The sequence below is a fragment of the Arthrobacter sp. efr-133-R2A-63 genome, from assembly GCF_030209795.1.
Taxonomy (GTDB): domain Bacteria; phylum Actinomycetota; class Actinomycetes; order Actinomycetales; family Micrococcaceae; genus Arthrobacter; species Arthrobacter bambusae_A.
Map to the genome: position 1 here is coordinate 57672 of NZ_JARVRG010000007.1, position 56805 is coordinate 114476.

55 protein-coding genes (2 of these 55 running past the window's edge) are annotated in these 56805 nt (G+C 64.6%); 22 read left to right on the forward strand and 33 right to left on the reverse strand.

Translation table 11 applies throughout. The features are described from left to right. From QRN45_RS03870 to QRN45_RS03885, 4 genes are all read right to left on the reverse strand, one after another. Positions 1-37: the 5' end (the start) of a type B 50S ribosomal protein L31 gene (locus QRN45_RS03870; protein ID WP_009358283.1), read on the reverse strand. Its footprint begins 221 nt before the window's first position; only the first 37 of its 258 coding nucleotides appear in the window; the start codon lies at positions 35-37; its stop codon lies beyond the left edge, outside the window. Between the two features lie 140 nt (positions 38-177). After that, positions 178-987 (reverse strand): TrmH family RNA methyltransferase, encoded by an 810-nt coding sequence (locus tag QRN45_RS03875; protein WP_284762478.1) that lies wholly within the window; start codon positions 985-987, stop codon positions 178-180. 7 nt (positions 988-994) lie between these two features. After that, positions 995-1780 carry a sulfite exporter TauE/SafE family protein gene (locus QRN45_RS03880; protein WP_284762479.1) on the reverse strand — a complete coding sequence of 262 codons (786 nt, stop codon included), beginning with the start codon at positions 1778-1780 and terminating at the stop codon, positions 995-997. A gap of 18 nt (positions 1781-1798) precedes the next feature. Further along, positions 1799-2584, reverse strand: coding sequence for an ABC transporter ATP-binding protein (locus QRN45_RS03885; protein ID WP_284762480.1), 786 nt, complete (start codon positions 2582-2584; stop codon positions 1799-1801). Positions 2585-2709: 125 nt separating this feature from the next. On the opposite strand from QRN45_RS03885, the gene serB reads away from it, so the two are divergent. Next, entirely contained in the window at positions 2710-3603 is an 894-nt protein-coding gene (gene serB / locus QRN45_RS03890) for a phosphoserine phosphatase SerB (protein ID WP_241707748.1), read from the forward strand. Positions 3604-3684: 81 nt separating this feature from the next. Here the strand turns inward: serB and QRN45_RS03895 are convergent, their stop codons facing one another. Together QRN45_RS03895 and QRN45_RS03900 are read right to left on the reverse strand one after the other, a co-directional pair. Then, entirely contained in the window at positions 3685-4437 is a 753-nt protein-coding gene (locus QRN45_RS03895) for an SDR family oxidoreductase (protein ID WP_078108844.1), read from the reverse strand. A gap of 106 nt (positions 4438-4543) precedes the next feature. Next, complete coding sequence (locus tag QRN45_RS03900; protein ID WP_078108843.1) at positions 4544-5269, reverse strand: beta-ketoacyl-ACP reductase; 726 nt, start codon at positions 5267-5269, stop codon at positions 4544-4546. A gap of 153 nt (positions 5270-5422) precedes the next feature. On the opposite strand from QRN45_RS03900, the gene QRN45_RS03905 reads away from it, so the two are divergent. From QRN45_RS03905 to QRN45_RS03925, 5 genes are read left to right on the forward strand one after another with little or no spacing between them, the layout of a single operon-like run. Then, a complete protein-coding gene (locus QRN45_RS03905) occupies positions 5423-5938 on the forward strand; it encodes a DUF3099 domain-containing protein (RefSeq protein ID WP_241707751.1) in 516 nt (171 codons plus the stop codon). Continuing rightward, a complete protein-coding gene (locus QRN45_RS03910) occupies positions 5935-6213 on the forward strand; it encodes a hypothetical protein (RefSeq protein ID WP_078108841.1) in 279 nt (92 codons plus the stop codon). The genes QRN45_RS03905 and QRN45_RS03910 overlap by 4 nt, the downstream gene beginning before the upstream one ends. Continuing rightward, a complete protein-coding gene (locus QRN45_RS03915; protein WP_264636475.1) occupies positions 6214-7071 on the forward strand; it encodes an SURF1 family cytochrome oxidase biogenesis protein in 858 nt (285 codons plus the stop codon). Beyond that, positions 7055-7540 (forward strand): YbaK/EbsC family protein, encoded by a 486-nt coding sequence (locus tag QRN45_RS03920; protein ID WP_078108839.1) that lies wholly within the window; start codon positions 7055-7057, stop codon positions 7538-7540. Before QRN45_RS03915 ends, QRN45_RS03920 begins: the two co-directional genes overlap by 17 nt. 39 nt (positions 7541-7579) lie before the next feature. Then, positions 7580-8023 carry an SRPBCC domain-containing protein gene (locus QRN45_RS03925; protein WP_078108838.1) on the forward strand — a complete coding sequence of 148 codons (444 nt, stop codon included), beginning with the start codon at positions 7580-7582 and terminating at the stop codon, positions 8021-8023. Between the two features lie 9 nt (positions 8024-8032). Here QRN45_RS03925 and abc-f read toward each other — a convergent pair whose 3' ends face one another. Continuing rightward, a complete protein-coding gene (gene abc-f / locus QRN45_RS03930) occupies positions 8033-9631 on the reverse strand; it encodes a ribosomal protection-like ABC-F family protein (RefSeq protein ID WP_241707753.1) in 1599 nt (532 codons plus the stop codon). A 224-nt stretch (positions 9632-9855) separates the two neighbouring features. Between abc-f and QRN45_RS03935 the strand changes: the two genes are divergently transcribed. The 4 genes from QRN45_RS03935 to QRN45_RS03950 all read left to right on the forward strand — a co-directional run bounded on the left by QRN45_RS03935 (position 9856) and on the right by QRN45_RS03950 (position 12756). Next, positions 9856-10617 carry a hypothetical protein gene (locus tag QRN45_RS03935; RefSeq protein ID WP_284762481.1) on the forward strand — a complete coding sequence of 254 codons (762 nt, stop codon included), beginning with the start codon at positions 9856-9858 and terminating at the stop codon, positions 10615-10617. Between the two features lie 154 nt (positions 10618-10771). Further along, a complete protein-coding gene (locus tag QRN45_RS03940) occupies positions 10772-11386 on the forward strand; it encodes a biotin transporter BioY (RefSeq protein WP_284762482.1) in 615 nt (204 codons plus the stop codon). Between the two features lie 18 nt (positions 11387-11404). Further along, positions 11405-12136, forward strand: coding sequence for an energy-coupling factor ABC transporter ATP-binding protein (locus QRN45_RS03945; protein ID WP_284762483.1), 732 nt, complete (start codon positions 11405-11407; stop codon positions 12134-12136). Next, complete coding sequence (locus QRN45_RS03950) at positions 12133-12756, forward strand: energy-coupling factor transporter transmembrane component T family protein (protein ID WP_241707757.1); 624 nt, start codon at positions 12133-12135, stop codon at positions 12754-12756. Before QRN45_RS03945 ends, QRN45_RS03950 begins: the two co-directional genes overlap by 4 nt. On the opposite strand, the gene QRN45_RS03955 is transcribed toward QRN45_RS03950, so the two are convergent. From QRN45_RS03955 to QRN45_RS03990, 8 genes are all read right to left on the reverse strand, one after another. After that, a complete protein-coding gene (locus QRN45_RS03955; protein ID WP_350309751.1) occupies positions 12753-13922 on the reverse strand; it encodes a thiolase family protein in 1170 nt (389 codons plus the stop codon). The genes QRN45_RS03950 and QRN45_RS03955 overlap by 4 nt on opposite strands. 40 nt (positions 13923-13962) lie before the next feature. Beyond that, on the reverse strand, positions 13963-15369 hold the full coding sequence (locus QRN45_RS03960; RefSeq protein WP_284762485.1) for a class I adenylate-forming enzyme family protein: 1407 nt from the start codon (positions 15367-15369) through the stop codon (positions 13963-13965). Between the two features lie 111 nt (positions 15370-15480). Next, positions 15481-15813, reverse strand: coding sequence for a metal-sulfur cluster assembly factor (locus QRN45_RS03965; protein WP_059389266.1), 333 nt, complete (start codon positions 15811-15813; stop codon positions 15481-15483). Between the two features lie 14 nt (positions 15814-15827). Beyond that, positions 15828-16622 (reverse strand): Fe-S cluster assembly ATPase SufC, encoded by a 795-nt coding sequence (sufC, locus tag QRN45_RS03970; RefSeq protein WP_241707760.1) that lies wholly within the window; start codon positions 16620-16622, stop codon positions 15828-15830. A 38-nt stretch (positions 16623-16660) separates the two neighbouring features. Continuing rightward, positions 16661-17017 carry a non-heme iron oxygenase ferredoxin subunit gene (locus tag QRN45_RS03975; protein WP_078108812.1) on the reverse strand — a complete coding sequence of 119 codons (357 nt, stop codon included), beginning with the start codon at positions 17015-17017 and terminating at the stop codon, positions 16661-16663. 26 nt (positions 17018-17043) lie between these two features. Beyond that, entirely contained in the window at positions 17044-18372 is a 1329-nt protein-coding gene (sufD, locus tag QRN45_RS03980) for a Fe-S cluster assembly protein SufD (protein ID WP_241707761.1), read from the reverse strand. A 2-nt stretch (positions 18373-18374) separates the two neighbouring features. Beyond that, on the reverse strand, positions 18375-19850 hold the full coding sequence (sufB, locus tag QRN45_RS03985) for a Fe-S cluster assembly protein SufB (protein ID WP_078108810.1): 1476 nt from the start codon (positions 19848-19850) through the stop codon (positions 18375-18377). An 11-nt stretch (positions 19851-19861) separates the two neighbouring features. After that, entirely contained in the window at positions 19862-20680 is an 819-nt protein-coding gene (locus tag QRN45_RS03990) for a helix-turn-helix transcriptional regulator (protein ID WP_241707762.1), read from the reverse strand. Positions 20681-20781: 101 nt separating this feature from the next. Between QRN45_RS03990 and QRN45_RS03995 the strand changes: the two genes are divergently transcribed. The 3 genes from QRN45_RS03995 to QRN45_RS04005 are packed head-to-tail and all read left to right on the forward strand — an operon-like array spanning position 20782 to position 23524. Then, positions 20782-21747: an ABC transporter ATP-binding protein gene (locus tag QRN45_RS03995; protein WP_284762486.1), complete on the forward strand. Its 966-nt coding sequence runs from the start codon at positions 20782-20784 to the stop codon at positions 21745-21747. After that, positions 21744-22520 (forward strand): ABC transporter permease, encoded by a 777-nt coding sequence (locus QRN45_RS04000; RefSeq protein ID WP_284762487.1) that lies wholly within the window; start codon positions 21744-21746, stop codon positions 22518-22520. Before QRN45_RS03995 ends, QRN45_RS04000 begins: the two co-directional genes overlap by 4 nt. Before the next feature lie 59 nt (positions 22521-22579). Further along, positions 22580-23524 (forward strand): COX15/CtaA family protein, encoded by a 945-nt coding sequence (locus QRN45_RS04005; protein ID WP_284762488.1) that lies wholly within the window; start codon positions 22580-22582, stop codon positions 23522-23524. A 157-nt stretch (positions 23525-23681) separates the two neighbouring features. On the opposite strand, the gene QRN45_RS04010 is transcribed toward QRN45_RS04005, so the two are convergent. Beyond that, positions 23682-24644, reverse strand: a complete 963-nt coding sequence (locus QRN45_RS04010) for a heme o synthase (protein ID WP_284762489.1) — start codon at positions 24642-24644, stop codon at positions 23682-23684. 482 nt (positions 24645-25126) lie between these two features. On the opposite strand from QRN45_RS04010, the gene tkt reads away from it, so the two are divergent. Genes tkt through pgl form a run of 6 tightly spaced genes read left to right on the forward strand, consistent with a single transcriptional unit; the run spans position 25127 to position 33384 of the window. Further along, positions 25127-27244 (forward strand): transketolase, encoded by a 2118-nt coding sequence (tkt, locus tag QRN45_RS04015; protein ID WP_284762495.1) that lies wholly within the window; start codon positions 25127-25129, stop codon positions 27242-27244. Positions 27245-27300: 56 nt separating this feature from the next. Beyond that, positions 27301-28419 (forward strand): transaldolase, encoded by a 1119-nt coding sequence (gene tal, locus QRN45_RS04020; protein ID WP_078108804.1) that lies wholly within the window; start codon positions 27301-27303, stop codon positions 28417-28419. Between the two features lie 5 nt (positions 28420-28424). Then, positions 28425-30056, forward strand: coding sequence for a glucose-6-phosphate isomerase (locus QRN45_RS04025; RefSeq protein ID WP_284762490.1), 1632 nt, complete (start codon positions 28425-28427; stop codon positions 30054-30056). 15 nt (positions 30057-30071) lie between these two features. Continuing rightward, positions 30072-31637 (forward strand): glucose-6-phosphate dehydrogenase, encoded by a 1566-nt coding sequence (gene zwf, locus QRN45_RS04030; RefSeq protein WP_059389277.1) that lies wholly within the window; start codon positions 30072-30074, stop codon positions 31635-31637. Then, positions 31634-32557 (forward strand): glucose-6-phosphate dehydrogenase assembly protein OpcA, encoded by a 924-nt coding sequence (locus QRN45_RS04035; protein ID WP_078108801.1) that lies wholly within the window; start codon positions 31634-31636, stop codon positions 32555-32557. The genes zwf and QRN45_RS04035 overlap by 4 nt, the downstream gene beginning before the upstream one ends. 8 nt (positions 32558-32565) lie before the next feature. Then, positions 32566-33384, forward strand: coding sequence for a 6-phosphogluconolactonase (gene pgl, locus QRN45_RS04040; protein ID WP_078108800.1), 819 nt, complete (start codon positions 32566-32568; stop codon positions 33382-33384). Here the strand turns inward: pgl and QRN45_RS04045 are convergent. The 17 genes from QRN45_RS04045 to QRN45_RS04125 all read right to left on the reverse strand — a co-directional run bounded on the left by QRN45_RS04045 (position 33337) and on the right by QRN45_RS04125 (position 52744). Beyond that, a complete protein-coding gene (locus tag QRN45_RS04045) occupies positions 33337-33732 on the reverse strand; it encodes an RNA polymerase-binding protein RbpA (RefSeq protein WP_078108799.1) in 396 nt (131 codons plus the stop codon). The genes pgl and QRN45_RS04045 overlap by 48 nt on opposite strands. Before the next feature lie 83 nt (positions 33733-33815). Continuing rightward, a complete protein-coding gene (gene secG, locus QRN45_RS04050; RefSeq protein ID WP_074589634.1) occupies positions 33816-34073 on the reverse strand; it encodes a preprotein translocase subunit SecG in 258 nt (85 codons plus the stop codon). A 47-nt stretch (positions 34074-34120) separates the two neighbouring features. Further along, positions 34121-34936, reverse strand: coding sequence for a triose-phosphate isomerase (gene tpiA, locus QRN45_RS04055; RefSeq protein ID WP_241707768.1), 816 nt, complete (start codon positions 34934-34936; stop codon positions 34121-34123). 83 nt (positions 34937-35019) lie between these two features. After that, complete coding sequence (locus QRN45_RS04060; protein ID WP_284762491.1) at positions 35020-36246, reverse strand: phosphoglycerate kinase; 1227 nt, start codon at positions 36244-36246, stop codon at positions 35020-35022. 9 nt (positions 36247-36255) lie between these two features. Then, on the reverse strand, positions 36256-37266 hold the full coding sequence (gap, locus tag QRN45_RS04065) for a type I glyceraldehyde-3-phosphate dehydrogenase (protein ID WP_241707770.1): 1011 nt from the start codon (positions 37264-37266) through the stop codon (positions 36256-36258). 285 nt (positions 37267-37551) lie between these two features. Further along, a complete protein-coding gene (locus QRN45_RS04070; RefSeq protein ID WP_028267347.1) occupies positions 37552-38175 on the reverse strand; it encodes a superoxide dismutase in 624 nt (207 codons plus the stop codon). A gap of 109 nt (positions 38176-38284) precedes the next feature. Next, entirely contained in the window at positions 38285-39265 is a 981-nt protein-coding gene (gene whiA / locus QRN45_RS04075; protein WP_133202987.1) for a DNA-binding protein WhiA, read from the reverse strand. Positions 39266-39274: 9 nt separating this feature from the next. Beyond that, positions 39275-40291, reverse strand: coding sequence for a gluconeogenesis factor YvcK family protein (locus QRN45_RS04080; protein ID WP_078108794.1), 1017 nt, complete (start codon positions 40289-40291; stop codon positions 39275-39277). Beyond that, positions 40291-41214: an RNase adapter RapZ gene (gene rapZ, locus QRN45_RS04085; RefSeq protein WP_078108793.1), complete on the reverse strand. Its 924-nt coding sequence runs from the start codon at positions 41212-41214 to the stop codon at positions 40291-40293. The genes QRN45_RS04080 and rapZ overlap by 1 nt, the downstream gene beginning before the upstream one ends. 88 nt (positions 41215-41302) lie before the next feature. Beyond that, a complete protein-coding gene (gene uvrC, locus QRN45_RS04090; RefSeq protein ID WP_241707771.1) occupies positions 41303-43297 on the reverse strand; it encodes an excinuclease ABC subunit UvrC in 1995 nt (664 codons plus the stop codon). A 58-nt stretch (positions 43298-43355) separates the two neighbouring features. Beyond that, a complete protein-coding gene (locus QRN45_RS04095) occupies positions 43356-44024 on the reverse strand; it encodes a lysophospholipid acyltransferase family protein (protein ID WP_241707772.1) in 669 nt (222 codons plus the stop codon). Then, positions 44011-44715: an HAD hydrolase-like protein gene (locus QRN45_RS04100; RefSeq protein ID WP_241707773.1), complete on the reverse strand. Its 705-nt coding sequence runs from the start codon at positions 44713-44715 to the stop codon at positions 44011-44013. The genes QRN45_RS04095 and QRN45_RS04100 overlap by 14 nt, the downstream gene beginning before the upstream one ends. A gap of 112 nt (positions 44716-44827) precedes the next feature. Continuing rightward, entirely contained in the window at positions 44828-47755 is a 2928-nt protein-coding gene (gene uvrA / locus QRN45_RS04105) for an excinuclease ABC subunit UvrA (protein WP_241707774.1), read from the reverse strand. 65 nt (positions 47756-47820) lie between these two features. Next, positions 47821-48198, reverse strand: coding sequence for a GntR family transcriptional regulator (locus QRN45_RS04110; protein ID WP_078108788.1), 378 nt, complete (start codon positions 48196-48198; stop codon positions 47821-47823). Then, on the reverse strand, positions 48195-50015 hold the full coding sequence (locus QRN45_RS04115) for an ABC transporter ATP-binding protein (protein WP_241707839.1): 1821 nt from the start codon (positions 50013-50015) through the stop codon (positions 48195-48197). Before QRN45_RS04115 ends, QRN45_RS04110 begins: the two co-directional genes overlap by 4 nt. 68 nt (positions 50016-50083) lie before the next feature. After that, the gene (locus tag QRN45_RS04120) at positions 50084-51826 is read right to left on the reverse strand and encodes an ABC transporter ATP-binding protein (protein WP_241707775.1); all 1743 of its coding nucleotides are present in this window, start codon (positions 51824-51826) and stop codon (positions 50084-50086) included. A 138-nt stretch (positions 51827-51964) separates the two neighbouring features. Next, the gene (locus tag QRN45_RS04125) at positions 51965-52744 is read right to left on the reverse strand and encodes a trans-aconitate 2-methyltransferase (protein WP_241707776.1); all 780 of its coding nucleotides are present in this window, start codon (positions 52742-52744) and stop codon (positions 51965-51967) included. 57 nt (positions 52745-52801) lie between these two features. Between QRN45_RS04125 and QRN45_RS04130 the strand changes: the two genes are divergently transcribed. The 3 genes in view from QRN45_RS04130 to QRN45_RS04140 are tightly spaced (at most 28 nt apart) and all read left to right on the forward strand, a layout consistent with a single transcriptional unit that may run on beyond the window. After that, positions 52802-55327 (forward strand): DEAD/DEAH box helicase, encoded by a 2526-nt coding sequence (locus tag QRN45_RS04130; RefSeq protein ID WP_241707777.1) that lies wholly within the window; start codon positions 52802-52804, stop codon positions 55325-55327. Positions 55328-55347: 20 nt separating this feature from the next. Then, positions 55348-55848, forward strand: a complete 501-nt coding sequence (locus QRN45_RS04135) for a GNAT family N-acetyltransferase (protein WP_241707778.1) — start codon at positions 55348-55350, stop codon at positions 55846-55848. Positions 55849-55876: 28 nt separating this feature from the next. Next, a protein-coding gene (locus tag QRN45_RS04140) for an alpha/beta fold hydrolase (protein WP_241707840.1) crosses the window boundary here: on the forward strand, positions 55877-56805 show its 5' portion. It continues 406 nt past the right edge of the window; only the first 929 of its 1335 coding nucleotides appear in the window; the start codon lies at positions 55877-55879; the stop codon falls past the right edge of the window.

Below are 56805 nucleotides of genomic sequence, written 5' to 3' on the forward strand. Positions count from 1 at the left end.
CAACAGCTTCGTACTTCGGGTGGATATCAGACTTCATAATGGGACCTTTTGTTCACGCAGCTGGATTTTGCCAGCTGCCAGGTATGAATGGATTCGGTCCGCGCACTGAAACAGATACCCAGTGCCGGGCCAACAATCAATCATAGCGGAAACCACACCTTGCTTGAACCAACCGCGTCAGTCGCGCGGGCGCAGTTCCCAGAAGGCCACGGCCGAGGCGGCAGCGACGTTGAGCGAGTCGACGCCCGCGCGCATGGGAATCCTTACGGCGAGGTCGACGGCGGCGAGCGTCTCCGGGCTCATGCCCGCGCCTTCAGTGCCGAGGACGAGGGCGAGCTTTCCGGGATTGCCGGCGGCAAGATCGTCGAGGTCCACTGCGTCGTCGGTCAGCTCCATGGCGGCGACGGTGAAGCCCTGCTCTTTGAGCCGTTCAAGGTCTCCCGGCCAGGACTCGAGCCGCGCCCAGAGAACCTGGAACACAGTGCCCATGCTCACCCGGACGCTGCGGCGGTACAGGGGATCCCCGCAGCGCGGGGACACGAGCACGGCGTCCACTCCGAGCGCGGCCGCGGAACGGAAGATGGCGCCGACATTCGTGTGGTCGACGACGTCCTCGAGGACCGCCACGCGCTGTGCCCCGGCCAGGAGTTCCTCAAGGGGCACCGGCGCGGGCCGATGCATGGCAGCCATGGCACCGCGGTGCAGATGGAATCCCGTGATTTCTTCGAGCAGGGAAGCCTTGCCGATATAGACCGGTACCTCGGGGAACTGTTGGAAAACGTCGTCGAGGTCTTCCAGCCATTTCTCTGCCAGGAAGAAGGAACGGGGCTGGTGGCCGGCCGCGAGGGCGCGTCTCAGCACCCGTGACGATTCTGCGATGTACATGCCTTCGACGGGCTCGCGGAGCTTGCGGAGGTGGACATCCGTCAGTTGGGTGTAGTCGGCAACACGCGGGTCGTCAGCGGTTTCGAGGTAGTGGAAGGTCACTAGGTTCCTATTTCAGCAGGTTGGCGACCATGAAGCCGAGGGCCACGATGCCGAGCGCGAAGATTACGATGCGCAGCGCGAGGGGCTTCAAACGCCGTCCCACTTTTGAGCCCACCAGTCCGCCGGTCAATGAACTGACCGCGATGACGGCCACGACAGGCCATTCGATCCGGCCAAAGGCAAACAGGAGGTAGGAGCACGCTGCCACCACGTTGACGGCCAACACAAGGATGTTCTTCATGGCGTTGGCGTTCTGGATGGTGCCCGTCATGAAGACACCCAGAATGCCGACCAGCAGGATGCCCTGGGCCGCCACGAAATAACCGCCATAGACCCCGGCGAGGTACACCAGGACCACCAGGACCACGGTGTGGCGCTTGTCGTGGATGGCGTGCTCGGGGTTGCCTGCCCGGTCCTGAACCCACCGTTGGAGCCTGGGCTGGAAGAGCACCATGAGCAGCGCGACGACGATCAGGATGGGGGCGGCGTAGTAAAAGACCTTCTCCGGGAGGTGCAGCAGCAGCCAGGCACCCGTGATCCCGCCAAGAAGCGACGCCGGCAAGAGGCGCAGCAGTTGGCTGCCCCTGCCCTTGAGTTCGTGGCGGTAGCCCCAGGCTCCCGTCACGTTGCCTGCGACAAGCCCCATTGCGTTGCTGATGGTCGCCGTGACGGGTGCGTAGCCGAGGGCAATGAGGACCGGGAACGTCACGAGCGTGCCGGAGCCGACAACGCTGTTGATGGTTCCGGCCCACAAGCCCGCGAAAAAGACCAGGATGCCGCTAAGGATCTCCACTGATTCTCGCTGCCCGGCCTAGCGGCGGGCGGTGGCCGTGTAGCGGCCGGAGTTCTCGGTCACGTCCAGGGCCAGGCCGAAGGTGTTACTGAGGTGTTCTGCTGTCAGGACTTCCTCGATGGGTCCCGCGGCAACCACGCCGCCGTCGCGAAGCAGCATGGCGTGGGTGAATCCCGGAGGAACTTCTTCAAGGTGGTGGGTCACGAGGACCATTGCGGGAGCGTCCTCGTCGCGGGCGAGCTCACCCAGCTTGTGGACGAGCTCTTCGCGTCCGCCAAGGTCCAGGCCCGCGGCCGGCTCGTCGAGCAGGAGCAGCTCAGGATCGGTCATGAGCGCCCTGGCGATCTGAACCCGCTTGCGCTCACCTTCGGAAAGCGAGGAGAAGGAGCGGTTCAACAGCGGGCCCATCCCCCACTCGTTGAGAAGGCCGAAGGCGCGGCGCTCGTCGTCGCGCTCGTATCCTTCGCGCCAGCGGCCGGTCACGCCATAAGCGGCGGTGACCACAACGTTCAGTACGTTTTCCTGCTCCGGGATCTGGGTGGCCAAGGCTGCGGAGGAAAGGCCGATGCGCGGGCGGAGCTCGAAGACGTCCACGCGGCCCAGCGTCTCGTCAAGGATCCCGGCTTTCCCGCTCGTGGGGTGCATCCGGGCGGCCGCGATCTGGAGGAGAGTGGTCTTGCCGGCACCGTTGGGACCGAGGATGACCCAGCGCTCGCCTTCATTGACCTGCCAGTCAACCTTGTCCAACAGGGTCTTGGTGCCTCGGACAACACTGACGGAAGCCAATTCAAGAACATCGCTCATAGGAGTAGACACTAGGACAAAAATAGGGGCGATAGATAACTGGAACTCCGGTCACATGGTTTGCGCGACGGCGTGAATGAAACACGAGTTCGGGCGGCGGTTCCCCGCTCGCTAAGATTGCAGCCATGAGTTCGAACTTGACCGCCGTCAGCTATGGCGTGAATCTGTCCCTTCCGGAGCTTGAACACCTGCGCAGGGTGCTGTCCGGTTCGGGGGCTTCCTTCACGTCGGAGTCGCAATCCGGCGACGAGCGCTTCGGGGTCTACACCATGGGCCTGGCCGTTGACGGGGCTACTGTCGCCGACTTGTCAGGCATCCGGCGCAGGGTCTCCGAGGCGGCGGCACCGGGCATGGACACCGCGATCGTCACCGACGCACTGCGTGACGCTTCGCGCAAGCTCCTGATCATGGATGTGGACTCCACCCTGATCCAGCAGGAAGTGATCGAACTGCTGGCCGCACACGCCGGGAAACGCGAAGAAGTAGCGGCCGTGACGGAGGCCGCGATGCGCGGCGAACTGGACTTCGCACAAAGCCTCCATGCCCGGGTGGCGGTCCTCGCGGGCCTGCCGTCCGCCGTCGTCGACGCCGTCCGCGCCGAGGTCCGCCTGAGCGAGGGTGCAGCGGAACTCGTGGCCGCTTTCAAGGCGGCCGGCCATACGGTGGCGGTGGTGTCCGGCGGCTTCAACCAGATCCTGCGGCCTATCGCGGAGGAACTCGGGCTGGACTACTGGATCGCGAATGAACTTGAAATCGTTGACGGCTTCCTCACAGGCAAGGTCCTTGGCGACGTGATCGACCGCGCCGCCAAGGAGAAGTACCTCCGAGAATGGGCGGCTGCCGAGGGAATCGCCCTGGAGCACACCATCGCGGTGGGCGACGGCGCGAATGACCTCGACATGCTGGGCGCGGCCGGGATCGGTGTGGCATTCAACGCCAAGCCCGCCGTCCGGGCGGTAGCGGACGCCGCCATCAACATGCCGTACCTGGACGCGGTCCGGCATATCGCCGGCGTTTAGGCGGCATTTCACACGCAACGAAAGAGCGGCCGGGACTGGGTATTTCAGAGACAGTCCCGGCCGCTCTTTCGTGTTTGCAATCTAAAAAGCGCTCCTGCCGAAGTAGTCGGCGCCGCCGACGTATTCGGTGTGGCCGCTCTCAACGTCGGCCGTGGCCATCTTCGCCACCTCGGCGGCGAATTCCTCCACCGAGTACAGCTTGCCTGCCTCGGCCCGGCGGGCCTCAATGGCGCCCGGGTTGGAGCGGTCCAGCAGGGTCGCAGTCACGGTGCCTTCGATCATGTCACCGGAAACCACCACGAGCGAGATGCCCTTGTCGGCAAGGTGCGGCAGCAGTTCACGCAGTGCGTCTTCGCCGGCGCGCTTGCTGCGGGCTACGGGCTCGTACTCGGGCATCGTGGGAACGGTCTCGACGAAGTGCGCCTGGTGGCTCGTGACGAACACCACGCGGGACCCCTCCGGCATCAGCGGAACAGCGGCGTTGAGCATGTTGATCTGGGCGTCGCGGTTCAGCTTGAGGGCGTAGTCCTCTTCCATGCCGGATTCCATGCCGCCGGAAGCGTTGAGCACGAGGACGTTCAGCGAACCGAATTCCTCCATGGCCGCGCTGGCCAGCGCCTGGACGCCTTCCTGGGTGGTCAGGTCCGCGCCGACGGCGACGGCACGGCCACCGGCCGCTTGGATCTCGCCCACTACCTTGTTGGCCCGGGGGGCCTTCTGGCGGTAGTTGACGACGACGGCAGCGCCCTCGCCGGCCAGGATCTTGGCTACTTCAGCGCCGATGCCGCGCGAAGAACCGGTGACGATTGCCGTCTTGTTGTCCAGCAGTCCCATTCGTGCTCCTTTATTCAAAGCGTCCAACTTGTTCAAAACATCCGACCTGTGCAAAACATCCACGTTCCATAAGTCCCGAGTCAATCATGCCAGCGGGAACCCTGGCCTAGTGCCCCATGCCCAGGCCGCCATCCACGGGGATGACAGCACCGGAGATGTACGCGGCTTCATCGCTGGCGATCCACCGGACCACGTTGGCGACCTCGGATGCCTCGGCGAAGCGGCCGGCCGGAACACTCGCCAAATAGGCTTTCTGGGTGTCTTCGGGAAGCTCCGCGGTCATGTCCGTGTTGATGAAACCCGGTGCCACCACGTTCGCGGTGATCCCCCGGCTGCCAAGTTCCCGGGTCAGGGAACGGGCGATGCCCACCATGCCCGCCTTCGAGGCCGAGTAATTGATCTGTCCCGGGGCGCCGTAGAGGCCCGACACGGAGGAGATCAACACAACCCGCCCCTTGCGCAAACGGATCATGCCCTTCGAGGCACGCTTGATGACCCGGAAGGCACCGGTGAGGTTGGTGTCGATGACGGATGTGAAATCGTCCTCGCTCATGCGCAGGAGAAGCGTGTCCTTGGTGATTCCGGCGTTGGCTACCAAAACCTCGACAGGCCCGTGGGCCGCCTCGACTTCCTTGAACGCGGCATCGAGGGAGGCCTCGTCGGTCACATCTGCCTTGACGCCGAGGATGCCCTCCGGAAGGGGTGTTTCACTGCGGTAGGTCACGGCAACTTTGTCGCCGTTGGCGAGGAATGCCTCTGCGATAGCCAGGCCGATGCCGCGGTTTCCGCCCGTGATCAGGACACTGCGGGCGTTTGATACTGCTTCAGACATGCTGGTCTCCAGAGTTCCGCGGCAGCAATATGCCGCTTGAAAGTGGGTGATTTCCTGCATCGATCTTAGCCGCCGGGAGACCGTGGCCGCGGGTAGCTGCGCCCGGCGCGGTTTGGGAGGCCCGTTCCGGGGTGAGAGAATTGAGGGGAGCCGTTGGAGCGTGATGAATCAGCCGTGACAAGAGATAGCAGTCCCCTGCAGGCGCCAGGGGGTCCGGACGCCGTTTCGGGCGACCCCGTGGTGCACAGCATTACCGACGCCGCTGCCGCCCACTCGGACGACATGCGCGAACGGATGATCAAGTACGCCGTGGCGATGGGTATCCGCTTGGTGTGCCTCATCCTCATTTTCGTGGTCGACGGCTGGTTCAAGATCATCGCCGTTGCCGGTGCCGTGTTCCTGCCCTGGATTGCCGTGGTGATCGCCAACGGCAGCGACAAAGCCGAAGTCCACAGCGATGCCTTGTTGGACTACGTCCCGGCCGTGGAGCTGGAAGCGTCGCCTGCAGAAGAAGGGGAACCGCCCGCGGCGCCCGTCACCGTTTTGCAGGGCGAACTCATCGACGACGACGCTGGCAGCGGGGACGCTACCGGCCCGGAACCCGATGACTACACCGGCGGCGTAAAACGCACCTATCCGTTCAGCGGGGAAGAACAGGCGGCTTCATGAACATCTTCACTTTGGGCGGGCTGGGGCTGGAGAATGAACAGCACGCCGGGCCCGACGGCTCGCCCGCGGCTGTATGTTCGCGCAAGGCATGCCGCGCGGCTGCCACGTGGCAGCTCCTGTGGAACAATCCCCGTATCCATACTCCGGAGCGCCGCAAGGTGTGGTTGTCCTGCGATGAGCACCGGGAATGGTTGGAGGACTACTTGCAGACCCGAGGCCTGTGGAAAGAGACAGTACCTTTCGACAAGACCACAGACACAGGCGAGGCCCGCTGAATGTACCGTTTTCTTTTTTCCAGCAAGTGGCTGGGCTACTTCGTTCTGGCCCTGATCTTTGCCACCGGCTGCGTTTTGCTGGGCCGCTGGCAGATGGACCGCAGGGCAGAGACCTTGGCGGAAATCAATCGAGTCGTCAACAACTACTCGGCCACCCCCCTTCCCTTTTCGGCTGCCAAGGCACAGTTCCAATCCTTGGACCCTGAACGGGAATGGGCGCAGGTGGAACTCCATGGGAGCTATGACGTTTCGGGCCAACGCGTTGTCCGTAACCGTCCCCTCAATGGCCAACCCGGATACGAGGTAGTGGTCCCGTTCCGCTTGTCGAGCGGCGACGCCGTGGTGGTGGACCGCGGGTGGCTGCCCATCGGAAACAAGACTCCCGGCCACCCGGACAGCATCCCGGCCCCGCCGGCCGGCGACGTCACCGTCGTCGTACGTTTGCAGGCTTCGGAAGCCAACCTGGGCCGCGGCGCGGTAGACGGCCAGTTGCAATCGATCGATCTTCCTGCCTACGCCGCGGAACTCCATTACCCCATCTTGACCGGCGCCTACGGGCAGTTGGCCTCGGAATCGCCGGCTGCCCAGGTGATGCCCGCGCCGTTCGCCAAACCGGCCACGGACGAGGGCACCCACCTCTCCTACTCCTTGCAATGGTTCGCCTTCGGCGTGCTGATGTTCGTCGGTTTCGGCTACGCGGCCAGGCAACAGGCGCGGAACGCGCTGATCGACGCCCAGGACGAGGAAGAGGAAGAACTCGGCGCGATGCCTCGTCGCAAGGCACCCGCACCCCGGAAATCGAAGCGGCCGACGGCCGAAGAAGAGGAAGACGCGATCCTGGATGCACAAGGGTACTGAAGCGGCCCCCGCCCCCGTCCTGAATGTGAAGTCGGCGCTGACCGCCGCCGGAGCACAAGACACGGTGCGGACTTTCGACGACGAAGTCCCCACCGCGGCTGCGGCAGCGTCCTTGCTCGGTTGCGATGTTGCGGCCATCGCCAACAGCCTGGTCTTCGAACTTGACGGCGCACCCCTGCTGATCCTCGCGAGCGGGGCCGCGAAGGTGGACACCGCCCTCGTGGCAGCCTCCCTGGGAACAGCCAGGATCCGCCGTGCCAGCCCTGAGTTCGTGCTGGAGCACACCGGCCAAGCCGTGGGCGGCGTAGCTCCCCTTGGACACCCGCAGCCCATACGAACGATCCTCGACATCTCGCTCCAGGAGCACCCACTTCTTTGGGCAGGCGCGGGTGACCATAACTCGATGTTCTCCATCAGCTACGGCGAACTCCAACGGATTACGGCCGCCCAGCCCCTGAAGGTCCGCTGAGGCGTTGATCCGGCCCGCCCTGCGGCTAGGCTGGTGAGCATGGCTGAATACACCTACGTCACGTACATCGAAGGCACCCCGGACCAGATTTGGACGGCCCTGACGGATGCAGCCCAAAGCGCGGAGTACTGGGGCCATGCCAATGTCTCGGACTGGAAGGCAGGTTCACGCTGGGAGCACCAGCGCACGGATGGCTCGGGAACTGCCGACGTCGTGGGAACCATCCTCGAAGCGACGCCGCCGGCGCGCCTCGTGAACACGTGGGAGGATCCCTCGGTTCCGGAGGTGGTGAAGCCCGATGTGGTCACTTTCACCATCGAATCACATGACGGTATTGCCCGGCTCACCGTCCACCACAGGAACATTGCCGACGACGAACAGCTCGCCATTGCGAGCCGCGGCTGGTCGGCGGTCCTGTCCAATCTGAAAAGCTACATCGAACTAGGCCGCCCGCTTGCCTCCGTGCCGTGGGAAATGCCCTGACCCGCTCCCCTAAGCGAGGGTGATGAGGTCCAGGTAGTCTTCGTTCCAGTGGTCCTCGACACCGTCCGGAAGCAGGACGACGCGTTCCGGGTTCAGCGCCGCCACGGCGCCTTCATCGTGGCTGACGAGGACGACGGCGCCGGAATAGTTCCGCAGGGCACCGAGGATCTCGGCGCGGCTGGCGGGGTCGAGGTTGTTGGTGGGCTCGTCCAGGAGCAGCACGTTGGCGCTCGAGGCCACGATCGTGGCGAGGGCCAGTCGCGTCTTCTCACCGCCGGAAAGCACGCCCGCCGGCTTGTCGACGTCGTCGCCCGAGAACAGGAAGGAACCGAGGATCCCGCGGACCTCCGCGTCCTTCATGTCTGGAGCGGATGAACGCATGTTCTCCAGGACGGTGCGTTCGTGGTCCAGGGTTTCGTGTTCCTGGGCGTAGTAGCCCACTTTGAGCCCGTGGCCCGGGACGATGTCGCCGGTGTCGGGCTTGTCCACCCCGGCGAGCATCCGCAGGAGGGTGGTCTTGCCTGCACCGTTGAGGCCCAGGATGACCACCTTGGAGCCACGGTCGATTGCCAGGTCCACGTCGGTGAAGATTTCCAGGGAGCCGTAGGACTTGCTCAGGCCTTCTGCCGTGAGCGGAGTCTTGCCGCACGGAGCTGGATCCGGGAAACGCAAGGCTGCCACGCGGTCATTCTCGCGGACTGCTTCGAGGCCTCCGAGCAGCCGCTCGGCACGCTTCGCCATGTTTTGCGCCGCGACGGCCTTGGTGGCCTTGGCACGCATCTTGTTGGCCTGGTCCATGAGGACCTGGGCCTTCTTCTCGGCATTGGCGCGTTCGCGCTTGCGGGCGCGTTCATCGGTTTCGCGCTGTTGCAGGTAGCGCTTCCAACCCATGTTGTAGAAGTCGATCTGCGCCCGGTTGGCGTCCAGGTGGTAAACCTTGTTGACTGTCGCCTCGAGGAGCTCCACGTCGTGGCTGATCACAATCAGCCCGCCCTGGTGGCCCTTGAGGAAGTCGCGGAGCCAGGTGATGGAGTCTGCGTCAAGGTGGTTGGTGGGTTCGTCCAGGAGAAGGGTCTCAGCATCCGAGTAAAGGATCCGGGCCAGCTCGACGCGCCGGCGCTGGCCGCCGGACAGGGTCTTGAGCGGCTGGTTCAGGAGCCGCTCGGGAAGAGCCAGGTTGGAGGAAATAGCAGCAGCCTCGGCCTCGGCCGCGTAACCGCCTCCCGCAAGGAACTCGGCTTCGAGACGGTCGTAGCGGTTCATGGCTTTGCGCTGAACGGTGGCGTCCTCGCTGGACATGTCCGTTTGCGCCTGCTTCAGCTTTCCCACCACCACGTCGAGCCCGCGGGCGGAAAGGATGCGGTCGCGCGCCAGCTGCTCCATGTCCGGAGTCCTCGGATCCTGGGGCAAGTAGCCGATTTCACCGCTGCGGGCGACTTTGCCCGCCGCGGGCAGTCCCTCGCCGGCAAGGACGCGGGTGAGGGTCGTTTTGCCCGCACCGTTCCGTCCCACCAGACCGATTTTGTCCCCCTTGTCCACGCGGAAGCTCACCTGGTCCATGAGCAGGCGGGCGCCGGCGCGCAGTTCGAGTTCCTGGACGGTAATCAATTCGGGGGATGCCTTTCAATGGGGAACACCCGCAGCACCGGAGGTCACGGCGCAGCTGAAGTGGAAGGGCCGAACAAACGGCCTTTACGATTCTACCGCCCACAAGGTCCCACACTCGCCAGCGGCAAGGGCGGGCGCGGATGATCAGGAAATAGTAAGTACCCTTGCTACTATTTTCGGCGCGTGGTTAGGTGAAGGTAGGACAATTGCGAGGGAGGCTCTCGATGAGCAGTACAGCAGGATCCGATGGCAAGCACGTCCGGGCCGAGCGCGCCCAGGATGAAGTCCCATACGCCGCTGAAGCACGGAACGAGCGGGTAGGTAATGTGCGTGGAAGCGGCTCCGGTTACGTGGACGAAACGAGCAGCTATCCGGTAGTTCCCGCCGCTACCGACCCCGCCGCAGCCACCCGCGAGACCGTCATCGCCCGCGAAAAGAAGCAGTTCGGCGGAATCAAGATCGGCTCCGCCTTTTTCGGCTGGCTGACCGCCACCGGAATGGCAGTGCTTTTGGTCGCCCTCCTCGCAGCCGCGGGGATCGCCGTCGGACTCGCCAACAACGCGAACGCCAGTGATGCGGCAAACCTCGCGTCATCGCAGCCCGTGGGCATCGCGGGGATCATCGCGCTCCTGGTGATCCTGTTCCTCTCCTATTATTGCGGCGGCTACGTTGCCGGACGCATGGCCCGGTTCAACGGCGTCAGGCAAGGATTCATGGTCTGGTTTTGGGCGGTTATCGTCGCCGTGCTGGTGGCCTTGCTGGGCTTGTTCGCCGGACCGCGGTTCAATATCCTCGCCAGCGTGAACAGCTTCCCGAGGATTCCGGTGAATGAAGGACAGCTCAGCACCATCGGCATCGTCGCCGCCATCGTGGTGGCAGCGGTGACCCTCATCGCCGCGGCATTGGGAGGACTCGCCGGTATGCATTACCACCGCAAGGTGGACCGCGCGGGCTTCACCCCGGCTGCCGAGGATGTCGAAGCTTAGCCACGACTCCGCCCGCGAGCAGCGCCGCCTTTGTACCTAGGGCCCAAGGCCTTGCGGTGCTGCTCGTGGACACCCTACAAAATTCCGTGTCAGGCTGCTCTGTAGTGTCGGTTTCAGGGATTCACCCGCCCCCAAGGCAGAGACAGGACACACCATGAGCAGCACCGAAACCGCATCCACGCGACGAAGCTCCCCCCGCACCCGATGGACGTCCACGGACATCGGCCTCATCGCGGTATTCGCGGCCCTCGTGGCCGCCTCAACGCTGATTCCGGGTATTCCGGTCGGCGCACTCGGCGTGCCGATCACCCTGCAGACCCTCACCGTCATCCTGACCGGCCTCGTGCTCGGCGGCGGGCGCGCTTTTGCCGCCGTCGGCCTTTACACCCTGCTCGGTTTCGCGGGACTGCCGATCTTCAGCGGGGGTCGCAGCGGGCTCGGTATCCTGGCGACACCGTCGGCCGGATACATCATTGCGTTTCCGCTGGCGGCGGCCGCAACCGGCTGGTTGGCGGCCATCGTGATCCGCAAGACCGTCAAGTACCGCACCGTTTTCCTGTTTGCCGCGGCGATGGCCAGCACCATCGTCCTCATCCACGGCCTCGGAGTGCTTGGCTTCATGGTCAACGGCAAGTTCGACTTTGCCAAGGCGTTCCTGGCCGACCTGCCTTACTACCCCGGGGACATCATCAAGAACGTCCTGGCGGCGATCATTGCGGTCTCGCTACACAAGGCCTTCCCGGACATCCTGGTCCGCCGCGTCAAATAGAGCGGGCACAATCAGTAGATGAACACCATCATTCTCAGCGAAGTCTCTGTGCACGTAGCCGTTGATGGCAGTCCGGCGCCCAAGACTTTGCTGCGGGACGTCTCGTTGGAACTCACCGAGCAACGCATCGCGGTCATCGGGGCCAACGGCTCGGGAAAATCCACCTTGCTGCGCTTGCTCAACGGCCTGGTGGCTCCCAGCGAAGGCACCGTCAGCGTCAACGGCGCAGACAGCGTTCGGGACGTTCGCCAGGTCCGCAGCCAGGTGGGCTTCGTCTTCACCGATCCCTTGTCGCAGCTGGTCATGCCGACCGGCCGGGAAGACGTGGAACTCTCCCTGCGGCGCTCCATCAAGAACTCAACAGAGCGTGCTGACCGTGCGGAAGCCGTGCTGGAACGGTTCGGGATCCTGGACCTCGCCGACCAGAGTATTTATGAGCTCTCCGGCGGAGAACGCCAACTGCTCGCCCTCGCGGCCGTCCTCGCGGTGGACCCGGCCGTGCTGGTCCTCGATGAGCCTTCGACCCTGCTGGACTTGCGCAACCGGGAGCTGCTCAGGCGGACCCTTGCGGGCCTGGAGCAACAGATCATCATGTCCACCCACGATCTCGACCTTGCCCTCGAAGCGGATCGCGCCCTCGTGGTGGATTGCGGACGGATAGTGTTCGACGGCGGAGCAACCGCCGCCGTCGAACACTACCGCGCGCTGTGCGCGGCTGAATCCCCGCAGGGCAAGGTGGAGGCGACGTGAGGGGCCACGGGGTCCTGATCCCCAACTACGTGCGGGGCGACTCGATCGTGCACCGCACTCCCCTATGGCTCAAGTTCCTGCTGGTTGCCGGCTGCGGCCTCGCGTCGTTCCTCATTGTCGATTGGCTTGTCTCGGCAGTGGTCCTCGCAGTGATGTGCGGGCTCTTCCTGCTGAGCGGTGCGGGCTTCAAACGGCTCGGGCGCTCCGTGTGGCTCGTAACGCCCATCCTCCTTGCGATCGGCGCTTTCCAGTGGTGGCAACTGGGCGGCCCTGTCGCCGCGCGGATTGTGCTCAATGTGCTTGTCTGCGTCGTGGCGGCGTCGGTACTGACGGTCACGACTCCCGTGCAAGCATTGCTGGACGGAGTGGTGGCCCTGTCCAAGCCGTTCAAGCGTTTCGGAGCGGACCCTGAGCGCTTCGCGCTGACGATCGCGATCATGCTGCGCAGCCTTCCGTTCATCGCCGGCGCATTTTCCGATGTCCGCGACGCAGCCCGGGCGCGCGGCCTTGAACGCAATCCCCGTGCCCTGGTGCTGCCGGTATTCATCACGACGGTCGCCTATGCCCGGCAGACCGGCGATGCCCTGGCCGCGCGCGGCCTTGGCGACGCCGAAGATTAATCGCCCTGCAACTGCGCGTAGCGGAACATCGCCGCGGTGCCCATTCCGCCTGCGATGCTGATCATCGCCAGCGCCAGGCTTTGCCGGCCCGGTTGCGCTCCGGCCGTCCTGCGTGCCTGGGCCAGCAACCGCGTCACCAGGACAGCCCCGGACGCACCGTAAGCGTGTCCCAGGGCCAACGCTCCGCCGTCGAGGTTCGCCCGTGCCGGTTCCACTCCCAGCGCGCCAAGGCACGCGAGGGTCTGCGAAGCAAAAGCCTCGTTGAATTCCACGAGGTCCAGCTCCCCGGGTTCAAGACCAAGCTCCGCCAGCAAGCGCTTGGCCGCCACTGACGCCCCGATGCCCAGCAGTTCCGGGTCCACGCCCGCGGTGTCACAGCCCAGGACCAGCAGCCCGTCGGGGGCGCCCAGTTGACGTGCCCGCTCCAGTGAAGTGATCACGACGGCGGAGGCCGCGTCGGCGTCGAAGCACGAGTTTCCGGCCGTCACAGTGCCGTCCGGTACGAATGCCGGCGGGAAGCGGGCCATGAGTCCGGCCTTGAGTGAAGCCCGCGGTCCGTCATCCGCCTGCACCACGGCCTCCCCTGCTTGCACGGGGACAATTTCGGGGGCAAACGCGCCGGCGGCACCGGCAGCGACGGCGCGCTGGTGACTCCGCAAGGCGAACTCGTCTTGTTGTTCGCGGCTGACGCCACACTCCCGCGCTACGTTTTCAGCGGCCACCCCCATGTCCGGGTCCCCGAACCCGGGCGGCACGAACGTGGCGCGGGTGTAGAAGTCCGGCTCGCCGTCGGGGTCTTGGTTCCGCCTGGCACGCAAGGGAGCTGTACTGATGCTCTCCACTCCCCCGGCGAGGAAGACGCCATTACCGCCGGCGACCACGAGCCGGGACGCCAGCACGATGGCGTCGAGTCCAGAGCCGCACTGTCGGTCCACGGTCAGTCCGGGAACTTCCAGCGGCAGTCCCGCGTGCAAGGCGGCATACCGGGCCAGGTTTCCGCCGCCACCCACGGCATTGCCGATCACGACGTCGTTCACGTCTGAGCCGGCAATACCCGTTGCCGTCAGCAGTGAGCGCAGGACCGGGGAGAGGAGTTCTTCGGCGCGCAGCGCCTTCAGTTGTCCGTTGGCCCGGCAGATGGGTGTACGCAGGGCAGCGATGATCACGGGTTGGCGCGAAGGGTCCGGCCCTGTGACCGGATCACGGCTAGGCAAGGGGCTTCGCCCGCGGATCGTTGTTCTCAATCCAGTCGAGCAACATCCGGCGGCTGACCTTCCCGCGGTCCGTCACGGGCAATTCCGACAGCGCGAAATACCGCTGGGGCCGCTTGTCCCGGGCGAGCAGGCCGTCCAGGCCTGTCTTGACCTGTGTTGCCGTCACCGAACCGTACGCTGGAACGATTCCGGCCACGACTTTCTGGCCACGGACTTCATCAAGCATTCCGGCCGCGACGGCGGCCGAGACTCCCGGGACCGATGCCAAGGCAAGTTCCACCTCGTGGGGATAGACGTTCCTCCCGGAGGTGATGATCATGTCGGACCGGCGGCCGAGGATATGCAGGACACCGGAGTCCACATAGCCTTGGTCCCCCACCGTGTACCAACCGTCAAGGCAGCGCAGCGCCTGGCCGTCGTCGCCCCACAAATACCCGTTGCTGACCATGCCGGAGCGGACGCAGATGTTCCCGTCGGTCCCGTCGGGCAGCTCCGCGCCGCCGTCGTCCATGATTCTGAGTTCGACGCCGGGAAACGGTCCACCGATTCCGGTGCCACCGGCGTCGAGCGGCTCCCCGGCAGCAAGCCGCGTTCCGGAAACGAAGCTGAGCTCTGACGCACCGTAGTACTCGAAGATTGCCGCGTTCGGCGCCCACCGCCTCGCCGCCTCGAGGGTGCGGGCGTCCAGCTTTGAGCCCGCGCAGATAATGCTGCGCACGCCGGATGCGTCCACTCCTCCAGCCAGGCCGCGTTCGCTCAGGAGGCGCAGCATCGTAGGCACGAGGACCAGTCGGGTGACGCCGTCGTAGCTGATGGCCGCATGGGCATCGCCGACGTCGAAGGTCTCCAAGGTGTGGAAAGGCGCCCCGGCATAAAGGCATTCCGACAGGGCGTACAGGTTCAAGCTCGCGGACAGCGGCCCGGGCGCGAGCGTCCTGTCCTCGGGGGTCAGCCCGAAGAACTCGATGGAGGCGTCAAACGAGACCTGCCATGATCGCCGTGAACGGGTGAAGGCTTTGGGAACGGACGTGGTTCCGGACGTCAGGCCGATCAGGAACGTGGAGTCCGGACCGCCGTCTGACAGCTCGTCGCCTGTGGCGGTCGGGCCGGTGGCGGGCCCGGCTTGTCCGATCCTCTCGGTGACCTCATCGATCATGGCGGGCGGCCACAACGGGTCCAGCACGGCGCAGCAACGCTCGCCGGCGACCGCGGCCGTGTAGGACACCACGAAGTCCAGCGAATTCGCTTCGGCGAGTACCGCCGTCGCGGGCGTCCCGCCCAGGCGCAAGGCTGCGGCGTCCCGAAGGTCAGCCCAGCTGAGCCGCTTGCCGCCGACGACGACGGCGGTGTCGTCGGGGCGCTCACCGGCCCAGAGCTGAAGTTTGTCCAGGAAAGGCATCATCGAATTTTAGCCCCTGCCGCGGGTCCGCGCCGTTCTATGACGCTGTGCGGGTACGACGACGGCCGGTCACCTTTCGCGGAAGGTGACCGGCCGTCGTCGAGGGTTTTCCTAGATGTTGAAGCCGAGGGCCCGCATCTGGTCCTTGCCGTCGTCCGTGATCCGCTCGGGACCCCATGGCGGCATCCATACCCAGTTGAGGCGCCAGTCGTCGACGATGCCGTCGAGGGACTGGCCGACCTGCTCTTCAAGGACATCGGTCAGCGGGCAGGCCGCCGTCGTCAACGTCATGTCGATGAGCAGAGCGCCGTCCTCCTCCGAGTACTTCAGACCGTAGAGCAGCCCAAGGTCCACCACGTTGACTCCGAGTTCCGGGTCAATGACATCCTTGAGCGCCTCCTCGACGTCCTCGAGGCTGGTGCGAGCCGCGTTGATTTCGGTCATGGCGGGAGTCCTAACTAGGCCTGTGCTGCTGCGGCAGCAGCAATGGTGGCTGCGCCGGCGCCGGTGGCGTAACGGTCGTAGCCTTCTTCTTCGAGGCGGTCGGCCAATTCAGGGCCGCCCTCTTCGACAACCTGGCCATCGACAAACACGTGGACGAAGTCCGGCTTGATGTAGCGCAGGATGCGGGTGTAGTGGGTGATGAGCAAAGTACCCATGTTGCCCGTGGCGTGGGCGCGGTTGACGCCCTCGGAGACGACCTTGAGCGCGTCGACGTCCAGACCGGAGTCGGTCTCGTCAAGCACGGCGAACTTCGGCTTGAAGAGCTCGAGCTGGAGGATCTCCACGCGCTTCTTCTCGCCTCCGGAGAAGCCCTCGTTGACGTTGCGCTGTGCGAAGTCGGCGTCGATGCGCAGCTGCTGCATGGCCGCCTTGACGTCCTTGGTCCAGGTGCGGAGGGCAGGAGCTTCGCCGTCGATTGCGGTCTTGGCCGTGCGCAGGAAGTTGGTCATGGTGACGCCCGGAACCTCTACGGGGTACTGCATGGCCAGGAAGACGCCGGCACGGGCGCGCTGGTCAACGCTCATGGCCAGCACGTCTTCGCCGTCGAGCGTGATGGTGCCGCTCGTGACGTTGTAGCGCGGGTGGCCGGCGATGGTGGAAGCCAAGGTGGACTTGCCCGAACCGTTGGGGCCCATGATCGCGTGGGTCTCACCGGTCTTGATGGTCAGGCTGACGCCCTTCAGGATCTCCTTGGTGCCCTGCTCCGTCTCGATGCTGACGTGCAGGTCCTTGATCTCAAGAGTAGACATGCTCTTCTTTCTTTCGTAAGTCTTTAGGCACTTGGCGCTCAGTAGTTCTGTACTGACGCGCCGTTCACAACGTTGGTCACGTCCACGTAGACGTCGTCACCGTCGAGGGTGACGGCGAAGACCGGGACGGGGTCATAGGCAGGGAGCTGCAAGGGCTGTCCGGTGCGGAGATCGAACTGGGAGCCATGGCCCCAGCATTCGATCGCGCAGCCTTCGATTTCACCCTCGGCGAGCGAAATGTCCGCATGCGAGCAGGTGTCGCCGATGGCGTGGATCTGTCCCATCGAATCCTTGACGATGGCTACGGGGTAGTCATCGATCAGGATGCGCAGCGCCTGCTTGACCTGGATCTCGTTGGCGTTGCATACCAGTTCGCCTTGTGGCTGATCGCTCATAGTCTGTTTTCCCTGCTCGGCTTGTATTAGTTGTCGCTCGCGGCGAGCTCGCGCTCAACAGCTTCGGTGAGGCGCTCTTCGAGTGCCGGTACCTTGATCTGCTGGATGATCTCGTTGAGGAAGCCACGGACCACCAAGCGGCGGGCAACGTCTTCGGGGATGCCGCGTGCCATGAGGTAGAACAAGTGCTCGTCATCGAAGCGGCCGGTGGCGCTGGCGTGGCCGGCACCTTCGATCAGGCCGGTTTCGATCTCAAGGTTCGGAACCGAGTCGGCGCGTGCGCCATCCGTGAGGACCAGGTTGCGGTTGGCCTCGTAGGTATCCGTGCCTTCTGCTTCCTTGCGGATCAGGACGTCGCCAACCCACACGGTGTGTGCGTTGCGGCCTTGCAGGGCGCCCTTGTACAGGACGTTGGACTTGCAGTTGGCCACGGCGTGGTCAACGAACAGGCGCTGCTCGAGGTGCTGGCCCGCGTCGGCGAAGTACAAGCCGAACATCTCGGCTTCCGCGCCCGGCCCGGTGAAGCGCGTGGACGGAGTCATGCGTACGACGTCGCCGCCGAGGCTCACCACGATGTGCTTGAACTTGGCGTCACGGCCCAGCTTTGCTTGCTGCGAAGAGGCGTGAACGGCGTCGTCGTTCCATTCCTGGAGCGAGATGACCGTCAGGTCCGCGCCGTCTTCGACAAGGATTTCGACGTTCTCAGAAACGATCGCGCTGCCCTGGTGGTCCAGGACGATCCGGGACTTCGAGAAGCGGCCTGCCACGATCACGATGTGCTGGGCGGAAGCTTCAGTGGAGGTGCCGGTCAGCAGGACGGACACTTCGCCGTCGAGCTGGAGCTCGGCGGGCACCGTGATGACGGTGGCCTCGGCGAAGTTCTCCCAGGCATTGGCGGACACGCGGTCCTCCGGAATGGCCGCGGAGCCGATGCGGACGTCGTCCCGCCCCACGGTCTCGACGACGACGCCCTCAGGGGCGGTCACGGCGACGGACGGTGCCGAACCGGAGAGGACCTCGTTGTGAAGGCCGCGAAGCCGCTTGAGCGGGGTGAAACGCCAGTCTTCTTCCAACCCGGTGAGGGGCTTGAAGTCAGCCAGCTTGTACGAGGTCAGCCGACCTGCGCGCGAGCTGTCCGGAATTCCAACGCCGCCGCCGTGGGAGTGGCTCTTGGCCGAGGCACCTGCAAGCGGCCCCGCCGAAGGTGCCTGCTCCGACGTCTTTTCAGAGGTGGAAGACGTGTTCGTACCGGTGTTGACCGGTGAGAGGTTCTCGCCCTCTTCGGTGAATCCGTCGATAAACGGCTTGGCCGATGGCGCGCCGATGCGGGCCTTTTCAGTAGTGATTTCAGTCATTGCTAACCGACGGATCCTTCCATCTGCAGTTCAATCAGGCGGTTGAGTTCAAGGGCGTATTCCATTGGCAACTCACGGGCAATCGGCTCAATGAAGCCTCGCACGATCATGGCCATGGCCTCGTCCTCGGGCATACCGCGAGACATCAGATAGAAGAGCTGCTCCTCACTGACTCGGGAAACGGTGGCCTCGTGGCCCATCACCACGTCATCCTCGCGGATGTCGATGTAGGGATAGGTGTCGGAACGGGAAATGGTGTCTACCAACAAGGCGTCGCAACGCACGGTGTTGGCGGAGTGCTTGGCACCTTCGCGGACCTGGACCAGGCCTCGGTAGGCTGCACGACCGCCGCCGCGGGCCACGGACTTGGAAATGATGGAGCTCTTGGTGTTCGGTGCGATGTGGACCATCTTCGAGCCGGTGTCCTGGTGCTGGCCTTCGCCCGCGAAGGCGATGGACAGGGTCTCACCCTTGGCGTGCTCGCCGACGAGGTAGACGGCCGGGTACTTCATGGTCACCTTGGAGCCGATGTTGCCATCGATCCATTCCATGGTGGCGCCCTCTTCGCAGATGGCGCGCTTGGTGACCAGGTTGTACACGTTGGTGGACCAGTTCTGGATGGTCGTGTAACGGACGCGGGCGCCCTTCTTCACGATGATTTCCACCACAGCGGAGTGCAGGGAGTCCGACGTGTAGATCGGAGCGGTGCAGCCTTCGATGTAGTGGACGTAGGAGTCCTCGTCCGCGATGATCAGGGTGCGCTCGAACTGGCCCATGTTCTCGGTGTTGATGCGGAAGTAGGCCTGCAGCGGGATGTCCACGTGGACGCCCTTGGGGACGTACACGAAGGAACCGCCGGACCACACGGCCGTGTTCAGCGACGCGAACTTGTTGTCGCCCACCGGAATGATGGTGCCGAAGTACTCCTGGAAGATCTCCGGGTGCTCGCGGAGCGCGGTGTCCGTGTCCAGGAAGATAACGCCCTGCTTTTCCAGGTCCTCGCGGATCTGGTGGTACACAACCTCGGACTCGTACTGCGCGGCCACGCCGGACACGAGGCGGCTGCGCTCGGCTTCCGGGATGCCCAGCTTCTCGTAGGTGTTGCGGATGTCCTCGGGGAGGTCTTCCCACGTGGCAGCCTGCTTCTCGGTGGAGCGCACGAAGTACTTGATGTTGTCGAAGTCGATGCCCGAGAGGTCTGCACCCCAGGTAGGCATGGGCTTGCGGTCGAAGTACTTCAAGCCCTTCAGGCGCAGGTCCAGCATCCATTCCGGCTCGTTCTTCTTGGCCGAAATGTCGCGGACTACCTCTTCGTTGAGACCACGGCGCGCGTTGGCGCCGACGTCGTTCTTGTCAGCCCATCCGTACTCGTAGGTGCCAATACCGTGCAGCTCGGGATTCTTCTCCAGAATCTCCGAGATCACAGCACCGTCAGCTAGCGCTTTCTCTGCTGTTCCTTCAGCTAATTGACCCGTCATCACGGCCTTTCTTACTGATTGTTGGATTCGACATGGGGCGCGGCCGGCAGCTTCGGAAACCCGAGGGCCTCCTTGGCGGCAGGCCTGCCGGTAGGAATGTGGGTGGTGCAGACGTGTCCGCCCTGCGCGAGGGTGGAAAGCCTGCGGACATCGACGCCGACCAAACGGGAAAACAGTTCGGTCTCAGTGTCGCAAAAAACAGGAAATTCCGCGGCGAGCTGCTGGATGGGGCAATGGCCCTGGCAGAGCTGCACGCTTGAAAGGGATGCGGGCAGGGGCGCCTTGGTCTCGATCGACGCTGCCGATGCGACATACCCGTCCCGGCTCAGCGCCTTGGACAGCGCCACAGCCCGGGCGGCGATGTCGGAACCCGCGCGGTCGACTTCGGGTGCGTAGCGCGCCTCCATCTCGGCAAAGCGCTCGACCGCATAGTCCCTGACGGCTTCTTCGCCTGCGAGGTCCCTCAGCCGCCGCAAGGCGGAACTCGCGATGTTCAGGTAGTCATCGCCGAGCTTCGATTGCCCCTGGGAGCTGAGGACATAGCGGCGGGCCGGCCGGCCCGCGCCGGCACCCGCCTTCGCGACGCGCTTTACCTCTATGACACCTGCACGCTGGAGATGATCCAGATGCCGGCGGACAGCGGCAGGGGTGAACCCGAGCATGTCGCCGAGTTCAGCCGCACTGACGGGGCCATGCTCCAACACCGCGTTGAGAACGCGGTTCCGGGTGCGGTCTTCTGCATCAGCGACGCCAACGGCAGTGCCGCCGGGCACGGGTATGACTGCGCTATGCCCTGCGGGCACGGAAACAGAACTCCTCATGGAATACACAACACAATCATGTCGTAATTTAGTCCGCGCATCCAGTAAGGCAAGGCTGGCCTGCGGCGGCTTGCCCTCCGCAGGCCTACTACTTCACGTAGAATACGTTGGTGCGATCCCCCGAATCCCCTGTCCTCACCATTGACGGACTCATCAAGGACGTTGGCCCGCTGGCTTCCCTTGAAGGCAAAATGCTGCGGGTAGTCAGCGGCCTCTCAATGTTCGCAGAACGCGGCCAGATCACCGCCTTGCTGGGTGCCAACGGCGCCGGCAAGACGACAACGCTCGAATGTGCCCAAGGCCTCCAGAAACGTACGGGCGGCCGCATCGGACTCCTCGGCGAAGATCCCGACACCGCCGGCGCAGACCTCCGTTCACGCGTCGGCGTCATGCTGCAGGACGGCGGCCTCCCGCCGTCGGCACGTCCCATCCCCCTGCTTCGGCACATTGCGGGCATGTATCGGAATCCGCTTCCGCTGGACGGACTCGTCGAGCGCTTGGGCATCGATACCTTCAGCCGCACCGGCGTCCGCCGCTTGTCCGGCGGCCAAAAGCAGCGGCTCTCGCTTGCGGCTGCCCTGATCGGCAATCCCGAAGTCCTGTTCCTGGACGAGCCCAGCGCTGGACTCGATCCCCAGTCCCGCCAAATCGTCTTCGAGCTCATCGCCGAACTGCGGGATGCCGGCATGGGTATCATCCTGACCACGCACCTCATGGACGATGCGCAAAGGCTTGCGGACTATGTTTACATCATCGACGCCGGCCACAACGTCGCAGAGGGCACCGTCGCCGACTTGTTGAGCCACGGCCATGAGGCCATGGACGGGGTGACTGAACGCACACTGTTCTTCGACGCCCCGGCCGGCCTCGACATTGCCGCGGCCATCGGCCACGAACTGACCGTCACCGAAAGCCGGGCAGGCAGCTACGCAATTGCGGGCACCTTGACGCCGCAGCATCTGGCGAAGCTGACGGCCTGGTGGGCAGAGAAGGGCATCATGCCGGCGTCCCTCCGCTTGGAGGCGCGCAGCCTGGAAGACGTTTTCCTGGACATTTCCGGAAGGGATATCCGATGACCAGTGCAATCCCCGTTCGCAGCACACCCCACGCCGGACCGGCGACCTTGATGCGCAGGATCCTCCTGCAGGGCCGCTACGAGACCCTGACCATGATCAGGAACGGCGAGCAGCTGATCCTCGCGGTGATCATGCCCTTGCTGGCCCTGGTGGGACTCACCGTGACGCCACTGCTCGACGGCTTGGGCGCCAGCAGGGTGGACATCGCGACGCCGGGTGTCCTCGCCCTGTGTGCCATGTCCACGGCATTCACGGGCCAGGGCATCGCCACCGGCTTCGACCGCCGCTACGGCGTGCTCCGCTTCCTCTCTACCACTCCCCTGGGCCGGACCGGACTCATTGCCGGCAAGATCATCGCCGTCTTGGCAGTCCTGATCCTCCAGGTCCTGGTGATCGGCGCCGTCGCCGCGTTGCTGGGCTGGCATCCACGGCCCGAAGGTTGGCTTCCGGGCCTCGGCCTCTTGGTTCTCGGCGCTGCCGCCTTCACTGCGCTCGGGCTCCTGGTCGCCGGCACCGTCCGGCCTGAGGCAACCCTCGCCATCACGAACCTGCTCTGGATCCTGCTGGGCGCCCTCGGCGGAATCGTGGTTCCTGCCGAGCGTCTGCCGGACCTGGCGCAGAGCATTGTGCATTTCCTGCCTTCAGGAGCCTTGGGGCAGTCCCTCAGGGATGCTTTCCTCCATGGCAGCGTCTCCCTTCCGTATGTTCTTGTGCTGCTGCTGTGGACCGTCGTTCCTGGCATGGCCGCCGTCCGCTGGTTCAAATGGAATTGAGTGTCCCGCAGTGGAACCGAACCGTCAGCATGAATTGAGTACCGAGAATTGAGAAAACTGTGAGCACGGCTTCCCGCCTCCCGAAGTCCATCCAGCAGTTGGCCGACAAGCTGCCCACGGAAGTCAACAGCACGATCCGCAGGCTGGCGATGTTGTCCCTGATCGGCCAGGTGGTCCTGGTGGTCACCGGGGGCGCGGTCCGGCTGACATCTTCAGGGCTCGGCTGCCCCACATGGCCTCGTTGCACCAGCGGATCCTTGGTGAATACGCCGGAGATGGGCATCCACGGCTTCATTGAATTCGGCAACCGGATGCTGACGTTCGCATTGGCCGCCGTCGCGGTCCTGATGCTTGTGTATTTGTGGAACCTCCGCAAGGAACGCCGCGACTTGTTCCTGCTGGCCGTGGGCCTGCTGGCCAGCATTCCGGCACAGGCCATCATCGGCGGCATCACCGTGCTGTCCAACCTGAACCCTTGGGTTGTCGGACTGCACTTCCTGGTTTCCATGGCCCTGGTTGTCTTTTCCACCCTGCTGGTCAACCGCGCCTATGGCCGGACCGGGCGGTTCATGAAGCGGCCGTTGGAAGCGATTCCAGGCGCCATGAGCCCAGTCATGACCGCCGTCGCGTTCTTCTCGGCGGTTGCGGTGTGCTTGGGCGTCATCGTGACCGGTGCCGGACCGCACGCCGGGGACGCGAACGCGCCGCGGAACGACCTCGACTGGGACCTCGTCTCGCACACCCACGCGGTGCCGGCGTACCTCATCACGGCGGGTGCCGTCTTCGCTGTCTACTTCGTCCTGCGCAAGGGAATCACCGGCCTGTTCCGCACAGCTGCGCTGCTGCTGCTCGCCGTGACGGTCCTGCAGGCGGTCATCGGCTTCACCCAGTACTACAACGGCATTCCCGCCCTCCTCGTGGGAGCCCACATGCTGGGTGCCGCCCTGCTCATGGGTGCCGCAACGAACGCGGCGGATGTGGCACGGTTCAGCCCGAAGCTCTAGCACCTGGCGGCTGATGGCCTCTGGGCAAGCCAAAGGAAAGACCCTCGCTCACGTCATGCGACGTGAGCGAGGGTCTTTCGTTTTACCGCTATAGGTGAGCGGGCGTTTGGGAAAACGGCCCTGAAGGTGGGCGGGCGTCCTGCGGGGACGGCGAACGTCAGCCGCCGATGATCGGGGAACCGATGAACGGGTCCACCGCGAGGGCGATGAAGAGAAGCGTCAGGTAGCTGATGGAACCGTGGAAGACCTTCATGGCTCCCTTGTTGGAGACGTCGCCGCCTTGTGCCCGGTTGTAGAGGGCATGGGATTCATACAGGAACCAGGCGCCCGCGAGGACGGCGGCGATGGTGTAGACCCAGCCCGCGCGGCCAACCGGCACCAAAAGCAGCGAGCACACCACCATGGCCCAGGCGTACAGGACCACCTGGACGGAAACCACCTTGGCGCCGGCGATGGCGCCCAGCATGGGGACGTTGGCGTTGCGGTAGTCCTCGCCGTAACGCATGGACAACGGCCAGTAGTGCGGAGGCGTCCACAGGAAGATCACCATGAAGAGCACGACGGCGGGCCACTCGACGGTGTTGGTCACCGCGGCCCAGGCGATCAGCACCGGGAAGCAGCCGGCCGCGCCGCCCCACACGATGTTCTGTGCCGTGCGGCGCTTGAGGATCATCGTGTAGATGACAACGTAGAAAACAATCGCACCGAGGCCCAGCCAAGCGGACAGCGGGTTGGCCCCGAACCACAGGATGGCGATGGACGCGGCCCCAAGGATCCACGCGAAGACGAGAGCTTCGCGTGGGGTGACTTCCCCGGTCACAAGGGGACGCTTTTCGGTCCGGTGCATCAACTTGTCGATATCGCGGTCGATGTAGCAGTTGAAGACCCCTCCGCTGCCGGCGGCGAAGGCGCCGCCCACCAACGTAGCCAGAATCAAACCGATGGACGGGAAGCCCCGTTGGGCGAAGATCATCGTGGGCAAGGTGCTGACCAGCAGCAACTCGATCACGCGGGGTTTGGTCAGTGCCAGATACGCCTTGAACTTACGGGACATTCCGCCCTTCCCCACAGCCGGGGAAGCGTTGAGGGGCGTATCTGTTGTGCTCACGTTGGCAGTCACTCTGTTCTTTGCTCTGGTGTTCTCGCAGCGGCGGCGCCTGTTCATCCTGGCACCTCGGAATCCGGGGCACGGGGTGAAGCGTGCATTCGATCCATGCATGCAATCGATGGCGCACGCGCCGCTGGTGGCCTCCAGATATCATACCGTGGCCTGTCCGACGCCACGGCACCGGCGAACCTTCCGTTGTTTCCGAAAGTTCACCGGCGCTTTGCCGTCGAGGTGATTCATAAAACGGAATATGCGTCCATTTTTTGGGATTCCCACCATTTGGGGCCGCGAACCGGGCTAAGCTGTCTGCAGATCAGCTCACGCAGGTTTCCGAGAAAGCGTATTCTCAGATTTGCATGTCTGGATGATAGATCAACGTTTCAATGGTGAACGGCTGGTAGACACTTCGCAGCGGGCGCCATCCTGTGCCCGAGGCTTGCCATGTGCCGCCACCAGCCGTCAGCACAGAGAGGGGCTCGGTTTACGTGCCACATTTGGAAGAGCAAGAACTGACTTGGACAAGCCTGGACCAGCGCGCAGTGGACACCGTCCGCGTTTTGGCCGCTGACGCCGTCGAGAAGGTCGGCAACGGTCACCCCGGCACGGCCATGAGCCTTGCGCCGGCCGCCTACCTGCTGTTCCAGAAGCTGATGCGCCACGACCCGAAGCACCCGGACTGGATCGGCCGTGACCGGTTCATCCTGTCCCCCGGCCACACATCGCTGACCCTGTACATCCAGTTGTTCCTTTCCGGCTACGGCCTGGAGCTCAAGGACCTCGAGGCCCTGCGCACATGGGGATCGCTGACCCCGGGCCACCCGGAATACAAGCACACCGCCGGCGTCGAGATCACCACCGGCCCGCTGGGCCAGGGCCTGGCTTCCTCGGTGGGCTTCGCGTACTCGCAGCGCCGCCAACGCGGCCTGTTCGACGCCGATGCTCCCGCCGGGCAGAGCCCGTTCGACCACACCATCTGGGTCATTGCCTCCGACGGCGACCTCCAGGAAGGCGTCACCTCGGAAGCTTCTTCCCTGGCCGGGCACCAGGAACTGGGGAACCTCGTGGTGATCTACGACGAGAACCACATCTCCATCGAAGACGACACCGACGTGGCCTTCACCGAAGACGTCCTCAAGCGCTACGAGGCCTACGGCTGGCACACCCAGCGCGTGGACTGGACCAAGACCGGCGAATACGTCGAAGACGTCCATGAACTCTACGGCGCGCTGCTCGCCGCCAAGGCCGAGACGTCCAAGCCGTCCATCATCTCGCTGCGCACCATCATCGGCTACCCGGCGCCCAAGAAGCAGAACACGGGCAAGATCCACGGTTCCGCCCTTGGCGCAGAGGAAGTCGCAGCCCTGAAGGAAGTCCTGGGCTTCGACCCCGAGCGATCCTTCCAGGTTGACGAGGACGTCCTGGCGCACGCCCGCGCCGTCGTCGAACGCGGCGCAGCAGAGCGCAGCGAATGGCAGGCATCCTTCGAAGCATGGCAGACCGCCAACCCCGAGGGCGCTGCGCTGCTCGAGCGCATCGAGGCCAAGAAGCTTCCGGTCGAGCTCGACTCCGCGCTTCCGGTGTTCGAAGCAGGCAAGGAAGTCTCCACCCGCGCCGCGTCCGGCAAGGTCCTGAACGCGATCGGCCCGGTCCTTCCGGAACTGTGGGGCGGCTCCGCCGACCTCGCCGAGTCCAACAACACCACCATCGAGGGTTCACCGTCGTTCATCCCGGCCTCGCGCTCCACCGGCGCGTGGAAGGGCAACCCGTACGGCCGGGTCCTGCACTTCGGTATCCGCGAGCACGCCGCGGCGTCGATCGTGAACGGCATCTCGCTGCACGGCCGCACCCGGGCGTTCTCCGGTACGTTCCTGATCTTCAGCGACTACCAGCGTCCCGCGATCCGCCTCGGCGCGCTCATGGGTGTTCCGTCGCTGTACGTCTGGACCCATGACTCGATCGGCCTGGGCGAAGACGGCCCCACCCACCAGCCGGTGGAACAACTGTCCACCCTGCGCGCCATCCCGGGCCTGGATGTTGTCCGTCCCGGCGACGCCAACGAGGTCGCGGCAGCATGGAAGACCATGCTCGAGAACCACGAGAACCCGGCAGGCATCGTGCTGACCCGCCAGAACATCCCGACCTACGCACGCGGCGAGGGCGTTGCCGAGGGTGACACCTTCGGCTCCACCGCCGGCGTCGCAAAGGGCGGCTACGTCCTGGCAGAAGCTTCGAAGGACGGCGCCACGGTCCCGGCCGAGGTCATCCTGATCGGCACCGGTTCCGAGGTCCAGCTCGCAGTGAACGCCCGCGAAGCGCTCCAGGCCGAAGGCATCGCCACCCGCGTCGTCTCCATGCCGTGCGTCGAGTGGTTCAACAAGCAGGACTCCGCGTACCGCGAATCCGTGCTCCCCGCCGCCGTCAAGGCCCGCGTCTCGGTCGAAGCCGGCCTGGCCCTGGGCTGGAAGGAATTCGTCGGCGACGCCGGACGATCCATCAGCCTCGAGCACTTCGGCGCCTCCGCGGACTACAAGCGCCTCTTCAAGGAGTTCGGCATCACGGCAGAAGCAGTCGCCGCTGCTGCCAAGGACTCCCTCGCGGGTCTCAGCAGCTGAAACGCGTCCGAGACGAATCCGACAGCAACGAACAGATTTCCAAGGAGATTAAAGAAATGACTACGACTCCCACCCAGCAGCTTTCCGACGCCGGTGTGTCCATCTGGCTTGACGACCTTTCCCGGGAACGCCTTTCCAGCGGCACCTTGCAGAAGCTCATCGACGAGAAGAACGTGGTTGGTGTCACCACCAACCCGTCCATCTTCCACGCTGCCATCACCGCCGGCAGCGACTACGACGCCGTGATCGCCGAAAAGGCCGCCAAGGGCGCGTCCGTCGAAGAGACCGTCTTCGAGATCACCACCACCGACGTCGCGGATGCCTGCGACCTCTTCGCCCCGGTCGCGGCAGCGACCAAGGGTGTGGACGGCCGCGTCTCCATCGAGGTGGATCCCCGCCTGGCGTGGGACACCGAAGGCACCATCGCCGAGGCCAAGCACCTGTACAAGAAGGTCAACAAGGACAACGTCCACATCAAGATCCCGGCAACCCTTGAAGGCCTCGCCGCCATCACGGCAACCCTCGCCGAGGGCATCAGCGTCAACGTGACCCTGATCTTCTCCTTGGAGCGCTACCGCGCCGTCATCAACGCTTTCCAGTCCGGCCTGGAGCTGGCCAAGGAAAACGGCCACGACCTCTCCACGATCCACTCCGTGGCGTCCTTCTTCGTCTCCCGCGTGGACACCGAGATCGACAAGCGCCTGAATGCCCTGGGCACCGATGAAGCCAGGGCCCTCAAGGGCAAGGCAGGCGTCGCCAACGCCCGCCTCGCGTACCAGGTCTACGAAGAGCTGTTCTCCACCGAGCGCTGGGCAGTCCTGGCCGAGGCCGGCGCACTGCCCCAGCGCCCGCTGTGGGCCTCCACCGGCGTCAAGGACCCGGCCTACCCGGACACCCTGTACGTGACCGAACTGGTCGCCGCGGGCGTCGTCAACACCATGCCGGAAAAGACCCTCGACGCCACGTTCGACCACGGCGTCGTCACGGGTGACACCGTCTCCGGCACGTATGAGGAGGCAAACCGCGTCCTCAACGACCTGGAGGGGCTGGGCATTTCCTACAACGACGTCGTCGCAATCCTCGAATCCGAGGGCCTGGACAAGTTCGTCGCCAGCTGGAAGGAACTTCTGGCCGACGTCGAAGGCGCCCTCGCCTCTGCACGGAAGGCTTCCTAACCCACATGAGCACTCTCAGCTACGACGCCAGCGGTGCTGCGCAGCAGGCCATCGAGCAGCACATCCCGGCACTTGTCGAAGACCGGATTGCCACCAGGATTTTCGCCAAGGACCACACTTTGTGGGGTCCGGACGCCGAATCCGAGTCCGCCATCCGTCTCGGATGGGTGGAAGCGGCAACCGTTTCCCAGCCCTTGGTCGAAGGAATCCTGGAACTCCGGGATGCCCTCCGGGCCGAAGGCGTCTCCCGCATTGTCCTGTGTGGCATGGGCGGCTCTTCGCTTGCCCCCGAGGTCATTGCCGGCACCGCTGGCGTCGAGCTGACCGTGCTGGACAGCACAGACCCCGAACAAGTCGGTGCTGCCCTCGCGGACCGCCTCGCCGAGACCGCCATCGTGGTCTCCTCCAAGTCAGGCTCCACCGTGGAGACCGACTCGCAGCGACGGGTATTCGAGCGGGCCTTCACCGAGGCCGGCATCGATGCCAAGAGCCGCATCGTCATCGTGACCGATCCCGGCTCCCCGCTGGACAAGGCGTCCCGCGAAGCCGGCTACCGTGCCGTCTTCAACGCCGACCCGAACGTTGGCGGCCGCTTTTCGGCGCTGACCGCTTTTGGATTGGTCCCGAGCGGCCTCGCCGGCGTCGACATCCAGGCGTTCCTGGATGAGGCCGAGGAAGCAGCGGAAATCCTCAACGAGGACTCCCCCGAAAACATCGGGCTCCGGCTCGGTGCCGCACTGGGCGGAACCACCCCGCTGCGCAACAAGATCGTGATCGTCGAGGACGGTTCCGGAATCGTTGGATTTGCGGACTGGGCCGAACAACTCATCGCCGAGTCCACCGGCAAGCTCGGCACGGGGGTTCTGCCCGTTGTTGCAGGTCCTTCCGCTCCCGAGGTCAGCAGCGGCGCGGACGACGTCCTGGTGATCCGGCTCGTCGGTGCGGAATCCGACGTCGAACTCGGCGAAAACGAGGCAGCCATCGCAGGCGGCCTGGCCACCCAGATGTTCGTCTGGGAATTCGCCACCTCGGTCGCAGGGCGCCTGCTGGGCATCAACCCGTTTGACCAGCCCGACGTCGAGGCAGCCAAGATCGCCGCACGCGGCCTGTTGGACGCGCGTCCCGAGCCGACGCCGGCGAGCTTCGTCGACGGCGCGATCGAGGTCCGCGGCGGTGCGTGGCTCGGCGACGCTGCAACGGCCGCCGACGCCGTCAAGGCGCTCCTCGGCGAACTCGGCACGGACGGCTACCTGAGCGTCCAGGCATATTTCGACCGGATCGCCTTCACGCAGCTCGAAGGCATCCGCGATGAGCTCGCCGGAGTCAGCGGCCGGCCGGTGACTTTCGGCTGGGGCCCGCGCTTCCTTCACTCCACCGGACAATTCCACAAGGGCGGACCGGCCATCGGTTCGTTCCTGCAGGTGACGGCCGCCGCAACCGGGGACATCGCCATCCCTGAACGGCCGTTCACTTTCGGTCAGCTGATTGCGGCCCAGGCCGCCGGCGATGCCCAGGTTCTTGAGGACCACGGCCGTCCGGTCCTGCGGCTGCACCTCACCGACCGCGGAGCCGGTGTCGCCCAGCTCCAGGACATCGTCGCCGCATTGGCCGGCCAGGCCAGCGCGCTCGAAAGCTAAGGCACAAACCCAAACATGCCAGAAACTGAAATCGGTTACCGGTCCACCGGAAAGGCAAGCCACCGCAATCCCCTCCGGGATCCGCGGGACCGGCGCCTGAACCGCATCGCAGGGCCTTCGTCATTGGTGTTCTTCGGAGTCACCGGTGACCTCGCCCGCAAGAAACTCATGCCAGCGGTCTATGACCTCGCCAACCGCGGGCTGTTGCCGCCGAGCTTCGCGCTCGTCGGCTTCGGCCGGCGGGACTGGAGCAACGAGGACTTCGCGAACGAGGTCAAGGAGAACGTCAAGGCGCACTCCCGGACCCCGTTCGACGACGCCGTCTGGAACCAGCTCTCCGAGGGCATCCGCTTCGTCCAGGGAGAGTTCGACGACGACCAGGCGTTCAAGCGCCTCAGCGCCACCCTGGACGAACTGGACGAAACCCGCGGCACCCGCGGAAATCATGGTTTCTACCTGTCCATTCCGCCCAAGGCCTTCGAGCAGGTCTGCCAACAGCTCTCCAAGCACGGGCTGGCGCAGGCCGGCGACGGGCAGTGGCGCCGGGTAGTGATCGAGAAGCCCTTCGGGCACGACCTGGAGTCCGCGCGCAAGCTCAACGACATCGTGGAGTCCGTCTTCCCGCCGGACGCGGTCTTCCGCATCGACCATTACCTGGGCAAGGAAACGGTCCAGAACATCCTAGCCCTGCGCTTCGCCAACCAGCTGTTCGAACCGCTCTGGAACGCCAACTATGTCGACCACGTCCAGATCACCATGGCCGAGGACATCGGCACCGGCGGCCGGGCGGGCTATTACGACGGCGTCGGCGCGGCCCGCGACGTCATCCAGAACCACCTCCTGCAGTTGCTGGCCCTGACGGCCATGGAGGAGCCCATCTCCTTCAATGCCGACGACCTGCGTGCCGAGAAGGAAAAGGTCCTCGCAGCCGTCAGGCTCCCTGAGGACCTGTCCACCCATTCTGCCCGCGGCCAGTTCACCGGCGGCTGGCAGGGCGGGGAGCTCGTGCAGGGCTACCTCGAGGAAGACGGCATTCCGGCCGATTCCAAGACGGAAACCTACGCGGCCATCCGCCTGGACATCAACACCCGGCGCTGGGCCGGTGCGCCGTTCTACCTGCGGGCCGGCAAACGCCTGGGCCGCCGCGTCACGGAAATCGCCGTAGTCTTTAAGCGGGCACCCAACCTGCTCTTCCGCGGCCACGGCGAGGACGACTTCGGCCAGAACGCCGTAGTCATCCGGGTCCAGCCCGACGAGGGGGCCACCATCCGCTTCGGGTCCAAGGTTCCCGGCACGCAGATGGAAGTCCGCGACGTCACCATGGACTTCGGCTACGGACACTCGTTCACCGAGTCCAGCCCCGAAGCCTACGAACGCCTCATCCTGGACGTGCTGCTGGGCGAGCCCCCGCTCTTCCCGCGGCACCAGGAAGTCGAGGAGTCCTGGAAGATCCTGGACCCCTTCGAGGAATACTGGGCCGGACTCGACGAACAGCCCGAACCCTACGCTCCCGGCAGCTGGGGCCCGGCCTCGGCCGACGAACTGCTTGCCCGCGACGGACGAACCTGGAGAAGGCCATGATCGTAGATCTTCCCGACACCACCACCTCCAAGATCTCCAAGAAGATCACCTCCCTGCGCGAGCAGGGAGGGGTGATCGCCCTTGGACGCGTCCTGACCCTCGTGGTCGTCACGAAGTCCGGCCTCGAGGAAGAAGCCATCGAGGCAGCCAACGAGGCCAGCCGCGAACACCCCTGCCGGATCATCGTCCTCGCGGACGCAGGCAGCGAAGCGCCCAACCGCCTCGACGCCCAGATCCGGGTGGGCGGCGACGCCGGAGCCTCCGAGGTCATCGTGCTGCGCGGCTACGGTGAGCTCGCCAAGGAAAGCGAGTCCCTCGTCGCCGCACTGCTCCTCCCGGACGCGCCGATCGTGGCCTGGTGGCCGCACGGCGCACCCGAGAACGCCTGCGAGACATCGATCGGACGCATCGCGCACCGCCGCATCACGGACTCCGCCAACGAAGCCGACCCCGCGGCGGCCTTGGCCCGGATCCGTAAAACGTACCGGGCAGGCGACACCGACCTCGCCTGGACACGCCTGACCAACTGGCGCCTCCAGCTCGCGGCAGCCCTGGACCAGGTGGACGAATCCCCCGTCACGGCCATCGCCGTCGAGGGCGCTTCGGACTCGCCCAGCACCCTGCTGCTGGCCGCCTGGCTCACCCTGTTCCTCGACGCTCCGGTCCAGATCGTCGCCGACCCGGCGGGAACAGGCATCCGCAGGGTGCGGCTCAGCCGCGCCACGGGCGACGTCCAGCTGGTCCGTCCGGGCCTCACCGTGGCGGAACTGACCCAGCCGGGCCAGCCCGCCCAGCGGATCTCACTGCCCCGCCGAAGCCTCCGGGATTGCCTCGCCGAAGAATTGCGTCGCCTTGATCCGGACGATGTCTTCGGAGAAGTGATTACTATGGGACTGCCCCGAACCAATAGCAAGGAGTGACCGTCCCAGTGAGCGCCGACCCCAGAGTAAGCATCCATCCCGACTCCGCCGTCCTGATGGCCGCGATCGCAGCGCGGCTCATCACCAAGCTGGTGGACATCCAGGACAAGCACGGGGAAGCCACTGTGGTCCTCACCGGCGGTACCGTGGGCATCGGCACCCTGAAAGCGGTTGCCGACTCGCCAGCAGCGCCGGCTGTTGACTGGTCCCGGGTGAACTTCTGGTGGGGTGACGAGCGCTTCGTTGGCAAGGACAGCACGGACCGCAACACCGTTCAGGCGCGTGAGGCGTTGCTTGCCAGCTTGCCGGTTGACCCGGCCCGAGTGCACGAACCGGGTTCAACGGACGAGTTCGACACGGCGGACGAGGCCGCAGCGGACTACGCGGCCCGGCTCAAGGCCGCAGCTGCCGCCGAGCACGCCGCCGACGCTTCGGACAACCGTCCGGAGGAGGCCGGTGAGTTGCCGCGTTTCGACGTCCTGCTCCTCGGCGTGGGTCCGGATGCGCACATTGCGTCACTCTTCCCCGAGCAAGCGGGTATCCGCGTGAAGGACCGTACGGTAGTGGGGGTCGAGAACTCCCCCAAGCCGCCGCCGTCGAGGATTTCGCTGACGTTGCCCGCGATCAATTCCGCCGAGGAAATCTGGATGGTCGTGGCAGGCGAGGACAAGGCCGGGGCTGTCGGACTGGCCCTCGCAGGGGCCAACCCGGTCCAGGTTCCCGCCTCCGGTCCTAGCGGCCGGTCGAGGACCCTATGGCTCATCGATGAAAACGCGGCCTCACGTGTCCCCCAGCAGCTCATCCGCAAGGATCCCGCGGGCGCGTAGCCGCTTGAGCGCTCCGGCCAGGACAATCTCCGCGTCTTGGCTGGAGCGTCTTTCTTTAACGTAGTCCAGGTGGCTCTTGAAGACTTCCTCGTCCGCACGTTCCATGGTGGCCTCGCCCTGTTCGCGCACGGCAATCAGGCCACATTTAGGGCAGTCCCACCGAATCGGGATTTGATCTTCCGGGAGCTTAACGAAAACAAGCCGCGTTTCATGTCCCTTGGCGCACCAATAGGGAACACGAATACGCGGCAGGCTTTCGCCAACAACAGAGTCGGGCTGGTTTCTCGGGGCCGATCCGGCTGTTACGCCGGCCCGTGTGCCCCGGAATCCGGAAGTACCATGAACCATCGTCGATCCCCTTGAGAGTTCGGCTGCATGGCGGTGAAGGCCATGCAGCCTAGTCTAATCGGAGGATCCCGACACGGGCAGTGCTAGGAGTCTCCGCCTGAAGTGAAACGCATGATGAGGCCAAGCCCAATGATGACGACGCCCCAAGTGCAGCCCAAAACGATGGTGAAGCGGTTGAGGTTTCGCTCTGCGACACCTGAAGAACTCAATCCTGAGCTCATGCCACCGCCAAACATATCGGACAACCCGCCGCCCCGCCCCTTGTGGAGGAGGATGAGCAGCGTCAGCAGAAGACTGGTGATGCCCAGCAGGATCTGCAGAATAACTTGAAGAACGTCCACGACGGCCTTTCAGAAGAGCGGAAAACGGGAGCGGAACCTAAAACGGACTAAGCCGCGCTGAGGTGGCTCTCGAACCTGACAATGTTAGCAAACTCGGCGGGGTCCAGGCTCGCGCCACCCACGAGCAAACCGTCGACGTCGCTTTCGGCCATGATTGCTGCCGCGTTGTTAGCCTTGACCGAGCCACCGTAGAGGAGGCGGGTCTTGGCGGCCACCGCATCGTCGAACAATGAGGCGAGCTCCGAACGGATCGCCGCGCACATCTCCTGCGCGTCTTCGGGACCAGCGACTTCTCCGGTCCCAATGGCCCAGACAGGCTCGTAGGCGACAACCAGTTCGCCTGCTTGCTCCACGGAGAGGCCCTCGACGCCGGCGCGCAGCTGGGCGAGCGTGTGCTCCACATGGGTGCCGGCCTGGCGGACCTCAAGGCCCTCGCCGACACACAAGACGGGCGTGACGTCGTGGCGGAAGGCGGCTTTGACCTTCGCGTTGAGGACCTGGTCGTCCTCGTTGTGGATGGTGCGGCGTTCGCTGTGTCCCACGAGGACGTAGGCGCAGCCAAGCTTGTTGAGGAACTGCCCGGAGATATCGCCCGTGTATGCACCGGAGTCGAATTGCGAAAGGTCCTGGCCGCCGTAGACGACGTCCAGCTCGTCGCCCTGAACGAGGGTCTGCACGCCGCGCAGGTCGGTAAACGGCGGGAAGACCGAAACCTCCACCCGGCTGTAGTCGTGCTTGGCGTCGGACAAGGTCCATGCCAGCTTCTGCAGCAGGGTGATGCCTTGGACGTGGTCCATGTTCATCTTCCAGTTACCGGCGATGAAGGGCTTGCGGATGAAGTTTCCGTTGGCAGAAGTTGTCACGTGTGCTCCAAAGATGCGTTGAGATAGGGAAAGCCGGCGGGGCGCTTGCCTTCCAGGAAGGGCGCCCCGCCGGCCGTGTAGCCTTAGCGGTCCAGAACGCTCAGGCCGGGAAGTTCCTTGCCTTCAAGGTATTCCAGGCTGGCGCCGCCGCCGGTGGAGATGTGTCCGAACTGGGAGTCCTCGAAACCGAGGGTCCGGACAGCTGCGGCGGAGTCGCCGCCGCCTACCACGGTGAATGCCTGCGTCTCGGTCAAAGCCTGGGCGATGGCACGGGTGCCGCCCGAGAAGGCTTCGAATTCGAACACGCCCATGGGGCCGTTCCAGAAGACGGTCTTGGCGGCCTTGATCTGCTCGGCGAAAGCCGCTGCGGATACCGGTCCGATGTCCAGGCCGATGCCGGAAGCCCCGAGCGAGCTGTCTTCGATCGCGTCTGCCGCAACCACTTCGTGTTCAGCGTCCGCGGCGAAGCGGCTGGCGACCACGACGTCGGTCGGGATGACGAAGGCGGTACCGGCGTCGGACGCGCGCTTGAGGTAGTCCTGGACCACGGGGATCTGGTCTGCTTCGAGCAAGCTGCCCGCCACCTTGTGCCCAACCGCCGCGAGGAACGTGAAGAGCATTCCGCCGCCGACGAGGATGGTGTCAGCCTTGCCCAGGAGGTTGTCGATCACAGCGAGCTTGTCCGAGACCTTGGATCCCCCGAGAACCACGACGTACGGGCGCTGGGTATCCGTGGTGAGTTTGCGAAGAACCTCCACCTCGGTGTGCACGAGGTCCCCCTGGTAGGAAGGAAGCCGGGTGGCGACGTCGTAAACGCTGGCGTGCTTGCGGTGGACGGCCCCGAAGGCGTCATCCACGAAGGCACCGTTGTCACCGGTCAGGGCCACGAGCTCATCGGCGAAGGCGCCGCGCTCGGCGTCGTCCTTGCTGGTTTCGCGGGCGTCGAAGCGGACGTTTTCCAGGACAAGGACGTCACCGTCGCCCAAAGACCGGGCCAGCTCCTTGGCGGACTCACCGACGGTGTCTTCCGCGAGCTGGACCTTGAATGGCGCGAGCTCCGCAAGCCGCGCTACCGCGGGCTTGAGGGAGTACTTGGCTTCCGGAGCGCCCTTGGGGCGTCCCAGATGGGCCGTGACGAGCACGCGGGCACCGGCGTCCGAGAGCTTTTCGATGACCGGGAGGGAGGCCTTGATGCGGCCGTCGTCGGTCACTGTAGAGCCGTCGAGCGGCACATTCAGGTCACTTCTGACAAGAATGTACCGCCCGCGGACACCTTCAGCGATCAGTTCGTTGAGGGTGTGAGAAGTCATGTGTCTACCCTAGCCCAGCTTGGATGCGACGAGCTCCGTGAGGTCAACGAGGCGGTTGGAGTAGCCCCATTCGTTGTCATACCAGGAAACAACCTTGACCTGGTTGCCGATGACCTTGGTGAGGCCGGAGTCGAAGATCGAAGAAGAGGGATCGCCGACGATGTCCGAAGAAACGATCGGATCTGCCGTGTAGCTCAGGATGCCCTTGAACTGCTCGGTCTCGGAAGCTGCCTTGAGAGCGGCGTTGACTTCCTCAACGGTCACTTCGCGGGAGACGGTGACGGTGAGGTCCGTGGCGGAACCCGTCGGGACCGGAACGCGGATGGCGTAGCCGTCGAGCTTGCCCTTCAGCTCCGGGAGGACGAGGCCGATCGCCTTGGCGGCACCCGTGGAGGTGGGAACCATGTTGATCGCTGCGGCGCGTGCACGGCGAAGGTCGCTGTGGGGGCCGTCCTGCAGGTTCTGGTCTGCCGTGTAGGCGTGCACCGTGGTCATCAGGCCACGCTCGATGCCGAAGGCGTCGTTGACGACCTTGGCCAGCGGGCCGAGGCAGTTGGTGGTGCATGAAGCGTTGGAAATGATGTGGTGTGCCGCGGGGTCGTAGAGCTCGTGGTTGACGCCCATGACGATGGTGATGTCCTCGTCGGAAGCAGGCGCGGAGATCAGGACCTTCTTGGCACCTGCATCGATGTGCTTCTGTGCGGCGGCAGCCTTGGTGAAAAAGCCCGTGGACTCGATGACAATGTCAACACCCAGTTCGCCCCAGGGGAGGTTGGCAGGATCGCGCTCGGCAAGGACCTTGATGATGCTGCCGTCGACAATGAGGTTGCCCTCTTTGACTTCAACGGTCTCGGTCAGCCGACCGCCGACGGAGTCGTACTTCAGAAGGTGGGCAAGCGCCTCGGGACTCGTGAGGTCGTTGACCGCAACAATTTCGAGGTCCGCACCCTGGGCGAGTGCTGCGCGGAAGTAGTTGCGGCCGATGCGGCCAAAGCCGTTGATACCAATACGGGTGGTCACTATTCAGTCTCCTTGGTGCTCTTGCAAGCACACCTAGTGAGTCGGATCTTGATTCCAACTAACAATTCCCGCACATCATTGGGCAGAAGTGATTATCAGATCGGAGGGCGACCAGCCACATTGCTGAAGGCTAACCGCCTTCCGTGACCCATCTTACGTTTAACTACGTCTGCCCCCGCAACTGCGGGGGCAGACAATCCGGTATTTGGGCGAAATTCACCTGAATGTGAAGTTTGTTACATCCTTGTGTATTCCGCGTCACGCACCGATGCGGCAGGAGTGTCCCTAGAGGACAATCAGCCCTGTGGCGTTCGCGCGGGCCGCTTCGAAGCGCTTCGCGACGTCAGCCCAGTTGACGATGTTCCAGAAAGCCTTGACATAGTCAGCCTTGACGTTGACGTAATCCAGGTAGAACGCGTGCTCCCACATGTCCAGCATGAGCAGGGGCGTGGTGCCGACGGCGACGTTGCCCTGCTGGTCGTAGAGCTGTTCGATGAGCAGGTTGCCACCGATGGGCTCGTAGGCGAGGAAGCCCCAGCCGGATCCCTGCAGGCCGAGGGCGGCTGCAGTGAACTGGGCGCGGAATGCATCGAAGGAGCCGAAGGCATCGTCGATGGCTGCAGCCAGCTCACCCTCGGGCTTGTCGCCGCCGTCCGGGGAGATGTTGTTCCAGAACACGGAGTGGTTGATGTGGCCACCGGTGTGGAACGCGAGGTCCTTGGAGAGGCGGTTGATGTTGGCGAAGTCGCCCTTGTCGCGGGCCTCGGCCAACTGGGCCAAAGCGTTGTTGGCGCCTGCTACATAGGCAGCGTGGTGCTTGCTGTGGTGCAGCTCCATGATCTTCGCCGAAATGTGCGGCTCAAGTGCTGCGTAGTCGTAGCCGAGCTCGGGCAGTACGTACTCTGTCACGAAATCCTCCAATGCAGTGGACCGGGGTCCGGTTGGTAACTCTCGTTTTGTTCATCCGACCGGCGAACCGGCCGGAAATCTACACTCTCCCGATTCTAGGACGGGAGCTTTATTCGTCCATCATTTCGGGGGTCACATTTGCCTCAGTGCCCGGGATCCCGAGGTCACCGGCCCTCTTGTCTGCCATGGCCAGGAGCCGGCGGATCCTTCCCGCGATGGCGTCCTTGGTCATGGGCGGATCGGCAAGCCGGCCCAATTCATCCAGGCTGGCCTGCTTGTGGGCCACCCGGAGCTCGCCCGCGTACTTGAGGTGGTCGGGGACGTCATCGCCCAGGATTTCCAAGGCCCTGTCCACGCGCGCGCCGGCGGCGACGGCGGCCTGGGCCGAACGCCGCAGGTTGGCGTCGTCGAAGTTCGCCAAGCGGTTGGCCGTGGCCCGGACTTCCTTGCGCATGCGGCGTTCCTCCCACACCATGAGGGCGTCATGGGCGCCCATCCGGGTGAGCAGAGCGGCAATGGTGTCGCCGTCACGGATGACCACGCGATCCACTCCGCGCACTTCCCGCGCCTTGGCCTGGATGCCGAGGCGGCGGGCAGCGCCTACCAGGGCAAGTGCAGATTCCGGTCCGGGACATGTGACCTCGAGCGATGAGGACCGGCCGGGTTCGGTGAGGGAACCGTGGGCCAGGAACGCGCCGCGCCACACAGCCTCCGCGTCCGACGCCGAGCCGTTGACGACGGCGGACGGCAAGCCACGCACAGGCCGTCCGCGGCCGTCCAGGAGGCCGGTCTGGCGGGCGAGGGCTTCGCCGTCGCGCACTACCCGGACGACATAGCGGCTACCGCGCCGGAGTCCCCCGCCGGAGACGACGATGATCTCGCTCTGGTGCCCGTAGACTTCAGCGATCGCCGCGCGCAGCCGCCGCGCCGTCGAGGCGAGGTCAACCTCTGCCTCGATCACGATGCGGCCCGAAATGATGTGCAGTCCGCCGGCAAAACGCAGCATGGCCGAGACTTCGGCCTTGCGGACGGACGACTTCTTGATGTCCAGCCGGGAAAGTTCTTCCTTGACCGATGCGGTCAGTGCCATCGCATGTTCCTAACTATTCCCGAAGATATCGTGATACGCCGATGCCAGACGCAGCGGGTCGTGGACTGGACGGCGGCTCGACGCCCCCACTTTACCCAAGACCACCTCGGCACCGATCATCCCGGCCGCGCGTTCGAATTCCTTGAGGTCCGATATCGACGACGGATCGGCCAGGACAACGTCCACGCTGAACTCCGGCGCGTAGTGGCGCAAGGCATCCAGGTGGTCAGCAGCGGACATCCCGGAGGTTTCCTTGGTGTCCATGGCGAGGTTCATCGTCAGGCAGCGTTTGGCGGGTGTGTCGCACAAGGCCTGGCGCATTTCGGGCAGCAGCAAATGCGGCAACACGGAGGTGTACCAGGAGCCGGGACCCAGAATGATCCAGTCCGCGAGCTCGATGGCCGTCAGCGCTTCGATGCAGGCGCGCGCATCTTCCGGGAGGAGCCTTACGTTTTCGAGCGATCCGGCAACGGCGCACTTGGCCTGGCCCTTGACGGACTGGAGTTCGTACCCGCCCCCGGGCAACGGCACACGGACGTCGCCTTCGATGTTCAGCGGTTGGGAGGACATCGGGAGGACCTGGCCGCGGGCACCCAAAAGCGCACCTGCCCATTTCAGGCCCGCGACGGCGTCGCCCAAAAGCTCCCAGAGGGTGACAATGAGCAGGTTCCCCATGGCATGGTCGTCGAGGGAACCTTGGCGGCCGCTCGGCGTCTTGAAGCGATGCTGCATGACATCCCGCCAGGTGCGCCCCCAGTCGGTGTCGTCGCACAGGGCGCTCAGCGCCATGCGAAGGTCGCCGGGCGGAAGGACGCCGTACTCCTCGCGCAACCGCCCGGAGGATCCGCCGTCGTCGGCAACGGTGACGATCGCGGTCAGCTCCGAGGTCAGCAGCCGCAGCGCCGACAGCGAGGCGGAAAGTCCGTGTCCGCCGCCGAGCGCCACCACTGTGGGACCCTTCGCAGGCTGGCTGCCCGGGGCGCCCTTCGGTGGAACCAGCGGCAGGGGTCCGGTGAGGACCCCCATTACTCGCGACCCAGATCGCGGTGGCTCGTGGTGACGGTGACGCGGGGATATTGCGCCAGCCGTTTGGACAGTTCGACGGCGACCGCGACTGAACGGTGCTTCCCGCCCGTGCAACCGACGGCAATCGTGGCGTAGTGCTTGTTTTCCGTCCGGTAGCCGTCGAGGACGGGCTCCAAGGCAAGGACGTAGCGGTCGATGAAGTCCTTGACTCCATCGGCCCCGAGGACATAATCGCTGACGTCGGCGTCGAGTCCCGTGTGCGGACGCAATTTCGGAACCCAGTGCGGGTTGGGAATGAAGCGCGCGTCCGCGACGAAGTTGGCGTCCACGGGCAATCCATATTTGAAGCCGAAGCTCATGATGTTCAAGCGCAACGCCACAGGGCCTGTGTCGGTGAAGAGTTCGGTGATGGCGGTCGCCAGGCCGTGGACGTTGTACGTACTGGTATCCAGGACGACGTCGGCCGATTCCCGGAGTTCCTTCAGTACGTCGCGTTCCGCCGCGATTCCGTCCAGGATCCGGCCACCGCCTTGGAGCGGATGCGGGCGCCGGCCCTGCTCAAAGCGGCGCACCAGGACGTTGTCGCTGGCATCCAGGAAGAGGAGGCGGAAGGTGATTCCACTGGCGCTGAGCGCCCCGAGCGCCGTCCTGATATCGGTGAAGAGGCCTTTGCTGCGTACGTCCACGACGACGGCGAGCTTGGGGATGGACTGGGGCGCGTGAGAGACGATTTCCGCCAGCGTTCCGAGCATCTGGGGCGGGAGGTTTTCGACGACGTACCAGCCGTGGTCCTCCAGGGCGTCCGATGCCGTGCTCCGGCCTGCTCCGGACATGCCGGTCACCACCAGCAGTTCCGCTTCGACAGGCTTGACGGGTACCAGACCGTCCTGCTCCGCGCCGGATCCTGCTGTTGGCTCTGACATCAAGTTTCCCCGTTTCTGAGATGGTCCAAAGTTTGTGGGATGGCCCAAAGGCGGACCGCTTTCGGGAGCGGTCCGCTTATTACCCTAGCTAAATTTCAAGGATTTCGCCGGTGGTCATGTTCACTGCAGGAGCAGCCTCTCCGGAGGCACCTGCTGCGGCCAGGTGGTTGACGACGGCTTCGGCCAGCGCCGGGCCGATCCCCTTCGCGGCCGTGAGCTCGAGGGCCGTTGCCGCCTTGATCTTCTTGAGGGAACCGAAATGGGCCACGAGTGCCTTCCGTTTGGCCTCGCCGAGGCCCGGAACGCCGTCGAGGGCCGAGACCGTCATGGCCTTGCCGCGCTTCTGCCGGTGGAAGGTGATGGCGAACCGGTGGGCTTCGTCGCGGATGCGCTGGAGCAGGTAGAGTCCCTGCGAAGTGCGCGGCAGGATCACCGGGAAGTCGCTGTCCGGCAACCAGACTTCTTCGAGGCGCTTGGCGAGGCCCACGACGTAGACGTCGTCGATCCCCAGTTCCGCGAGTGCGCGCGCGGCCGCATTGACCTGGGGCTGCCCGCCGTCGACGACGACGAGGTTGGGCGGATAGGCGAATTTCGCCTTGGCTCCCGTGAGGGCGGCGTCGTCCGACGGCGGTTCCCCGGCGCCGGGGTTCGGAACCTCTCCGCTCTTCGGGAGCTGTGCTGATTTGTCCTGCAGGTAGTGCCTGAAACGCCTGGTCAGGACGTCGTGCATCGCCGCCGTATCGTCTGTTGCCGCAGCGCCGGTGATGGAGAACTTCCGGTAGTCGGCTTTCTTGGGGAGTCCGTCCTCCACCACCACCATGGACGCAACCACGTTGGTGCCCTGCACATGGGAAATGTCGTAGCACTCGATCCTGAGCAGCGGCACGGGAAGCTCAAGGGCTTCCTGCAGTTCCTGGAGCGCCTGGGAGCGGACGGTGATGTCGCCGGCACGCCGGACTTTGTGAAGCTTCAGCGCTTGCTCGGCGTTTTCCCGGACGGTGGACATGAGGGCAGCCTTGTCGCCGCGCTGCGGCACCCGGATATCCACCTTGGCGCCCCTCAGGCCGCCGAGCCATTCAAGCAGTTCATGGTGGTTGCTCGGGATCTCCGGCACGAGGATTTCGCGGGGAATGCGGCCCTGGTTGTCGCTGTCCTCCCCGTAAACCTGCTGCAGCAAGTGCTCGATAAGCTCCGGACTGGTGGCGTCTTCGACCTTCTCGACGACCCAGCCCCGTTGGCCGCGCACCCGGCCACCCCTGACATGGAAAACCTGCACGGAAGCCTCGAGGTCGTCTTCGTGCAGGGCGAAAACATCGGCGTCCGTGTCCTCGGAAAGCACGACGGCGTTGCGCTCGAACACTTTGCGCAGCGCAACGATGTCGTCCCGGAGCCGGGCCGCCCGCTCGTAGTCCAGCTCGGCGACGGCGGCGCCCATGTCCTTTTCGAGGCGCGTGATGAAGCGTTTCGCTTCGCCGCCCATGAACGAGCAGAAGTCTTCGGCAATCGCCCTGTGCTCCTCCGCGGTGACTCGGCCGACGCACGGGGCCGAGCATTTGTCGATGTAGCCAAGCAAGCACGGCCGGCCGCTGGCCTGGGCCCGCTTCAGCACGCCGGGACTGCAGCTGCGGACCGGAAAGACCCGCAGCAAGGTGTCCATGGTTTCGCGGATGGCGCCGGCCGTGTACGGCCCGAAGTAGCGGGTTCCCTTGCGGCGTTCACCGCGCATGACCTGGACCCGCGGGAGCTTCTCCCCCATGCTCACGGCGAGGTATGGATAGGTCTTGTCATCCCGGAAGACCACGTTGAAGCGCGGCTTGAATTCCTTGATCCAGGTGTATTCCAGTTGGAGCGACTCCAGCTCGCTGCCCACCATGGTCCATTCGACGCTGCTGGCGGCGTGCACCATGGCATACGTCTTCGGCAGCAAGCCGGCAGGGTTGGCGAAGTATGAGTTCAACCGGGAACGGAGGTTCTTCGCCTTGCCCACGTAGATGACACGGCCATGCGGATCCCGGAACCGATAGACGCCGGGGGTGGTGGGGATTTCTCCGGTCTGGGGTCGATAACTCGCTGGATCTGCCACGCATCCAGTCTAGTAAGGGAATCGCACTCCCCCGTACGGGCCGACCGGCCCGCCGAAGCTACTCCGCGGACTTGCTCTGGTTGTAGCTGGCTGAGCGTTCCTGGCCGCTCAACACCGCGATGGCATCCATGATTTTGTCAGTCACTTCGCGCCGGGCAGGCAAGGAATGGTCGGGACCTGTCTTCTCGAAATAGAGCGGCCCGCCGACCTTCATGGTGAAATGCTGCGGACGGACAGTATTGCGGTCCACCGGCTGCAGCTTGTCCGTGCCGATCAGGCCGACCGGGATGACGGGCGCACCCGTGGTCAGGGCGAGCCAGCCGACGCCGGTGCGCCCGCGGTACAGCAAGCCGTCACGGGAGCGGGTCCCTTCCGGATAGATTCCGATGCCCCTGCCGTTCTCCAGGATGTCCAGGAGGGTCTTGAGGGCCTGCACACTGGCTGCCTGCTCTCCACGTTCCACAGGAATGGATCCAACGGCCTGAAAGAACGCCTTCATCGCGCGCCCCTTGAAGCCTGTGGTGGTGAAGTATTCGGCTTTGGCAAAGAAGCCCACCGGACGGGGCATCAGGGCCTGGACGATCACGCTGTCGAGAAAGGACAAATGGTTCGGGGCCACAATGAACGGCCCTTCCTTGGGCACGTTCTCCAGGCCGATGACCGTGGGCCTGCACGTGCCGGAGATCAGTCCGCGCGTGGTCCATCGGATGACATCAAAGGCTTCCATCGTTCTGCACCTCGCTCAGGGCCGCCGCGCGGACAGCGTCAAGTTCTTCGATCTTCTTCAGCAGCTGCTCCGCGGTGTCGACGACGGCGACGGCGCCCGCCTCCCGAAGCTCGCCGTCGGGCGCGAATCCCCAACTGACCCCGATGCAGTCGAGTCCGTTGGCCATGGCACCTGCAACGTCCTGGTGACGGTCCCCGACCATCACGGCAGGCTGGGAATGCAAGGTGGCCAGCGCCGCACCAACGATTGCCACTTTGCCCGGAGCTGTATTGGCGGCCATCGACTCGTCGTCCGAAGCGCCGCAGATGGAGGCGAAGAAACCGGCAATGCCGTGATGCTCCAGGACGATGCGTGCCAGGCCCTGTGGTTTCTGGGTGGCCACCGCAACCGGCCGCCGGGACTCCGCGAAGAACTCCAGGAGTTCACGGATGCCCGGATAGAGCCGGCTTTGGCCTATTCCCTCGGAACGGTAGTAGCCGCGGTACAGCCCGATGACTTCGTCGACTTTTCCCGCGGGAACCCCGGCAATGTGCTCCAGGGAATCGCTGAGCTTGGGTCCGACCATGGAGTCCAGCACGGCTTGTTCCGGGACACGGAGGCCCATTTCGCCCAGGGCCGCGGCGATGCCGCCGGTTATGCCACCTGCAGGATCGACAAGGGTGCCGTCCAGATCAAAGATTACGGGCACCATTGTTTGAGTCACCGGGTTAGTTTCTCACGAGTTGAGGCATGCCTGAAACTCACATGCCGGCCAGGGAATTCTTCGAGCGCACTCGAAATTTTCCCCGGCCGTTCACCCAGGACTAGGCGAGAATCTCTGCGAGGAAGGTAGCGGTATGGCTTTCCGTCGACTTGGCAACTTGTTCGGGGGTGCCCGTTGCCACGACGCGTCCACCGCCTGAACCGCCATTCGGGCCAAGGTCCACAATCCAGTCGGCGGACTTGATGACGTCAAGGTTGTGTTCGATGGTGATGACGGTGTTGCCCTTGTCCACCAAGCCCTGCAGCACCATGAGCAGCTTGCGGATGTCCTCGAAATGGAGGCCCGTGGTGGGCTCGTCCAACACATAGACGCTCCTGCCATTCGAACGCTTCTGCAGTTCCGAGGCCAGCTTCACGCGCTGCGCCTCGCCGCCGGAAAGCGTGGTGGCGGGCTGCCCGAGCCGGACATAGCCGAGGCCGACGTCGACGAGGGTGTTCAAATGCCGGGCGATAGGGGTGAATGCCGCAAAGAACTCGGCCCCCTCCTCGATGGGCATGTTGAGGACGTCGGCGATCGTCTTGCCCTTGTAGTGGACCTCCAAGGTCTCCCGGTTGTAGCGCGCGCCGTGGCACACCTCGCAGGGAACATAGACGTCCGGCAGGAAGTTCATCTCGATCTTCAGGGTGCCGTCACCGGAGCACGCCTCACAGCGGCCGCCCTTGACGTTGAAGGAGAAGCGTCCCGGCTGGTATCCGCGGACCTTGGCTTCGGTGGTCTCCGCGAAGAGCTTCCGGATGTTGTCGAAGACGCCGGTGTAGGTGGCCGGGTTGGAACGCGGGGTCCGCCCGATGGGGCTCTGATCCACGTGAACCACCTTGTCGAGGTGCTCAAGGCCCTGCACGGAGCGATGCCGGCCGGCGACCTGCTTTGCCCCATTGAGCTTGTTGGCAAGCACCTTGTAAAGGATCTCGTTCACCAGGGTGGACTTCCCTGAACCGCTGACTCCCGTGACTGCTGTGAAGAGGCCCAGCGGGAAGGCGGCGTCGACGTTGTTCAGATTGTTTTCGCGTGCGCCGATGACCTTGAGCTCGCGCTTCTTGTCGTACTTGCGCCGCTTTGCCGGGATGTCGATCTTGCGCCGTCCGGACAAATAGTCGCCGGTCAGCGAGTTCGTGTTTTCCAGGAGCTCCTTGTAGGAACCGGAGTGAACCACCTGGCCGCCGTGCTCGCCGGCGCCGGGTCCAATGTCCACCACCCAGTCGGCCTCGTGGATGGTGTCTTCGTCGTGTTCGACCACGATCAGTGTGTTGCCCAGGTCGCGAAGCCTCGTCAGCGTCTCGATGAGGCGGCGGTTGTCTTTTTGGTGCAGTCCGATGGACGGCTCGTCGAGGACGTACAGCACGCCTACCAAGCCGGAGCCGATCTGTGTTGCGAGCCGGATGCGCTGTGCTTCGCCGCCGGAAAGCGTTCCGGACGGCCGTTCGAGATTCAGGTATTCGAGTCCGACGTCCAGGAGGAATGTCAGGCGGGCCTGGATCTCCTTGAGGACCTGGTGGGCAATCTGGGCCTCGCGGTCAGTGAGCGTGAGGCTGCCGAGGAAGTCCGCGCAGTCCCGCATCGGGAGGGCCGCTACTTCGGCGATGGACTTGCCGTTGATCAGCACGGAGAGCGAGGCCGGGTTAAGCCGGGCGCCGTTGCATTCCGGGCAAGGAATCTGCCGCATGTACTCTTCGTAGCGGTCGCGAGCCCAATCCGAGTCCGTTTCGCCGTGCTTGCGGTGGACGTACTGGATGGCGCCTTCGAAGCCCGTGCTGTACTTGCGCTCCCGGCCGAACCTGTTGCGGTACTGCACCACCACCTTGTGGTCTTTGCCATGCAGCACCGTTTGCCGCACTTCCTGCGGCAGCTTTTCCCAGGCGGTGTCCATGGAGAAGTCGAGCTCCAGGGCGAGGCCCTCGAGGAGACGGTTCCAGTACTCCGTGGTGGCAGTGCCGAGGGACCAAGGCGCGATGGCACCCTGGTTCAAGGACAATTCCGGGTTGGGGACCACCAATTCCTCATCGACTTCGAGCTTGGTGCCGATACCGCTGCAGGCCGCACAGGCGCCGAAGGGGTTGTTGAAGGAGAACGAGCGTGGCTCGATTTCGTCGATGGCCAGCGGGTGTTCATTGGGGCAGGCAAGGTTTTCGGAGAAAGCCCTGATCCGTGCGGGGTCTTCGGTATCGAGGTCCACGAACTCGACCAGCACGCGGCCTTCGGCAAGTCCGAGCGCGGTTTCGATCGAGTCGGTCAGCCGTTGGCTGATTCCTTCCTTGACCACCAGACGGTCCACGACAACTTCAATCGAGTGCTTGAATTGCTTGCCGAGCTTGGGCGGATCGCTCAGCTGGACGAGGTCTCCGTCCACCCGGGCGCGTGAGTAGCCCTTGGCGGTGAGCTCCTTGAAGAGCTCGACGAATTCGCCCTTGCGTCCGCGGACGACGGGGGCGAGGATCTGGAAGCGGGTGCCGGATTCGAGCTCCAGCAACTGGTCCACGATCTGCTGCGGCGTCTGGCGCGTGATCGGTTCGTGGCACACCGGGCAATGCGGCCGGCCGACACGTGCCCAGAGAAGGCGCATGTAGTCGTAGATCTCGGTGATGGTGCCCACCGTGGAGCGCGGGTTCTTGCTCGTGGACTTCTGGTCGATGGAGACTGCCGGGGAAAGGCCCTCAATGAAATCCACGTCCGGCTTGTCCACTTGGCCCAGGAACTGGCGGGCATAGGCAGACAGTGACTCCACGTACCGGCGTTGGCCCTCGGCGAAGATGGTGTCGAAAGCCAGGGACGACTTGCCGGATCCGGACAAGCCCGTGAAAACGATCATGGCGTCACGGGGAAGGTCGAGATCGACGTTGCGGAGGTTGTGTTCACGCGCTCCCTTGACCACGAGCCGGGACAGGTCATGTCTTACGGGCGCGGCGGGTGGTTGCGCGGAAACGCTTGCGAAGGATTCGACGGCGGGGACTTCAGCTACGGCTTTAGGCACCCACTAATGCTAATCGAAAACTTCTTCGAATTTCCATGCGGCATCCCACGGCCTACTGACGGGTATCAATCGGCGTCGTAAGCGGCAGCCAGAAGCTGCACCGCCTCGGCGAAACTGGCACCCTGCGCCTTGGCCGCCGCGGAGTAGCTCGCAGCGACTGCCGCCAATGCGCTCCAGCGGTCATCCCGTGCGCACACGACTGTTCCGTTGCGCCCACGGGTTGCGACTACTCCCGCAGCTTCAAGTTCCTTGTAGGCACGGGCCACCGTGTGGGGAGCGACATCCAACTGTTCGGCCAAGCTCCGCACAGCCGGAAGTTTGCTGCCGACAGCCAGGGTGCCGCCGTCGGCCAATTCGATGATGCGGAGCCGAAGCTGCTCGTACAGGGCAACGGTGCTGGACTGGTTGGGACGCCAGGAACCTGGAAACTCAAGCGGGCTCATGAGGCTTCCCTGCCGCCCTGGCCGGCGCGATGCTTGGCGGACCTCACGGGCATCTCGGCGAGCTCCCCGCCTCCCGAGGCAAACTGTGCTTCATGCAACCGGGCATAGTGCCCGCCAAGCTTCAGCAGGGAATGATGGGTGCCGTGTTCAACGATCCGTCCGTGGTCCATGACGAGAATTAGATCAGCGTCGCGGATGGTGGACAAGCGGTGCGCAATGACGAATGACGTCTTGTTGCTCCGCAGCCTGTGCATCGCTTGCCGGATAAGGACTTCCGTGCGGGTATCCACCGAACTTGTCGCCTCGTCCAGGATCAGGATGGGGCGCCCGGAGAGCCGTGCCCGCGCGATGCTCAGCAATTGCCTTTGGCCCTGGCTGAGGGGATCTCCTCCGTTGCTGAGCATGGTTGAATACCCGTTGGGCAGCGAGCGGACAAAGTGGTCAACGTGGCTCGCCTCGGCGGCGGCCACGATTTCGGCCTCGCTGGCACCTGGCCGTCCATACTCGATGTTCTCCCTGATGGTCCCGGTGAAAATCCACGGGTCCTGGAGGACGACGCCGAAATTCCGGCGGAGCGCGTCACGGCGCATGCCGGCGATGTCCACGCCGTCGATCGTGATCCTCCCGGATGCGAGTTCGTGGAAGCGCATGAGGAGGCTGACCAGCGTGGTTTTGCCCGCTCCGGTGTGCCCGACGATCGCCACCGTCTGTCCCGGTTCAACATGGAAGGACAGGTCCTGGATCAGGGGGGCATCCGGCCGGTAGCTGAAGGAGATGCGTTCGAAGGCAACCCTCCCGGCAGGAAGATCAAACCGCCCATCAAAGCCCGGGCGGGCGTCGGCCCGGGAACCAGCGCCCGGCTCCCCGGGCTCCCCCGTTATTTCATCGGCGTCCAACAGTTCGAAGACCCTGCTCGCGGATACTGCGCACGATTGCAGTACCTGGGCCATGCCGCCGATCTGTCCAAGCGGCTGGCTGAAGAGCCGGTTGAATTGGATGAACGCTTGAATGCCGCCAATACTCATCGCTCCGGCAAGGAATTGGAGGGCACCAACGATCGCAACCCCCACATAGCTGGCGTTCGACACGAAAGCCATGAGCGGTACCAGCAATCCCGAAGCGAACTGTGCCTTGGAACTGGCGGCGTACAGGCCATCGTTGTGGGCAGCGAAGCGGGCCGCAATGGCGGGCTGGGCGTTGAAAAGCTTGATGGCCTCATGGCCTGTTGCCGTTTCCTCCACGAGTGAGTTCACGTCGCCCGTGGCCTCCCACTGCCGGACGAAGTATTTCTGCGAGCGTCGGGTCACGACAATCGAGGCCAGGGCCGATACCGGAACGGCCAAGAGGGACACGACGGCGAGGAGGGGCGAAAGGAGGAGCATCATCCCGAGGGAACCGAGGACCATCAACGTTGAGGTCAAGAGCTGGGAGAGGAGCTGGTTGAGCGTCTGCGACACGTTGTCGAGGTCGTTCGTCGCACGGCTCAGGACGTCGCCCCGGGAACGGCCGTCGTAGTACGCCACGGGAAGCCGGTGCAGTTTCGCTTCCACGGCTTCCCGGAGATCGTGTGCGAGGCGCTGCACGGCGAGGGCGTTGAGGCGGCCCTGCGCCCAGCTGAACAGCGCCGTGACGCAATACATGGCTGCGGCCACGAGCAGCAGGGAGACAAATCGCGCCGTGTCGAACTTCGCCCCGAACACTGCGGCCGCGATGACGTCGGTGGCGTCGCCGAGGATTTTGGGCGCCACGACATTGAGGGTGACGAAACCGCAGATGCACAGGATCGCCACTGCCATGATTCCCCGGGCGGGCTTCATCAAGCCCACCAGGCGGAGGAGCGACCGCGATGGTTTCCCTGTGACGGCGAGGAGCTCGCTTGCGCTGCTCACGCGGCTTCTTCCGTTTCCAGCTGGGACGCCACGATTTCCCGGTAGGTTTCCGAGGAACCAAGAAGTTCGTCGTGGGTCCCCCGCGCCACCAGGCGGCCCTCGTCGATGAGCAGAATCTGGTCCGCCGACACCACGGTGTTGACGCGTTGGGCGACGATGATGATGGTTGCCCCGCGCAGTTCCGGCTCAAGCGCGGCACGGAGCTTTGCTTCCGTGACGGTGTCCAGCGCCGAGAAGCTGTCGTCAAAGAGGTAGACGGATGCCGGGCGCAGAATGGCGCGGGCTATGCACAAACGCTGTCGCTGGCCGCCGGAGAGCCCGGCGCCGCCTTGGGACAACATGGTTTCCAGTCCTTGCGGCAGCTCATTCACGAAATCCGCTGCCTGCGCGGTTTCAAGGGCATGCCACAACTGGGAATCCGTGGCCGAGGGCAGCGAAATCCGCAGGTTCTCGGCGATGGTTCCGCGAAACAACCAGCTCTCCTGGGGCACGACGCCGAGCTGCTCGCGCAAGGCCCCGAGGGGAACCCCGGCAATGTCCCGGCCATCGAGCGAAATGCTTCCGCTGCTCACCTCGAGCAGCCTCGGCACCAGGCTGACGATGGTCGACTTGCCGCTTCCCGTGGAGCCGATGACCGCCGTCGTGGTCCCCGGAGCCGCATGGAAGGTGATGCTGTCGAGTACGGGCGTTTCGGCTCCAGGGTAGGCGAAAACGACATTCTCGAAGCGCAAGCCTTCGGGCCTCGCGGGGCGGACCAACCCGCCGGCACCGTTGCCCGGCAAGACCGTTTCGGAATCCGTGTTGAGCACCTCGGTGACGCGCTCGGCGCTGACAGCCGCGCGGGGCGCCGTGCTCAACACGTACATTGCCATCATGATCGCAAGGAGGATCTGCATGATGTAGGCGATGAACGCCGTGAGTGCACCCAGCTGCATGTCTCCGGCGATGATGCGGTGGCCGCCGAGCCAGACCACGCCCGCGGAGGAGAGGTTGACCACGATCATGACGAGCGGAAGCATGGCCGCGACGATCCGGGCAGAACGGAGATTGTTCTTTGTCAAGGCGTCGTTGGCGGCCTCGAACCGTTTCATCTCAAAGGGCTGGCGGACGAATGCCCGGATGACCGCGGTCCCCAGGATCTGTTCGCGGAGCACGCCGTTTATCCGGTCCACCAGGTTTTGGCCCTCGCGGTACAGCGGGACGAGCTTGCGCACTATCAACAGCATGATGAGCAGCAGCACGGGAACAATCGCGAAAACGATCCAGGACAGGGCCACGTCCTGTTCGACGGCGAGGATCACGCCGCCGATACCCATGACGGGAGCTGCCACCAGCATGCTCAAAACGAGCACCGTGATGTTCTGCAGTTGCAGGACGTCGTTGGTGGTCCTGACCACAAGGCTGGCCGGTCCGAACGCCGCCACGTCCTGGTCCGGCAGGGAATGTATTTTGTCGAACAGTTCCTGCCGCAGTCCGCGGCCGACCTTCATGGCGACAATGGCTCCAAGGTAGCCGGCCAGCACGGCGGCGAGCACCTGGATGACCGTGAGGACCAGCATCCACCCGCCGAGGCGCAGGATCACCCCGCTGTTCCCGGCGACGAGGCCGTCGTCGACGATCTTGGCATTGAAGGTGGGCAGGAGGAGTGTGGCGCCGGTCTGGACAAGCTGCAGGAGAACGATGGCCAAGACGTGGCTCTTGTAGGGAGCCAGGCGCTGCAACAGCAAGGATGCCAGCACATTGCCTCCAATCGTTGGCCTCCGGAGCCGCGGATTTCACACGATGCCGCCCCTGGATCGCGTTGCCATTGTAGTTCAGATCACAGTGCGAATCCTTGTCATCAGGGCGTTTCCGGAGTCCTTTGGACCTGGGCCGGCTCAGCCCTGTTTTTGTGCCACCGCAAAAATCCTGCGGAACGCAAACAGCGTGCCGTGCCGCCCCCGTGGATAGGCCTCGCGGAGGGCCGCCGCGTAGTGGTTTTCGAAAGCGCGCGCTTCGGCTTCGGGGAGGGCTGCGAGCACCGGACGCAGGCCGGTTCCCCGCACCCACTCCAGGACCGGATCGGCTCCCGGCAGAAGTTGCTGGTAGGTCGTTTCCCAAGCGTCGGCTGCGCATCCGGCGTCGAGCATGATCCGCAGGTAGTCGGCCGGTTCCCCGACGGCGTCGTCGTGGCGAAGCACGCCGGACAGCTTCCCGGACCATTCGGGCGAGGCGGCCAGTTCGCGCATGAGCACGTGGGACGGCGCACCGAAGTTTCCGGGGACCTGGAGCGCAAACCAGGCTCCCGGTTTCAGCGCTTCAAGCCACGCGGCGAGCATCGTCAAGTGGCCCGGCACCCATTGCAACGCCGCGTTGCTGACGACGACGTCGGTGTCCGCTTCCGGCGTCCACCCGGCGATGTCGGCGTGCACGAACGAAAGAGCAGGGTGCGCGGCAGCGAGGGCGTGGGCTTTGGCCAGCATGTCCGCTGAGGAGTCCAGCCCGACGACGGCGGCGCGGGGCCACCGCGTCGCGAGCGTCGCCGTCAGGTTCCCCGGGCCGCAGCCCAGGTCCACGACGTGCCGCGGATCCTCCGCCAGGATCCTCGAGGCCAGGTCAAAGAACGGCCGGTCACGGTGATTGCCGAACTCGACGTACTTGGCTGGATCCCACTTCACTGCATGCTCCATCGTCGGTCTCCGTCGTCTGCTCCACCCACACTAAGCTGGAAGGCAATGAAACTTCTTGAGCAGCTCACCGACGGCGCACGCGTTGACCCGGACGAAATCTACACACGCTTCGTCGAATGGACGGAGAGCCGCGGGCTCCAGCTGTACCCTGCCCAGGACGAAGCCATCATGGAACTAGCGTCCGGTTCCAACGTCATCCTGGCGACCCCCACCGGCTCTGGAAAGTCCCTCGTGGCGATCGCCGCGCACTTCGAGGCGATGTCCCGCGGCTTGCGCAGCTACTACACGGCCCCCATCAAGGCCCTGGTCTCCGAGAAGTTCTTCGCCCTCTGCGACATTTTCGGAGCGGAGAACGTGGGCATGATCACCGGTGATTCGGGAGTCAACCAGGACGCCCCGATCATCTGCTGCACCGCAGAAATCCTCGCCAACATCGCCTTGCGCGAAGGCAAGGAGGCCGAGCTCGGCACGGTCATCATGGACGAATTCCACTTCTATTCCGATCCCCAGCGCGGTTGGGCGTGGCAAGTGCCGCTCCTTGAGCTCCCCCAGGCCCAGTTCCTGCTGATGTCGGCCACCCTGGGAGACGTCAGCCGCTTCGAAGCCGGCCTGAGCGAACTCACCGGGCGGTCCACTACCACCGTGAGTTCGGCCGAACGGCCCATCCCGCTGCATTACTACTTCCAGGAAACGCCGGTCCACGAAACCCTGGAGGAGCTGCTGAGCACCAAGCAGGTTCCCGTGTACGTGGTGCATTTCAGCCAGGTCGAGGCCATCGAGCGTGCCCAGAACCTCATGAGCGTCAACATGTGCACCCGCGAGGAGAAGGACAAGATTGCCGAGCTGATCGCCGGTTTCCGGTTCGCCGCCGGCTTCGGCAAGACCCTGAACCGGCTGGTCCGCCATGGCATCGGCGTCCACCACGCGGGCATGCTGCCGAAGTACCGCCGCCTCGTGGAGCAATTGGCACAGGCAGGACTCCTGAAGGTCATTTGCGGCACCGACACGCTCGGCGTCGGGATCAACGTTCCCATCCGCACTGTCCTCCTGACGGCGCTCAGCAAGTACGACGGCGTCCGCACCCGCCTGCTGAACTCCCGGGAGTTCCACCAGATCGCGGGCCGCGCCGGCCGTGCGGGCTATGACACTGCCGGAACGGTCGTGGTGCAGGCTCCCGAACACGTCGTGGAAAACGCGAAGGCGATGGCAAAGGCCACCGCCAAGTTCGGCGACGACCAGAAGAAGCTGAGGCAGGTCGTGCGGAAGAAGCCGCCGGAAGGCTTCGTGTCCTGGGGGCAGCCCACCTTCACCCGTTTGGTGGAGTCCGTGCCGGACCCGTTGACCTCGAGTTTCACCGTGACCCATGCCATGCTGCTCAACTTGATGGAGCGCCCTGGCGACCCGTTCGCCGCTGCCCGTCGTCTCCTGACCGAAAACCACGAGGCGCGCCCCGCCCAGCTGCAGCTCATGAAGAAGGCCTTGGGCATCTACCGCGAGCTGCTGGCAGCCGGCGTGGTCGAACGCATTCCCGAGGCCGAGCAGGAGAAAGAAGGCCGCTCCGTGCGGTTGACCGTTCACCTGCAAGCCAACTTCGCGCTGAACCAGCCTCTTTCACCGTTCGCGCTTGCCGCGCTCGAACTCCTGGATCCGGAGTCGCCGTCGTACGCCTTGGACGTGGTGTCCGTGATCGAGTCAACCCTCGAGAAGCCACGGCAGATCCTGTCTGCGCAGCAGAAGAAGGCACGCGGCGAGGCCGTCGCCGCGATGAAGGCCGATGGCATCGATTACGACCAGCGAATGGCGATGCTCGAAGAGGTCACCTACCCCCAGCCGTTGGCGGAGATCCTCGGCGAAGCGTTTGAGGTGTACCGGAAGGCTGCACCCTGGGTGGGCGACTTCGAGCTTGCTCCGAAGTCGGTGGTCCGCGACATGTATGAGCGCGCCATGAATTTCGGTGAGTTCGTGCAGTTCTATGGGCTCGCCCGCTCCGAAGGGATCGTGCTGCGGTATCTGGCCGATGGGTTCAAGGCCCTGCGCCAGACCGTCCCCCAGGACTCCCTTCGCGAAGACCTCGAGGACCTCATCGCCTGGCTGGGTGAACTGGTCCGCCAGGTCGACTCGAGCCTGCTCGACGAGTGGGAAGAGCTTACCTCCGGGGTGGCCCCGACGCCGCACGACGCTCCGCCTCCCGCGCCGCCGTCGCTCACGTCCAACATCCGCGCCTTCAGGGTCATGGTCCGCAACGAAATGTTCCGGCGCGTTGAGTTGTTCGCGGACGAGGATGCGGCCGCCCTGGGCGAGCTCGACGCCGGCAGCGGCTGGGATGCGGAACGCTGGGAAGACGCTTTGGACGACTACTTCGACGAACACGACGACATCGGAACCGGCCCCGATGCCCGGGGCCCGGGACTCCTCATGATCACCGAGGAACCCGGCGTCTGGCGCGTACGGCAGATTTTCGATGACCCGGCCCGCAACCATGACTGGGGCGTGTCCGCCGAAGTGGACCTGGCAGCCTCCGACGAGAGCGGCACGGCCGTGGTCAGGGTGACCGCGGTCAACCGTCTCTAGGCGCCTAGTAAGCTCGAATCATGAGTGTTATCCGCCCAGCCACATTATCCGATGTTCCCGCGATCCTGCAGATGATCCACGAGCTTGCGGTCTACGAAAAAGAGCCCGACGCCGTGAAGAACACGCCGGAAATGCTCACCGAGGCTTTGTTCGGCGAAAATCCGCGGGTGTACGCACACATGGCGGAAAACGCGGCCGGGGATGTCCAGGGCTTTGCCTTGTGGTTCCTGAACTACTCCACGTGGGAAGGCGTCCACGGCATCTACCTCGAGGACCTCTACGTCACTCCCGCTGCGCGAGGCGAGGGCCACGGGAAGGCGCTCCTGCGGCACCTGGCCGCGACCGCCGTCGAACGCGGCTATGCGCGGGTCGAATGGAGCGTCCTGGACTGGAACGAACCGTCCATCAACTTCTACCGCAACCTCGGTGCCGTTCCGATGGACGGCTGGTCCACGTTCCGCCTGAGCGGCGACGCCCTGGGCGCCTTCGGCAGCGATGACAAGGTCATGGCCCGTGGCTGAGCGCACGGTCGGGGGTCTCGCTGAGCCCATGGTTGGGCAAGCGGCGCACACCATCCGGGCAAGGCACGAATTCCGGGGTGTCCGCACCACCGAGCATTTCTTCACCGTCCCGCTCGACCATTGGGCGTCCGGAGGTGAAGAAGCTCCAGGCAACGCGAAAACGATCACCGTCTTCGCGCGGGAGATCGTCTCTGCCGAGCACTCGGAAGAGGACGCGGACCGGCTGCCGTGGTTGCTCTACCTCCAAGGCGGCCCCGGCGGACGCGGCACCCGGACCACCTCCCTGTCCGGCTGGATGAAGGCTGCCGCAAGGAGTTTCCGCATCCTGATGCTGGACCAACGCGGCACGGGCCTGTCCACGCCGGCGGACCGCAACACCTTGCCGCTCCGGGGCGACGCGGCAGCGCAGGCTGGCTACCTCGCGCATTTCCGGGCGGACTCGATCGTCGCCGACGCCGAACTCATCCGGAAGGCGCTGGGCTCGGAGCCGTGGACCGTCCTTGGCCAGAGCTTCGGCGGTTTCTGCGCGCTGACCTACTTGTCCTTCGCGCCGGAAGGCTTGAGCGAAGTGCTCATCACGGGCGGGCTGGCGCCGTTGGAAGGCCCGGCCGAGCGGGTCTACCGGGCAACCTTCCAACGGGTTGCGGAACGTAACGCGGAATACTTCGCGTGGTACCCCGAGGACCGCGGCCTGGTCACCCGGATTGCGCGGCATCTGGAGTCCACGGAGGAGCGGCTGCCCAGCGGGGAACCACTCACTCCGGAGCGCTTCCAAATGGTGGGATCGTTCCTGGGCGGAAACGCCCGGGTGGATGCCCTGCACACCCTCCTGGAGGATGCGTTCGTGCCCACGCCCGACGGAGAACGGCTCTCCGACGCCTTCCTCGAACAGGTCCACGGGCTGGTCTCCCGCGCATCGAATCCGCTGTACGCGGTGTTGCACGAGTCCATCTACGG

Bases quoted from the DNA above. Each gene is read 5' to 3' on its own strand.
- QRN45_RS04080 (WP_078108794.1), bottom strand. From the start codon at position 40,291: ATGGGGGTCCTCACCGGACCCCTGCCGCTGGTTCCACCGAAGGGCGCC.
- QRN45_RS04000 (WP_284762487.1), top strand. From the start codon at position 21,744: ATGACCAGTGCAATCCCCGTTCGCAGCACACCCCACGCCGGACCGGCG.
- sufB (WP_078108810.1), bottom strand. From the start codon at position 19,850: ATGACGGGTCAATTAGCTGAAGGAACAGCAGAGAAAGCGCTAGCTGAC.
- serB (WP_241707748.1), top strand. From the start codon at position 2,710: ATGAGTTCGAACTTGACCGCCGTCAGCTATGGCGTGAATCTGTCCCTT.
- QRN45_RS04045 (WP_078108799.1), bottom strand. From the start codon at position 33,732: ATGGTTCATGGTACTTCCGGATTCCGGGGCACACGGGCCGGCGTAACA.
- QRN45_RS04110 (WP_078108788.1), bottom strand. From the start codon at position 48,198: ATGAGCCCGCTTGAGTTTCCAGGTTCCTGGCGTCCCAACCAGTCCAGC.
- QRN45_RS03935 (WP_284762481.1), top strand. From the start codon at position 9,856: ATGAGCAGTACAGCAGGATCCGATGGCAAGCACGTCCGGGCCGAGCGC.
- QRN45_RS04135 (WP_241707778.1), top strand. From the start codon at position 55,348: ATGAGTGTTATCCGCCCAGCCACATTATCCGATGTTCCCGCGATCCTG.
- QRN45_RS03960 (WP_284762485.1), bottom strand. From the start codon at position 15,369: ATGCCTTTCCTGGACAAACTTCAGCTCTGGGCCGGTGAGCGCCCCGAC.
- QRN45_RS03940 (WP_284762482.1), top strand. From the start codon at position 10,772: ATGAGCAGCACCGAAACCGCATCCACGCGACGAAGCTCCCCCCGCACC.
- QRN45_RS03885 (WP_284762480.1), bottom strand. From the start codon at position 2,584: ATGAGCGATGTTCTTGAATTGGCTTCCGTCAGTGTTGTCCGAGGCACC.
- QRN45_RS04115 (WP_241707839.1), bottom strand. From the start codon at position 50,015: ATGAAGCCCGCCCGGGGAATCATGGCAGTGGCGATCCTGTGCATCTGC.
- QRN45_RS04130 (WP_241707777.1), top strand. From the start codon at position 52,802: ATGAAACTTCTTGAGCAGCTCACCGACGGCGCACGCGTTGACCCGGAC.
- QRN45_RS04025 (WP_284762490.1), top strand. From the start codon at position 28,425: ATGAGCACTCTCAGCTACGACGCCAGCGGTGCTGCGCAGCAGGCCATC.
- whiA (WP_133202987.1), bottom strand. From the start codon at position 39,265: ATGGCACTGACCGCATCGGTCAAGGAAGAACTTTCCCGGCTGGACATC.
- QRN45_RS03975 (WP_078108812.1), bottom strand. From the start codon at position 17,017: ATGAGCGATCAGCCACAAGGCGAACTGGTATGCAACGCCAACGAGATC.
- QRN45_RS04095 (WP_241707772.1), bottom strand. From the start codon at position 44,024: ATGGAAGCCTTTGATGTCATCCGATGGACCACGCGCGGACTGATCTCC.
- sufC (WP_241707760.1), bottom strand. From the start codon at position 16,622: ATGTCTACTCTTGAGATCAAGGACCTGCACGTCAGCATCGAGACGGAG.
- zwf (WP_059389277.1), top strand. From the start codon at position 30,072: ATGCCAGAAACTGAAATCGGTTACCGGTCCACCGGAAAGGCAAGCCAC.
- sufD (WP_241707761.1), bottom strand. From the start codon at position 18,372: ATGACTGAAATCACTACTGAAAAGGCCCGCATCGGCGCGCCATCGGCC.
- QRN45_RS03910 (WP_078108841.1), top strand. From the start codon at position 5,935: ATGAACATCTTCACTTTGGGCGGGCTGGGGCTGGAGAATGAACAGCAC.
- QRN45_RS03945 (WP_284762483.1), top strand. From the start codon at position 11,405: ATGAACACCATCATTCTCAGCGAAGTCTCTGTGCACGTAGCCGTTGAT.
- QRN45_RS03920 (WP_078108839.1), top strand. From the start codon at position 7,055: ATGCACAAGGGTACTGAAGCGGCCCCCGCCCCCGTCCTGAATGTGAAG.
- QRN45_RS03965 (WP_059389266.1), bottom strand. From the start codon at position 15,813: ATGACCGAAATCAACGCGGCTCGCACCAGCCTCGAGGACGTCGAGGAG.
- QRN45_RS04035 (WP_078108801.1), top strand. From the start codon at position 31,634: ATGATCGTAGATCTTCCCGACACCACCACCTCCAAGATCTCCAAGAAG.
- QRN45_RS04100 (WP_241707773.1), bottom strand. From the start codon at position 44,715: ATGGTGCCCGTAATCTTTGATCTGGACGGCACCCTTGTCGATCCTGCA.
- QRN45_RS03895 (WP_078108844.1), bottom strand. From the start codon at position 4,437: ATGGGACTGCTGGACAACAAGACGGCAATCGTCACCGGTTCTTCGCGC.
- QRN45_RS03900 (WP_078108843.1), bottom strand. From the start codon at position 5,269: ATGTCTGAAGCAGTATCAAACGCCCGCAGTGTCCTGATCACGGGCGGA.
- QRN45_RS03915 (WP_264636475.1), top strand. From the start codon at position 6,214: ATGTACCGTTTTCTTTTTTCCAGCAAGTGGCTGGGCTACTTCGTTCTG.
- QRN45_RS04060 (WP_284762491.1), bottom strand. From the start codon at position 36,246: ATGACTTCTCACACCCTCAACGAACTGATCGCTGAAGGTGTCCGCGGG.
- QRN45_RS03925 (WP_078108838.1), top strand. From the start codon at position 7,580: ATGGCTGAATACACCTACGTCACGTACATCGAAGGCACCCCGGACCAG.
- tal (WP_078108804.1), top strand. From the start codon at position 27,301: ATGACTACGACTCCCACCCAGCAGCTTTCCGACGCCGGTGTGTCCATC.
- rapZ (WP_078108793.1), bottom strand. From the start codon at position 41,214: ATGTCAGAGCCAACAGCAGGATCCGGCGCGGAGCAGGACGGTCTGGTA.